At 68.2% G+C, this 57,671-nt stretch carries 46 protein-coding genes and 3 pseudogenes (1 of these 49 running past the window's edge); 29 read left to right on the top strand and 20 right to left on the bottom strand.

Annotated elements, in window-relative coordinates:
• The 7 genes and pseudogenes from RM704_RS22905 to RM704_RS45190 all read left to right on the top strand — a co-directional run.
• Positions 1–1,265, top strand: partial view of a dipeptide/oligopeptide/nickel ABC transporter permease/ATP-binding protein gene (locus RM704_RS22905; RefSeq protein ID WP_311591112.1) — the 3' portion only. Its footprint begins 373 nt before the window's first position; 1,265 of the gene's 1,638 nt are visible here — the last part of the coding sequence; its start codon lies off the left edge, out of view; the stop codon is at positions 1,263–1,265.
• Positions 1,262–2,098, top strand: a complete 837-nt coding sequence (locus tag RM704_RS22900; RefSeq protein ID WP_033530240.1) for an ABC transporter ATP-binding protein — start codon at positions 1,262–1,264, stop codon at positions 2,096–2,098. Before RM704_RS22905 ends, RM704_RS22900 begins: the two co-directional genes overlap by 4 nt.
• Positions 2,099–2,392: 294 nt before the next feature.
• A complete protein-coding gene (locus tag RM704_RS22895) occupies positions 2,393–3,166 on the top strand; it encodes an alpha/beta hydrolase (RefSeq protein ID WP_033530239.1) in 774 nt (257 codons plus the stop codon).
• 360 nt (positions 3,167–3,526) lie between these two features.
• Complete coding sequence (locus RM704_RS22890; protein WP_033530237.1) at positions 3,527–3,844, top strand: hypothetical protein; 318 nt, start codon at positions 3,527–3,529, stop codon at positions 3,842–3,844.
• A gap of 201 nt (positions 3,845–4,045) precedes the next feature.
• Positions 4,046–6,118 (top strand): GMC oxidoreductase, encoded by a 2,073-nt coding sequence (locus RM704_RS22885; RefSeq protein WP_052146328.1) that lies wholly within the window; start codon positions 4,046–4,048, stop codon positions 6,116–6,118.
• 1,705 nt (positions 6,119–7,823) lie between these two features.
• Positions 7,824–8,081: pseudogene (locus RM704_RS45710) on the top strand (hypothetical protein); the annotation flags it as partial.
• The gene (locus RM704_RS45190; protein ID WP_498076439.1) at positions 8,014–8,340 is read left to right on the top strand and encodes a DUF317 domain-containing protein; all 327 of its coding nucleotides are present in this window, start codon (positions 8,014–8,016) and stop codon (positions 8,338–8,340) included. The pseudogene RM704_RS45710 and the gene RM704_RS45190, both read left to right, overlap by 68 nt.
• 44 nt (positions 8,341–8,384) lie before the next feature.
• Here RM704_RS45190 and RM704_RS22870 read toward each other — a convergent pair whose 3' ends face one another.
• Positions 8,385–8,798 carry a hypothetical protein gene (locus RM704_RS22870; protein WP_311591108.1) on the bottom strand — a complete coding sequence of 138 codons (414 nt, stop codon included), beginning with the start codon at positions 8,796–8,798 and terminating at the stop codon, positions 8,385–8,387.
• Positions 8,799–9,070: 272 nt separating this feature from the next.
• On the opposite strand from RM704_RS22870, the gene RM704_RS22865 reads away from it, so the two are divergent.
• The 12 genes from RM704_RS22865 to RM704_RS22810 all read left to right on the top strand — a co-directional run bounded on the left by RM704_RS22865 (position 9,071) and on the right by RM704_RS22810 (position 24,879).
• Entirely contained in the window at positions 9,071–9,784 is a 714-nt protein-coding gene (locus RM704_RS22865; RefSeq protein ID WP_033530305.1) for a 3-keto-5-aminohexanoate cleavage protein, read from the top strand.
• A gap of 1,144 nt (positions 9,785–10,928) precedes the next feature.
• The gene (locus tag RM704_RS22860; RefSeq protein WP_052146327.1) at positions 10,929–11,930 is read left to right on the top strand and encodes an agmatinase; all 1,002 of its coding nucleotides are present in this window, start codon (positions 10,929–10,931) and stop codon (positions 11,928–11,930) included.
• Positions 11,927–13,327 (top strand): aminotransferase family protein, encoded by a 1,401-nt coding sequence (locus RM704_RS22855; protein WP_052146311.1) that lies wholly within the window; start codon positions 11,927–11,929, stop codon positions 13,325–13,327. The genes RM704_RS22860 and RM704_RS22855 overlap by 4 nt, the downstream gene beginning before the upstream one ends.
• A 28-nt stretch (positions 13,328–13,355) precedes the next feature.
• Positions 13,356–14,183: an enoyl-CoA hydratase/isomerase family protein gene (locus tag RM704_RS22850; RefSeq protein WP_033530235.1), complete on the top strand. Its 828-nt coding sequence runs from the start codon at positions 13,356–13,358 to the stop codon at positions 14,181–14,183.
• Entirely contained in the window at positions 14,180–15,736 is a 1,557-nt protein-coding gene (locus RM704_RS22845; RefSeq protein ID WP_033530234.1) for a class I adenylate-forming enzyme family protein, read from the top strand. The genes RM704_RS22850 and RM704_RS22845 overlap by 4 nt, the downstream gene beginning before the upstream one ends.
• Positions 15,720–16,973: a M20 family metallo-hydrolase gene (locus RM704_RS22840; RefSeq protein ID WP_052146310.1), complete on the top strand. Its 1,254-nt coding sequence runs from the start codon at positions 15,720–15,722 to the stop codon at positions 16,971–16,973. Before RM704_RS22845 ends, RM704_RS22840 begins: the two co-directional genes overlap by 17 nt.
• Positions 16,974–17,025: 52 nt before the next feature.
• Positions 17,026–18,150: an aromatic ring-hydroxylating oxygenase subunit alpha gene (locus RM704_RS22835; RefSeq protein ID WP_033530233.1), complete on the top strand. Its 1,125-nt coding sequence runs from the start codon at positions 17,026–17,028 to the stop codon at positions 18,148–18,150.
• Positions 18,150–19,259 carry a zinc-binding dehydrogenase gene (locus tag RM704_RS22830; RefSeq protein WP_033530232.1) on the top strand — a complete coding sequence of 370 codons (1,110 nt, stop codon included), beginning with the start codon at positions 18,150–18,152 and terminating at the stop codon, positions 19,257–19,259. The genes RM704_RS22835 and RM704_RS22830 overlap by 1 nt, the downstream gene beginning before the upstream one ends.
• 196 nt (positions 19,260–19,455) lie before the next feature.
• Positions 19,456–20,898 carry an aminobutyraldehyde dehydrogenase gene (locus tag RM704_RS22825; RefSeq protein ID WP_033530231.1) on the top strand — a complete coding sequence of 481 codons (1,443 nt, stop codon included), beginning with the start codon at positions 19,456–19,458 and terminating at the stop codon, positions 20,896–20,898.
• Positions 20,895–22,004 carry a tartrate dehydrogenase gene (locus tag RM704_RS22820; RefSeq protein WP_033530230.1) on the top strand — a complete coding sequence of 370 codons (1,110 nt, stop codon included), beginning with the start codon at positions 20,895–20,897 and terminating at the stop codon, positions 22,002–22,004. The genes RM704_RS22825 and RM704_RS22820 overlap by 4 nt, the downstream gene beginning before the upstream one ends.
• Positions 22,001–23,410: an aldehyde dehydrogenase family protein gene (locus RM704_RS22815; protein WP_033530229.1), complete on the top strand. Its 1,410-nt coding sequence runs from the start codon at positions 22,001–22,003 to the stop codon at positions 23,408–23,410. The genes RM704_RS22820 and RM704_RS22815 overlap by 4 nt, the downstream gene beginning before the upstream one ends.
• Before the next feature lie 35 nt (positions 23,411–23,445).
• Positions 23,446–24,879, top strand: coding sequence for an amidase (locus tag RM704_RS22810; RefSeq protein ID WP_311591149.1), 1,434 nt, complete (start codon positions 23,446–23,448; stop codon positions 24,877–24,879).
• A 239-nt stretch (positions 24,880–25,118) separates the two neighbouring features.
• Here the strand turns inward: RM704_RS22810 and RM704_RS22805 are convergent, their stop codons facing one another.
• The 5 genes from RM704_RS22805 to RM704_RS22785 all read right to left on the bottom strand — a co-directional run bounded on the left by RM704_RS22805 (position 25,119) and on the right by RM704_RS22785 (position 29,462).
• On the bottom strand, positions 25,119–25,361 hold the full coding sequence (locus RM704_RS22805; protein ID WP_078937317.1) for a hypothetical protein: 243 nt from the start codon (positions 25,359–25,361) through the stop codon (positions 25,119–25,121).
• On the bottom strand, positions 25,349–25,705 hold the full coding sequence (locus RM704_RS22800) for an amidase family protein (RefSeq protein ID WP_078937316.1): 357 nt from the start codon (positions 25,703–25,705) through the stop codon (positions 25,349–25,351). Before RM704_RS22800 ends, RM704_RS22805 begins: the two co-directional genes overlap by 13 nt.
• 247 nt (positions 25,706–25,952) lie before the next feature.
• A complete protein-coding gene (locus RM704_RS22795) occupies positions 25,953–27,317 on the bottom strand; it encodes an aspartate aminotransferase family protein (protein WP_033530226.1) in 1,365 nt (454 codons plus the stop codon).
• Positions 27,318–27,390: 73 nt separating this feature from the next.
• A complete protein-coding gene (locus RM704_RS22790; RefSeq protein ID WP_033530225.1) occupies positions 27,391–28,359 on the bottom strand; it encodes a PDR/VanB family oxidoreductase in 969 nt (322 codons plus the stop codon).
• Complete coding sequence (locus tag RM704_RS22785; protein ID WP_033530224.1) at positions 28,356–29,462, bottom strand: alcohol dehydrogenase family protein; 1,107 nt, start codon at positions 29,460–29,462, stop codon at positions 28,356–28,358. Before RM704_RS22785 ends, RM704_RS22790 begins: the two co-directional genes overlap by 4 nt.
• Positions 29,463–29,731: 269 nt before the next feature.
• Between RM704_RS22785 and RM704_RS22780 the strand changes: the two genes are divergently transcribed.
• The 5 genes from RM704_RS22780 (at position 29,732) to RM704_RS22760 (ending at position 34,743) form a co-directional block, all read left to right on the top strand.
• Positions 29,732–30,784, top strand: a complete 1,053-nt coding sequence (locus RM704_RS22780; protein WP_078937315.1) for an ABC transporter substrate-binding protein — start codon at positions 29,732–29,734, stop codon at positions 30,782–30,784.
• Between the two features lie 4 nt (positions 30,785–30,788).
• Positions 30,789–31,724 carry an ABC transporter permease gene (locus tag RM704_RS22775; protein WP_078937314.1) on the top strand — a complete coding sequence of 312 codons (936 nt, stop codon included), beginning with the start codon at positions 30,789–30,791 and terminating at the stop codon, positions 31,722–31,724.
• Between the two features lie 5 nt (positions 31,725–31,729).
• A complete protein-coding gene (locus RM704_RS22770) occupies positions 31,730–32,530 on the top strand; it encodes an ABC transporter permease (protein WP_033530222.1) in 801 nt (266 codons plus the stop codon).
• Positions 32,520–33,713 carry an ABC transporter ATP-binding protein gene (locus RM704_RS22765; RefSeq protein ID WP_033530221.1) on the top strand — a complete coding sequence of 398 codons (1,194 nt, stop codon included), beginning with the start codon at positions 32,520–32,522 and terminating at the stop codon, positions 33,711–33,713. The genes RM704_RS22770 and RM704_RS22765 overlap by 11 nt, the downstream gene beginning before the upstream one ends.
• Before the next feature lie 289 nt (positions 33,714–34,002).
• Entirely contained in the window at positions 34,003–34,743 is a 741-nt protein-coding gene (locus tag RM704_RS22760) for a GntR family transcriptional regulator (RefSeq protein ID WP_033530220.1), read from the top strand.
• Positions 34,744–35,273: 530 nt separating this feature from the next.
• On the opposite strand, the gene RM704_RS22755 is transcribed toward RM704_RS22760, so the two are convergent.
• The 5 genes from RM704_RS22755 to RM704_RS22730 all read right to left on the bottom strand — a co-directional run bounded on the left by RM704_RS22755 (position 35,274) and on the right by RM704_RS22730 (position 40,569).
• Positions 35,274–36,029 carry a transposase family protein gene (locus RM704_RS22755; protein ID WP_107072396.1) on the bottom strand — a complete coding sequence of 252 codons (756 nt, stop codon included), beginning with the start codon at positions 36,027–36,029 and terminating at the stop codon, positions 35,274–35,276.
• 625 nt (positions 36,030–36,654) lie between these two features.
• Positions 36,655–36,993, bottom strand: coding sequence for a lipocalin-like domain-containing protein (locus RM704_RS22750; RefSeq protein ID WP_202808149.1), 339 nt, complete (start codon positions 36,991–36,993; stop codon positions 36,655–36,657).
• An 879-nt stretch (positions 36,994–37,872) separates the two neighbouring features.
• Positions 37,873–38,616, bottom strand: coding sequence for an SDR family oxidoreductase (locus RM704_RS22745; protein WP_107072395.1), 744 nt, complete (start codon positions 38,614–38,616; stop codon positions 37,873–37,875).
• A gap of 209 nt (positions 38,617–38,825) precedes the next feature.
• Positions 38,826–39,839, bottom strand: coding sequence for a zinc-binding dehydrogenase (locus tag RM704_RS22740; RefSeq protein WP_033530217.1), 1,014 nt, complete (start codon positions 39,837–39,839; stop codon positions 38,826–38,828).
• A 457-nt stretch (positions 39,840–40,296) separates the two neighbouring features.
• Positions 40,297–40,569, bottom strand: a complete 273-nt coding sequence (locus tag RM704_RS22730; RefSeq protein ID WP_311591148.1) for a MarR family transcriptional regulator — start codon at positions 40,567–40,569, stop codon at positions 40,297–40,299.
• Between the two features lie 355 nt (positions 40,570–40,924).
• Here RM704_RS22730 and RM704_RS22725 point away from each other — a divergent pair.
• Positions 40,925–41,524, top strand: a pseudogene (locus RM704_RS22725) (SDR family oxidoreductase).
• A gap of 158 nt (positions 41,525–41,682) precedes the next feature.
• Here the strand turns inward: RM704_RS22725 and RM704_RS22720 are convergent.
• The 7 genes from RM704_RS22720 to RM704_RS22690 form a co-directional block, all read right to left on the bottom strand.
• Positions 41,683–42,180, bottom strand: a complete 498-nt coding sequence (locus RM704_RS22720) for a hypothetical protein (RefSeq protein ID WP_202808147.1) — start codon at positions 42,178–42,180, stop codon at positions 41,683–41,685.
• A complete protein-coding gene (locus RM704_RS22715; protein WP_063774507.1) occupies positions 42,177–42,896 on the bottom strand; it encodes a DUF6152 family protein in 720 nt (239 codons plus the stop codon). Before RM704_RS22715 ends, RM704_RS22720 begins: the two co-directional genes overlap by 4 nt.
• A 356-nt stretch (positions 42,897–43,252) precedes the next feature.
• A complete protein-coding gene (locus RM704_RS22710) occupies positions 43,253–44,176 on the bottom strand; it encodes an SMP-30/gluconolactonase/LRE family protein (protein WP_052146305.1) in 924 nt (307 codons plus the stop codon).
• Positions 44,177–44,221: 45 nt separating this feature from the next.
• Entirely contained in the window at positions 44,222–46,759 is a 2,538-nt protein-coding gene (locus RM704_RS22705) for an ATP-binding cassette domain-containing protein (protein WP_033530296.1), read from the bottom strand.
• 103 nt (positions 46,760–46,862) lie between these two features.
• Positions 46,863–48,143 carry a substrate-binding domain-containing protein gene (locus tag RM704_RS22700; protein WP_033530216.1) on the bottom strand — a complete coding sequence of 427 codons (1,281 nt, stop codon included), beginning with the start codon at positions 48,141–48,143 and terminating at the stop codon, positions 46,863–46,865.
• 59 nt (positions 48,144–48,202) lie between these two features.
• On the bottom strand, positions 48,203–49,294 hold the full coding sequence (locus RM704_RS22695; protein ID WP_311591147.1) for an ABC transporter permease: 1,092 nt from the start codon (positions 49,292–49,294) through the stop codon (positions 48,203–48,205).
• Between the two features lie 493 nt (positions 49,295–49,787).
• Positions 49,788–51,137 (bottom strand): CoA transferase, encoded by a 1,350-nt coding sequence (locus RM704_RS22690; RefSeq protein ID WP_311591102.1) that lies wholly within the window; start codon positions 51,135–51,137, stop codon positions 49,788–49,790.
• Between the two features lie 220 nt (positions 51,138–51,357).
• Between RM704_RS22690 and RM704_RS22685 the strand changes: the two genes are divergently transcribed.
• The 3 genes from RM704_RS22685 (at position 51,358) to RM704_RS45185 (ending at position 54,143) form a co-directional block, all read left to right on the top strand.
• The gene (locus RM704_RS22685) at positions 51,358–52,230 is read left to right on the top strand and encodes an HTD2 family dehydratase (RefSeq protein ID WP_033530214.1); all 873 of its coding nucleotides are present in this window, start codon (positions 51,358–51,360) and stop codon (positions 52,228–52,230) included.
• Positions 52,227–53,054 carry an HpcH/HpaI aldolase/citrate lyase family protein gene (locus RM704_RS22680; RefSeq protein WP_033530213.1) on the top strand — a complete coding sequence of 276 codons (828 nt, stop codon included), beginning with the start codon at positions 52,227–52,229 and terminating at the stop codon, positions 53,052–53,054. The genes RM704_RS22685 and RM704_RS22680 overlap by 4 nt, the downstream gene beginning before the upstream one ends.
• Positions 53,055–53,864: 810 nt before the next feature.
• Entirely contained in the window at positions 53,865–54,143 is a 279-nt protein-coding gene (locus RM704_RS45185; protein WP_078937311.1) for a LuxR C-terminal-related transcriptional regulator, read from the top strand.
• Between the two features lie 253 nt (positions 54,144–54,396).
• Here RM704_RS45185 and pntB read toward each other — a convergent pair whose 3' ends face one another.
• Together pntB and RM704_RS22670 are read right to left on the bottom strand one after the other, a co-directional pair.
• Positions 54,397–55,815 (bottom strand): Re/Si-specific NAD(P)(+) transhydrogenase subunit beta, encoded by a 1,419-nt coding sequence (pntB, locus tag RM704_RS22675; RefSeq protein ID WP_033530212.1) that lies wholly within the window; start codon positions 55,813–55,815, stop codon positions 54,397–54,399.
• 6 nt (positions 55,816–55,821) lie between these two features.
• Positions 55,822–57,375, bottom strand: a complete 1,554-nt coding sequence (locus RM704_RS22670; protein ID WP_438828944.1) for a Re/Si-specific NAD(P)(+) transhydrogenase subunit alpha — start codon at positions 57,373–57,375, stop codon at positions 55,822–55,824.
• Positions 57,376–57,552: 177 nt separating this feature from the next.
• Here RM704_RS22670 and RM704_RS22665 point away from each other — a divergent pair.
• Positions 57,553–57,671 (top strand): annotated as a pseudogene (locus RM704_RS22665) (electron transfer flavoprotein subunit beta); the annotation flags it as partial.

Below are 57,671 nucleotides of genomic sequence, written 5' to 3'. Positions count from 1 at the left end.
TGGCACGGATCATCCGCAGCTCGTGCATCGCGCTGCGCGAGGAACTGTTCGTGGACGCCGCCAGGGTGTCCGGGCTCAGCGCCGCGCGGATCATGGCACGGCACATCTTCCCCGGCCTGGTGGGGCTGTTGCTGGTCCAGGTCTGCCTCTTCTCGGGTATCGCTCTCATGGTGCAGACCGGCCTCGGCTTCCTCGGCCTGGCCACCCCGGCGCCCGCGCCCAGTTGGGGCGGCATGGTCGGAGAGGCCTCGCAGGTCATGGAGCAGAGTCCTTCCCTGCTGCTCATTTCCGGCGGCCTGATCGGCCTGATGTCCCTCGCCTTCGGGCTGCTGGGCGACGGGCTTCGCGACCTCAATCAGGACCGGAAGCGAGGGACCGGCGGTCGGTTGCGGCGGCCGGTTCCCGTGGCGGTCGCGAAGGACACTGCCGAAGGGTCGGACACGCCTCAGGACACGGGTGTGCTCGCGGTGCGCGACTACTCGGTCGCATTCGCCACCGAGCAGGGCCCGCGCACCGTCGTCGACTCCGTCAGCTTCACGGTGAGCGGCGGTGAGATCTTCGGCCTGGTGGGCGAATCCGGCAGTGGAAAGACGGTGACGGGTCTGTCGCTGCTCGGGCTGCTCGCCCCGGGCGGCACGGTGACGGGCGGCACCGCCTGGCTGGCCGGCCGTCGGATCACCGGGCTGCCGGAACGGGAACTGCAGCGCATCCGCGGTCGCGAGATAGCCCTGGTGTCCCAGGAACCCATGGTGGCGCTCGACCCGTACTTCACCATCGGCTCCCAGCTGGGCGAGGTCATCCGCCGTATCGGTGACGTGCCGGACGGAAAGGACAGCGTCAGGCTGCGGATCCGCGATCTGCTGACCAGTGTCCACCTGCGCGATCCGGACGACATCGCACGCCGCCACCCGCACGAGCTGTCCGGCGGCATGCTCCAACGGGTCGCCATCGCCATGGCGCTGGCCGGGTCGCCGAAGGTACTCATCGCCGACGAGCCCACCACGGCACTGGACGTCACGGTGCAGGCCGGCATCCTCGACCTGCTCCGGTCCCTGCGCGACGAGCGCGGCATGGCGATCATCCTGATCACGCACGACCTGGGAGTGGTCGCCGACACCTGCGACCGCGCGATCGTCATGGAGAAGGGTCGCATCGTGGAGGAAGGCACGGTCGAGGACATCTTCTACCGGCCCGAGCACTCTTACACGAAGAAACTCATCGACAGCACACCCAACATCGCTCGGACCGAGGGCAGGATCGCGTGACCGGCACACCCATACTCCAAGTCGACGCTCTCGCCGTCCGCTATCCCTCCCGTGGCTGGCGCAAGCCCCCGACCACGGTCATCGAGGACGTGTCGTTCGAGGTCGGTCAGGCCGAGACGGTCGCGCTCGTGGGCGAGTCCGGCTCGGGCAAGAGCACCATCGGCCGAGCCGTCCTGGGACTCACCCCGGTCACCGCCGGGCGTGTGCTGCTCGACGGGCGGGACACCACCCATCTCTCCGGCCGCGCCCGTCGCGTACTGGCCACCGACATCCAGGCGATCTTCCAGAACCCCTACGGCTCACTCAACCCCGCCCTGCCGGTGGGCCGGACCCTGGCCGAACCCCTCCTCGCCGGTTCGAGCCGCTCGCGGGGCGAAGTCCGCGAGCACATCAACGGTCTGCTCCGGCGTGTCGGCCTGCCCGAGGACGCGGCCGACCGGTATCCGGCCCAGTTCAGCGGCGGTCAGCGCCAGCGCATCGCCATCGCCCGGGCGGTGGCCCGACAACCCAGAGTCATCATCTGCGACGAACCGACCAGCGCCCTGGACGTCACCACCCAGGCCGCCGCCCTCGATCTACTCGCCGAACTCCAGCAATCCCTCGGGTGTGCCTACCTGTTCATCACCCACGACCTCGCCGTCGTCAGTGAGTTCGCGGCACGCACCTTGGTACTGCGACACGGACGCATCGTCGAAGAGGGACGCAGCACCGACGTCTGCAACCAGCCCCAGCACGAGTACACCCGGCGACTGGTGGCGGCCGCGCCCGTCCCCGACCCGGCCCTGCAACGCGAACGCCGTCAACAACGGGTGGGGATGGAAGCAACCACATGACAGGGGACACATTCACCGCCGAGCCGCTACCAACCGCACCAGGAGATTCGCGGCGTCCACCGCCGCGAAGGGCCTGAGTCAGCACGACCCGTCTCGGCTACGCCCGCTGCAGGCAACGCCTGTACGTGCCTGCGGACGAGGATCGGCCCACCGCAGTCACAGGCCTCGGCTTCACGGTGCCGCGACGGTCATCGGCCGGCCCCTGGTGTCGCGCTGCCCATGGCCCCTGCCCGGGGAGCCCACCGACCTGAGCGGCGCTCCCGTACCCGAAACGACGAGAAAGGCGGCGGCCCTGTGATCCGCCATCACGACTTTCACCACAACGGCCTGACGCTGCGCTCGACGCTGCACATCCCCGAAGGACCGACCGGAACCCGCTGGCCCACCGCGGTGTTCGTCCATGGCTTCACGTCCAACCGGATCGAACTGCCGAACTTCGTCGCCATGTCCCGGCTGCTGGCGGCCAACGGAATCGCCTCGGTCCGGTTCGACCTCTCTGGCCACGGCGAGAGCGACGGCGACTTCTTCGAGGTGACCATCACCGGCGAGATCACCGAAACGCGCGCGGTCCTGCGAACGGTCCGGACCCTCGAGTTCGTCGACCCCGACCGGATCGGCCTGGTAGGCATGAGCATGGGCGGCGTGGTCGCCGGCATCGTGGCCGCCGAGGAACCCGGTATCAGCGCGCTGTGCCTGTGGTCCCCCGCCGCCGTCGCTCCCTCCGACATGGCCGGCGGTCACCTCAACGGCCGCAGTCTCGCGGCGGAAATCGAGGAGAAGGGCTACTTCGACGCCGACGGGCACCGGATGAGCCGCACTCTCGTCGAGGACATCACCGGTCTCGACGTCTACGGACGGTCCGGCGCGTACACCGGCCCGGTCCACATCCTGCACGGCGACAAGGACGACGTCGTACCCCTCGAGTACGTACGCCGCTATCTGGACCACTACGACGGCGACGCGTACCTCGAGATCGTCGAAGGCGCGGACCACGCCTGGGGGACCGTCCCGCACCGCAGCACCCTGCACCGGTCCACACTGCGATTTCTCCGGAAGCACCTCAGGTGACGGCGGCGTCGGGCTTCAAGGGACTCCCCATCACGGACACCACGACGACGGTCATCGGGCTGCACACCGGAAACAACTCCGTTCTCGTGGCCGCCCCGTATCGCGAACCGCGCCCGTCGTGGCCGTCCTGGCCGTCGGCGAGCGAAGGACCGGGCATCCTCCCGACAGCCTACGGGGCCCAGGTGCCGGCCGACCGGCGGTGACGGACTGGTAGAGCCAGGCGCGACGGACGCCGTACTGCCTGTAAGGCGATGCCGGACGGCTCCTGCCACGCGGGCGGCCTGAGCATGCCTCCGGCGCACGGTAGCTGTGCCTTTCACTCCCATCCCCCCGCCCTTCACCTGCCAAAGGATCCTCAGCATGACACCCAGCCACGGTCACGGCTCAGCAGAGCTGAGCCTCGACGAGAAGACCGCCCTGCTCTCGGGCCAGGATGTGTGGACAACCGAACCCGCCGAACGGGTGGGGATTCCCTCACTCGTGCTGAGCGATGGTCCGCACGGGCTCCGGCGCCCGCACCCTGACTCCGACGCCCTCGACTTCCACGGCAGTCATCCGGCGACCTGCTTCCCGCCCGCGGTCGCGCTGGCCTCCAGCTGGGACCACCCGACCGTCGGCCCTGCCCTGACCGCGGCGATGACATCCGGGCTCCCCGACGAACAGGCCGCCGCCGGATGACGTACTGGAGCGGCTTGTGAAGATGAGCGAAACGTACCCGGATCCTACCGACGCCTGATCATGTGCGACCGGCCCTGATCACCGGGCTCACCGACCGCGGCCCGCTGTGCCTGACCCACAGCGGGCCGCTCTCAAGAGCTCCGCACTGAGGGGGAATCCGGTTCGCGAGAAACTTCCCACCCCGCAGTGAAGGACAGCAGCGTGATCCCGTCCCCCCATCGTGCGCTTGTCGCCGACTTGCTCGACGTCCTTCTCCCGGCCGATTCCCAACCCGGCGCGACCGAGGCCGGACTGCTGGACTGGCTGGACAGCCTCGCCGACCGCGACCACACGGCGCACTGGGCACAGCTGTTCAGTCCCGGTCTGGACGCTCTGTCCGCCGAGCTCGAAGCGGGAGCCGTCCTGGATGCCGAGCTGGTCGCCGAGCTGGAAGCGGCTCGGACGCGGCCGAGGTGGCCGGTCTCACCGGCCGAGTTCGTCGCGACGATGGCCGCCGTCGCTGCCCACGGGTACTACGGGCGTCGCGACAGCGGATCCTGGGAGGGCCTCGGATACGACCCGGCTCCGAAACAGCCGGCCCACGTGCCGGTCCGCCATGTCCGCCCCATCGAGTCAGGGCCTGAGGCGTTGCGACGCGTATGGGACGTCATCGTGGTCGGGTCCGGCGCCGGCGGTGGAGTGGCCGCCCGTGTCCTGAGCGAGGCCGGGGCCCGGGTGCTCCTGCTGGACCGGGGACGCTTTCTCCCCTACGAGGAGATCGGCCACGACCATCTCGCCAATCACCGATTCTCCGTCTACGGCCACACCACCGGCCCCGGCTACAACGGCAACCCCCGTGTGGTGGCCGCACCGGGCCATCCGGATCGCCGGGTCGATCAGCCGTATCACAGAGACTGGCACAACAATGCGATGACGGTCGGCGGCGGCACCCGTGTCTACCAGGGCATGGCCTGGCGGTACCACCCCGACGATTTCCGCATGGCGTCGCGGTATGGCGTCCCCGAAGGCAGTTCACTCGCCGACTGGCCGCTGACGTATGACGATCTGGAGCGCCACTACACGCGCGCCGAGCAGGAGTTCGGTGTCTGCGGGGACGGACGGGCTCACCGGCACCAGGGCTTCCGCAGCCGTGCGTACCCGATGCCCGCCCAGCCACCCACCCGTGAAGCCGACGTACTCCGCAAGGGCGCCGGAGTTCTCGGCCTGACCGTCGGGCCGGTGCCACTGCTGCTCAACTCCCGGCCGCGTGACGGACGCGCCGCCTGCGTGCGGTGCGGTGAGTGCATCGGATTCGGCTGCCCCGTGGACGCCCGCGCCGGTACCCACAACACGGTCATCCCGCTGGCGCTGGAGACGGGGCTGTGCCGACTCGTCACCGGGCAGCGGGTGCGGCGAGTACTGGTGGACGGCTCGGGGCGGGCCACCGGTGTGGTGGTGCTCGACATGAACACGGGTGCTTGTGTCGAAGTGCGCGCCGGGGCCGTGGTGCTGGCGGCCGGGGCGATCGAGACCGCCCGGCTGTTGCTGGCCAGCGCCACCGACGGGCATCCCGCAGGCCTGGGAAACCAAGGGGACCAGGTCGGGCGGAACCTGCAGGGGCACAACTATGTCGGCGCGTACGGGCTGTTTGACGAACCGGTCCAGGATCTCCAAGGTCCGGGTGTGTCGATAGCGACCCTCGACCATGCCCACGGTTTGGGGGGCGAGGTGATCGGGGGCGGGGTACTGGCCAATGAAGTGGTGAAGATGCCCGTGCTGTTCCATGACTGGGCCATGGCGTCGGACGTACCGCGATGGGGCCATGAGGCAAAGCGCTGGATGCGGGATTCCTACCTGCGCACCTCGCACATCATGGGTCCGATCCAAGAGATTCCCGATCCGGAGGCAAGGGTGACCCTTGCCTCCGGCGTGCTCGACTCCGGCGGTGACGCCGTGGCCCGGCTCTCCGGGGCGCAGCACCCGGAGAGCGTCCGAGCCGCAACAGCGTTGCGCGAGCGGGCTCTGGCCTGGATGCATGCGTCCGACGCGCGCCAGGTATGGACTCGGCCCGTGGAGACGGGGCTGTCCGCGGGCCAGCACCAGGCGGGGACCGCCCGCATGGGCTCGGACCCAGCGACCTCGGTGACCGACTCCTTCGGGCGCGTGCACGGGCATCCGGGTCTCTGGGTCATGGACGCGTCCCTGCACGTCACGAATGGCGGCGTGAATCCGGTCTTGACGATCCTTGCACTGGCCTACCGCTGTGCCGAGGAACTGGCACTGGTCGGCAAGTAGAACGGCGCCCCGCCGAAGCACCCTGGACAGGAGGCTGCTCCACTCCTTCATGGGCCCACTCCATCGGGACAGGTTGGGGAGCCGCTGCGCAACCGTCATCTGCCGCTCGAACGCGGCCGACACCCTTGTGGTCGTCGGCGAGGAGTGGACGGCCTGATCGCCGAGTGGCCGCACGCGGGCGGGCCGGGCTGGAACGGGTCGGTTGCCGCCTCTTGGTCCGCGAACACGCCGTCGCCCCCCTTCTGGCGTTCGGCGATCCTCCAGCCCTCGTCGGTTCGGCGGGTCCTGTCCATCATGGGAGAGGCGATCCAGATCGCCGGCAGGCCGTCGTCATTGCCCACCGTCTCCGTGGATCCACCGCCCCGACGGCTCCGGACAGTTGAACGACCCCACGCTGATTGCCGCCGCGCTCGGCCCTGGAAGCGGATGACGACTCGAGACGGGGGCATCCGAATGAACCAGCGGACGACAGACGAGCCGCCCATCGCCCTGCCGGATCCCACCCGGCCGCCGCGTCCGGCGCAAGGGTGTGACGTGTGCGCCGCCCTCGCCGATCAGCGTGCCCAGGCGGAGCGGGACCGGGATGTCCGGCATGCCACGACCTGCGAGATCGAGATCCGCCGCCACCCTCATTCCGGTGGGAGGAGGACGTGAGCGGGGTGGGGTGGCAGTTGCGGGACGAGGGGAGTGGAGGCTCGGGCCATCTTCAGGCAGTCGCGGACGGCAGGACGTTCGACTAGGTATTGGGACTTCACGGCGCGCACGATGGGCCGCGACGACTGCGAACTCGGAGAGGTCCGTTGCGAGACGGCCAAAGGATTTCGTCTGTGTACACCCGGGCCCGCGACAGCCGTAGGTCCTGATCGCATACCAGGTCCGCGCCGCCGAGCCCGTGGTCTCCTGCGGCTCCCGCTCTCTTCTGGCCGGCCGAGCAGGCTTTGGCCGCAGACAGGGGGCCTGGTGATGGCGTTTGTCGGCGGGCGCCCTGCTGCTTCTCGCCAGGGCCAATGCGGTCGTCGTCTACAGGACGCGGCGCAGGCGTTCGTCGTGGGGAAGCTGTCGCTTCTCGCTGGGGCCGACGCGATCGCCGTTGTCGCACAGTTTGCCGGTCCGGCGTGGCAATGGCGATGATGTGGGAGTCTCGGTTGTGAGGGGTACCTGCAGGGGTCCCCAGGTGGCATCCCTGCAGGCCACGCCCTCTGGGAGCTGCCAGGCGCTCTGTGTGAGAGAAGCGCGCCGAGGTCGATCTTCCCGCTCTGCACTTGCGCGTCGTGGGGCTCGTCGAGTCCGCCGTCGGTGATGTACAGCCGCTTCCCGCGCACCGCGGTGGCGGTGGGTAGGTTCGCCGCCGACGGACTGAGAGACCCTGTCATTACCCCTCACAGCAGTAACCCCCGACACCAGCCCCTTCCGGTAGCGCGGAGTCGCAGGTCAGAGGGGTCGCCGCTGGATACCGGCTGCAGCCCGCCCCAGGCGGGATGCGGATCACGGGAACCGGACCGCGCAAGCCGAGGGACCTTCCGGACGAGTCGTCACCTCAGTGCAGAGGAATAGCATCCGCCCGGCTCCGGACATCGAAACCCCCTGGAAGCCGCCACCAACAGCGGCGCCTGACGCAGCCGGCCAACCAACACGCTCCAGGCCGCCTCAGCCCCAAGGAAGCCGGCGTGACGGTCTTCGGCGGTGAGCGCCGCGTCCCGGGCTACGCCGCGAGGAGGTCCCCCAGCTCGCGGGCGTGAACACCGCTTGCTACACCCGGATGAAACGCGGGAACCTGCGCGGCGTCTCCGAGAGCGTCCTGCGCTCACTCGCTCGCACCCTACGCATGGACGAAGCCGAGACCCAGCACCTGTTCGACCTCGCCCGAGCCGCCTCCGACGGCACCCGGGCGCGCCGTGCCAACCCCAGCCGACGCGGCTGCCGCAGCGAGCGACTCACCCAGCAACCGAGCTCAACACACTGAACCTGACAGGGAACGCACCTGGCCCGACGACACCGCCCACGCGATCCACGAATCCCAGACCCTGCGCATCGAGCGCGTCCACGAAGCCCACCCTCGTGAGACCGCCTATACCGTGGCCGCGTACGAGACGCCCGTCTCCGACCGGATGTGGCACCTCACCGCGACCGGCGCCACCCCCGCCCCCGTGCGGGCTGAGAAGGTGGGGAATGAACTGCGGAGCACGCCGCCGCACGGCCAACGACTGAACTTGAATGCGTGATGTCGGCGGCATCGCGGAGCCTGTTGGGCGCTGGTCGTTCGGGATCAAGAGCGTGTCTGCAACCAGTGACGGGCGGCGGCCAGTGTCACTTCGATGTCGTCGTTCCATGAACAGACTTCCAGCCAGGACAGGTAGCCGCCCTGGGTGAAGACCAGGGCCTCTCCTGGGCACTCGCCGGTTTCGGTGACGAGCTGTGCTTCGGCCGCCACGACCGTGTCGGGGCCGGTGGGTGCAGGGTCCACCTTGGTGGTGTCGAGCTCGAAGTAGGCGGTGCCACACCCACATGTGCAGCGCGCTCGCACACTGAGGTGCGGAACCTGCCTTTGGAGCGCGACATGAACTGGGGTGTCCCCGCTCAGGACTGCCGCAAGCACGTCGGCTACGTCAGCAGGCAGGCTCGGGGCCATCTCGTCACCGTATCTGACCATCGCCGCCTCGCGGCACATCTCGCTGAGCATCCCCGGGTGCTGAACGGCGGTCGCTCGCCGGGTCACTGGGCCGGGATCGTCCGGCCGTCCACCCCCGGAGTTCCCGGCCGCGATCCTCGCCCGCACGCTCGGCATCCGCACCGGCGTCGCCGTCGCCCGGCAACGTCTCTCCGCGAGGGACCGGGCCACATACGCGGCCGAGGTCAGCCGTGGCGGCCACCGCACTGTAGTGAACACCCACGACACCCACGACACCCACGAGGAGTCTCTCCATGTCAGACCCATCTGAGAAGATCACACCCATGCTGCAGGTTTGTCTGAACGGTGCCAGAGTCCCCGCCGAATGCGCTCGTCTCCCCGTGACCGCACAGGATCTCGCGACGGCAGCCCGCACGGCCGTTGCCGCCGGCGCCCAGGACATCCACCTCCACCCCAAGAACCGCGACGGTGAGGACACTCTGGATCCCGCCGCCGTCGCGGCAGCCCTCACAGCCGTGCGGGCTGCCGCCCCGGGTATTCCGGTCGGCGTCACCACGGGGGCCTGGACCACACCAGACCCTGGGGAGCGCGCTTCGCAGGTCCGTTCCTGGACAGTGCTCCCTGATCACGCTTCCGTGAACTGGCACGAGGATGGCGCCGCCACAGTTGCCACCGCCCTGCTGGACCGGGGCATCGGCATCGAAGCGGGCATCTACTCGGGGACGCAAGCAGCACAGCGCTTCCTGAGCTGGCCAGAATCCCACCGCGTCTTGCGCATCCTGGCCGAGATCACAGAAACCAGCCCGCAGGCTGCGGTCCACGCAGCAGCCGGACTTCTGGGCGAACTCCGCTCCGCCACGAAATCGTCCATCCTTCTCCACGGCGAAGACAACGCCGCCTGGGCCATCCTGCAGATGGCCGCTTCCCTTCAGCTGGACATGCGGATCGGCCTGGAGGACGTGCTCCAGCTACCGGACGGGACGACCGCCGAGACCAATGCCGACCTCGTTCACGCCGCGCTCGGCATCATCAAGTAGGTATGCGGACAGTTCCAATACCCGACGTCACCACTACAGGGCATCACCGCCGGCTCCCCTGAGGCCATTCAGGTCAAGGACCGTTTCCACATGTGGCAGGGACTGTCACGCCACGTCCAGGGCATCGCTGCCGCCCACCGGGACTGCCTGCCCGCGCCCCTCCCGCCGACCGAAAAGGCCATTCCGGGCGTCGACCGAGGCAACCACCGAGCGAAACCATGCCTGAACAGCGAGAACCTGACATATCCCGCCCGGTTGAAAGACGGCTTCTCGTTCACCCCGGCTGCCGCTGACGCCCTGGAGGCCCTGCGGAGCCGTCACTCCGAGAACCATATAGAGAAACGATGTAGTGCCGTTTACTGATGTGGTTCGAGTGGAGAGCCGAGGAGTGCGACGAACACCCGCCCTGCGAGTCGGCCCATGAGTACGGAGCGGGAGCAGGTGCTGGACGCCGCACTCGAGGTTCTCCGCTCTGTCGGCTGCGACAAACTGACCGTGGTGGCCGTGTGCGAGCTGGCGGGGAGCAGACCGACACCTGGGAGGAGACCGCTCTGGGAGTGGTCGCGGAGTCAGGCGATCACGACGTCCTGCTGTGGGCGGCCGGATACGCGCTGTTCGGGATCGGCGAGGACGTCTGGGGCCCTGGAGCGTCTGCCGAGCGTGAGGTGCAGTTCATGGTTTGGCGGCAGGAAGTTCCAGACCACCATCGCCAGCCTCGAACGCCACCTGGTCACGGGCGACTTCGGCACTGACCACCGCGCTGACGCGAACGCCGCCGCCAGCCTGAGGATCGAGGCCCGACTGCGCACCTCCGCGCTGGAGCGTGGAGTGGCATGGCGACCGGTGACTCTGATGCGTCCGTTGAACTACGCCGGAGGCCTACAGAGCAACCCTCGAGCAAGGCCCGTTCACGCACGCCCGCGCCGGGAGACGTGCTAATCCCGCCTACCACGCGCGTCTGGACCAGAGCAGGGCGACCGGCACGTCGGGAACCCCGCGCACGCACGGCGCCGGCACCAGGTGGTCGGCGTGAGGGTCAGCCCCTCATCGAGGCGCACCCGAGCATGCTTCCCATTGACTGTCGAATGTCGACAAGCAATACTCTCGGCAGATCCCAGCCCTGACACGACAGAGAAGAGGCGTGGTGAACGACGCAGCGGACGCACGGTCCCATGAGGGCGCGAGCGCCTCCCACCCCCAGCCCATCGACTCCTCGCTGGTGCCCCGCTTCGCGCAGCCCGCGACCTTCTTCCGCTCCCCCTGGGTGCAGGACCTGGACGCGGTGGAGCTGGACGTCGCGCTGGTGGGAGTGCCGTACGACTGGGGAACCAACCGCAACGGCGCGCGAGGCGCGCCCGCCCAGATCAGGGAGATGTCCCGGCTGATCCGCCGTTTCAACTCGGACGGCGTGGGGCCCTTCGACCTGGTGCGGGTCTCCGACGTGGGCGACGCCCCCGTCAATCCGCTGGACCACGCAGGAGCCTTCGAAGACCTGGTCCACTACTACCGCGGCCTGCGCGACCGCGGCATCGTGCCCGTCAGCACCGGCGGTGACCACGGTCTGGCTCACCCCATCCTGCGGGGACTGTTCACGGGCGAGAAGATCGCACTGATCCACATCGACGCCCACCCCGACACCTACGACGAGTTGTACGGCAACCGCTACAACCACGGCACGATGCTCCGCCGGGGGGTGGAGGAGGACATCCTCGACCCGACCAAGTTGATCTCCATCGGCATTCGGGGCACCCGCTTCTCCCTGGACGACCGCGACTATCACGCGGCGACGGGCATGCGCCTGGTCACCATGGACGAGTTCGAGGAGATCGGCCGGCAGGGTGTCATCGAGGAGATCCGGCGAGTCGTCGGTGACGCTCCCGTGTACGTGAGTTTCGACCTGGACGCCCTGGATCCGGTGTACTGCCCGGCCACCGGAGCTCCGGAGCCCTGCGGAATGAGCATGCGCGACGCGCAGGTGATCATCCGCTCCCTGGCGCCGCTGAACCTGATCGGCGCGGACGTCAGTGAACTCATCCCCGCGCTCGACCCGTACGGTCACACCGCTGTCAACGCCGCCAATCTGATGTTCGAGATGCTGTGTGCCGTCGCCCAGTCGGTCGCCCGGCGCAAGGGCGGCGAGCAGTGAGCGCCCGCCCCGGTACGGACCGGACGCCGGACGCGCGCCCCGCCCTCGGCGGCCACCAGGATCTCTTCTACACCACCAGCAATACCCAGCACCTCCCGCACATCGTGCGGGGAGAGGGCATATACCTCTTCGATGCGGTCGGCACCCCCTATATAGATGTGGCGTCGGGCGCGGTCGTGAACAACCTCGGCCAGGGCAACGAGCGCGTGCTCGCGGCGATGGCCGAGCAGGGCCGCAAGCTCACCTTCTCGTACGTCCGGGTGTCCCGGCACGAACCCAACCGGATGGTCGCCGACAGGGTCGCCGCGCTGGCGGGGCCGGGGTACGAACGCGTGCACCTCTCCTCGGGCGGCTCGGAGGCCAACGAGATGGCGCTGAAGTTCCTGCGCCAGTACGCCTATGCCACAGGCCAGCGGGACCGTACCCGGGTCATCTCGTGCGTGCCGTCCTACCACGGGGCGACCCTGCTCACGATGGCGATCACCGGTGAGCCGGAGTACGAGGCCGTCTACGACGGCATGATCACGTTCTCCGAGAAGATCCCCGCGCCACTCGCCTACCGCACTCCGGACGGCATCAGTGCGGAGGAGAACGCCCGCAGAACCGTGGACGCGCTGGAGGAAACGATCCTGCGTCTGGGGCCGGAGAAGGTGCTCGCCTTTGTGATCGAGCCGGTGGGCGGTGTGTCGACGGGTGCCAACGTACCGGCCGGCCGCTTCTTCGCCGACGTCCGTGAGGTGTGCGACCGCTACGGGGTGTACCTGGTCTTCGACGAGGTGATGACCGCCTGCCGCACCGGCACCTTCCTGGCCGCCCACCAGTGGCCCGAGGCACGCCCCGACGTTGTCGTCCTCGCCAAGGGACTGGGAGCCGGGTACACGCCCCTGGGCGCGATGCTGGCCCCCGCCCGCATGGTCGACGAGCTCGCCGGACTGACCGGGTTCAACCTCTCGCACACCTACAACGCCAACCCCATCACCTGCGCCGGCGCGGTCGCCGTCCTCGACGAACTGGTGGAGCGCGATCTGCTGGGCAACGCCCGCCGGATGGGCGACCACCTGCGAATCCGGCTCGAGGAACTGGGCAAGAACTCGCCGCTCGTGGGCGACGTCCGCGGACTGGGTCTCCTGCAGGCCGTCGAGATCGTCGCCGACAAGGAGACGAAGGCCACTCTCCCCCGCGAGGTCCGCGCCCCCGACCGGATCCGTGAACTCGGCCTGCGACACGGGCTGATGCTCTACGCCAGGCAGCAGAACGGGGGCCGGTACGGCGAGTGGTTCATGGTCGCGCCGCCCCTGGTCATCACCGAGGAGGAGGTCGACGCCATGGTCGACCGCATCGGTCGCACCCTCGACGACTTCACCGACGAACTGACGCGCGACGGGCTCCTCGGCTGACCTCGCGCCCGATTTCCGGGAGAACCTTGTGGATTACCAGGACTACAGGCATCTGCTGTTCGAGCACCGGCCGAACGGCGTGCTGCTCATCACCATCAACCGTCCCGAGGTCTACAACGCCACCAACGCCCGCCTGCACCTCGAACTCGCAGAGATCTGGCGGACGGTGGCGAAGGACGACGCGACCAAGGCCGTCGTGATCACCGGAGCGGGCAAGGCGTTCAGCGCGGGCGGCGACCTGACCATGGTCACCAACAACCTCGACGACATCACGGGCGTCCTGCGCACGGGCGAGGAGGCGCGGAGCATCGTCTACAACCTGCTCGACCTCGACAAGCCGGTGGTGTCGGCGATCAACGGCGTGGCGGTGGGGGCGGGCCTGGCGGTGGCGCTCACCGCGGACATCAGCATCATGGCCGACACCGCCCGGTTCACCGACGGCCACACCCGTCTGGGAGTGGCCTCCGGCGATCACGCCGTGATGCTGTGGCCGCTGCTGTGCGGCATGGCCAAGGCCAAGTACTACCTGCTGACCAGTGACTTCATCGACGGCACCGAGGCGGAGCGGATCGGCCTGGTGAGCAAGTGCGTTCCGCACGCCGAAGTCCTCGATCGCGCCCTGCAGGTGGCCGACCGGCTGGCCGCGGGCAGTCAACCATCACTCCGCTGGACGAAGCGGGCGCTCAACCACTGGTACAAGTCGGCCGCACCGGCCTTCGAGCTCTCGGTGGTGATGGAGATGTTCAACTTCGTCGAGCGGCACGACGTCGAGGAGGGTCTCACCGCCATCCGCGAGAAGCGAGAGCCGCGCTTCCCCTCCGGCGAGCCGGAGGTCTCGACGGGGGTCAACGGATGAACGTGCCCCATCTCCTGCGCCGCGGCGCACTGCGTCACCCTTCCCGGCCTCTGTGGCTCACGGCTGACCGGTCCCTCACCTACGCGGAAGGCGAGCAACGCCTCAACCGGGTGGCCCGGGCCCTGGGCGAACGCGGAGCCCCCGGTGACCGGGTCGCCCTGCTGATGCCCAACCGCTTCGAGGGCCTGGAGGCGTTCCTCGCCGTCATGGCCGCCGGTATGACCGCGGTGCCCCTCAACACCCGGCTGACGGCGGACGAACACGCCTACATAGTCCGGGACTCCGGCGCCCGGATCGTCGTCCACGCCGCCGAGTTCGCCGACACGGCGGCCGACATCCGTGCCGCGACGACGGACGTGGCGCACTGGATCGTCGTGGACGGCGACGGCGGCGCCGACGACTACGAGAAACTGGCCACCACCGGCAGCGCCGAGGCACCGGACACCGATCCGGCACCCGACGACCTGGCCTGGCTCTTTTACACCTCCGGAACCACCGGGGCGCCCAAGGGCGCCATGGAGACCCATCGCAACCTGCTGACCATGGCCCAGCACATGCTGTTGGACCTGGTGCCCGACGCGGCGCCCACCGACGTCGTCCTGCACGCCGCGCCCATCTCGCACGGCACCGCGAGCTGCATGCTGCCGCACCTCACGGTCGGCGCCGCACAGGCCTTCCCGCTGACCCGCAGCTTCGAGCCGGCGGCCTTCTTCGAGGCCGTACAGCGGTATCGGGTCACCACGGTCTTCCTGGCCCCCACCATGATCAACAGGCTGACGCTCAGCGATCGGCGCACGGCCTACGACCTGTCCAGCCTCAAGACGGTCGTCTACGGCGGCGGGCCGATGTACACCGACCAGCTGCACGCCGCGATGGACGCGTTCGGCCCCGTCTTCGCCCAGATCTACGGGCAGGGTGAGGCCCCCATGACGGTTTCGGTGCTCCCCAAGGCCGAGCATGTCACCGGCGGCGACCCGGCACGGGAGCGGCGGCTGGCCTCCGTCGGCCGTGAATGCGCCGCCGTACGGGTCCGGGTCGTCGACGAGGACGACAGGCCGCTGCCGCCCGGCGAGAAGGGCGAGATCGTCGTGCGCGGCGACCTGGTCATGCCGGGCTACTGGAACCGGCCGGAGGCCACCGCCGAGACCCTGCGCGGCGGCTGGCTGCACACCGGGGACGTGGGCCACCTCGACGATGAGGGCTACCTCTACATCACCGACCGGATGAAGGACCTGATCATCAGCGGCGGGGCGAACCTCTACCCGCGTGAGATCGAAGAGGTGATCTGCCTGCACCCCGGTGTCGCCGAGGTCGCGGTGATCGGGGTCCCCGACCCCGACTGGGGCGAGTCGGTCAAAGCCCTGGTGGTCCCCCGCGCGGGGGCCGAACTCACCGCCGAGGACGTCATCGCCTTCTGCCGGGAGCACATGTCCTCGTACAAGAAACCCCGCTCCGTGGAGTTCCTCGGCGAACTGCCGAAGAGCGCCTACGGCAAGGTCCTCAAACGCCAACTGCGTGACCCTTACTGGGAGGGGCATGAACGCCGTGTCTGACATCGCGAACATCACGGGTGCCGTCGACGAGGCCCGGCTGGGCACCCTGGTCGGCGACCTCGCCGCCTTCGGCGCGCGCCCCGACGGAGGGGTCGACCGCCAGGCCCTCACGCCCGAGGACTTCAAGTCCCGCAGATTTCTGGTCGACCTCGCGCGCTCCTACGGTGCGCAGGCCTACCGCGACTCCATCGGCAACCTGTTCTTCCGCAGGCCCGGACAGGACGCCGACGCGGCCCCGGTCGTCACCGGAAGCCACGCCGACAGCCAGCCCACCGGCGGCCGGCTCGACGGAGCCTACGGAGTGTGCGCGGGCCTGGAGGTGCTGGCCGCCCTCGCCGACAGCGGCGTGGCGCACCGGCGCCCCATCGAGGTCGCAGTGTGGACCAACGAGGAGGGCTGCCGCTTCGCCCCCGGTTCCATGGGGGCGTCCGCCTTCACCGAACCGTCGCTCCTCGACGGTTTCCTGGCCACCGCGGACACGACGGGACGCACCGTCGGCGAGGAGCTGGCCGAGGCCGACCCGCTCTTCGCCGATGTTCCCCTCCGTCCCCTCGGGACCCCTGTCCACGCCTTCGTGGAGACCCACATCGAACAGGGCCCCGTGATGGCCGACGCCGGGGTGACCATCGGTGTCGTACGCGGCATCCAGGGGACCCGCTGGTACGAGATCACCGTCGACGGAATCGCGGCACACGCCGGCAGCACCCCCCGTGCCAACCGCCAGGACGCCCTGCGTGCCGCGACCGAGATCGCGACGGGCGTCTACGCGGCGTTCGACGCCGGTGACGAACGGCTGCGGATGACCATCGGCCGGCTGACGGTCGGTCCCGGTTCCGTCAACGTCGTCCCCGAGCAGGTACGGATGACCGTGGACGTGCGGCATCCCGAGGAGGCGGTGCTCGACGCCGTGGAGGAGCGGCTGCGCGAACTGACCGCCGCCCACGCCGGCCGGGCCCGTCTGGAACGCACCATGGCGATGCCGCCGACCGGGTTCGACGGCCGGATCCGTGACACCGTCCGTGAGGCAGCACGGGATCTGAAACTGTCCGCCATGGAGATCGACTCGGGCGCCTTCCACGACTCCCTCCACCTGGCCCGGCACTGCCCCACCGGCATGATCTTCGTGCCCAGCGTCGACGGACTCAGCCACAACCCCGCCGAACACACCGCCCTCTCGGACCTCGCGGCCGGTACCAGGGTCCTCGCCGCGTCCCTGATCCGGCTGGCCCAGAACTGACCACCACGCCACGATCCTCCGCCGCCCGCCCAGCGGCGGGAAAGGAACAGTCATGACCGTCCAGGACAGCCCGACCATCGAAATGCCGACCAGCGGATTCCGTCGCGAGGACTTCGTCTCGCCGGACATCCTCGAGGAGGAGATGGAGCGGATCTTCCGCAAGAACTGGATGTACGTCGCTCACACGAGTCAGCTGGCGAAGCCCGGCGACTTCGTCCGCCATGACCTCGCGGGCGAGAGCGTGATCGTGGTGCGCACCCGCTCGGGCGAGCTGCGCGCGCTGTACAACTTCTGCACCCACCGCGGCGCCCAGCTGTTGGAGGAGACCTCCGGCAGCTGCGGGCGGGCGATCACCTGCACCTACCACGGCTGGACCTTCGACTACGACGGTGAGCTGCGCTCGGCGCCCAGGATGCAGCCGGACTTCGACAAGACGCCCCATGGGCTCAAGCACGCCTGGGTGGACACCTGGAACGGGCTGGTCTTCGTGTCCCTCGCCGACGAGCGCCCGCCGTCCGTCGCCGAACGGCTCCCCGACGCCGACTTCGGTGAGCACCAGCTGGAGCGGGCGAAGGTCGCGGTGGAGTACCGCACCGTGATCGAGGCGAACTGGAAGATCGTGTGGGAGAACGGAGGTGAGTGCTACCACTGCGCGATCAACCACCCGGAACTCGGCCGGGTCATGAGCGTCACCCGCACCGGGGCCTCGGAGTCCCACTCGCTCGTCGCCGACTACCGCTTCGACCGCAAGTTCCCTCTGCTGGAAGGCATGCACACCCTCACCATGGACGGTCAGTTCCGCTCCAAGCGGCTGCTCGGCGATCCGGACAGCCCTCCGGAGGGCATGCGCTTCCTGAACTGGCATTCCAGCATCTTCGAGCTGACCGCCGCCGCCGACCACGCCCACATCCAGACGTTCAAGCCCCTGTCCACCACGCGCACCGAGGTGCGACTGGTGCTGATGGTGCACGCCGACGCGGTCGAGAACGAGGACTACGACGCCGAGGGGATCTTCGAACTGCACCGCATCGCCCGCGGCCAGGACAGCGGACTGTGCGAGAAGACCCAGCGGGGGATCGGCTCCCGGCACTACCAGCCGGGACCGTACAACACGGTGTACGAGTACTCCAGCCAGCAGTTCCGCCACCTGTACCAGCAGGCCATGGGGCAGCTGTGATGACGGCGACGACACGTGCTCTTGTCTACCTCGCGCCGGATCAGCCGCTTGCGGACCGGACGCTGACCCTGGGCGCCCCTCGTCCGGGCGAGGTTCAGGTGCGGCTGCGGGCCAGCGGGGTCTGCCACTCCGACCTACACTCCCGGGACGGCGACTGGGGCACGCCCACACCCATCGTGCTGGGCCACGAGGGGGCAGGTGTAGTCGAGCGGGTCGGCGAGGGGGTGCGGGACGTCGTACCCGGTGACCACGTGGTGCTCGCCTGGGCGGCGCCGTGCCGCCGTTGCCGGCACTGCGTGGCGGGAAAGGCCTGGGCGTGTCGGAACAACCGTTGCGAGGACAACCTCCTGCCCGACGGGACCGCGCGTCTGGCCATGGACGGCGAGCCCGTGCTGCAGCACATCGGACTGGGCACCTTCTCCGAACGGGCGGTGGTCGCCGAGTCGGCCGTGATCCCCCTTCCCAAGGAGATCCCCTGGGATGTGGCGAGCCTCCTGGGCTGCGGTGTCGCCACCGGTGTCGGCGCGGTCTTCAACAGCGCCCAGGTACGCCCCGGTGATGCGGTGGCCGTCATCGGCTGCGGCGGCGTGGGACTGTCCGCCGTGATGGGCGCCCGTGCGGCCGGCGCCCATCCGGTGATCGCGATCGATCTCTCCCCCGAGAAGCTCGCGCTGGCCGAGGAACTCGGCGCCACCCACACCGTGCTCGGTGGCGACGACCCGGCGGCCGTGGTCGCCGCCGTGCGGGACATCGTGGACGACGGGGTCGACCACGCCTTCGAGTGCGCCGGGCATCCGGCCACCATGAGTCTGAGCACGGCCGTGCTCGGCGTGGGCGGTACCGCGGTCCTCGTCGGGATGCCGCCGTCCGGGACGAAGTTCGCGCTGGACCCGCTGGCACTGAGCATGTCAGGACAGCGAGTGGTCGGCTGCACCTACGGGGCCAGCGTCCCCGCGGTCGACTTCCCCCGCCTCGCCCGCCTCTACCTCGCCGGGCTCCTCCCCGTCGGCGAACTGATCAGCCACCGCATCGGACTCGGCGAGGTGGACCAGGCACTGGACGCCCTGCGCCGCCGCGAAAGGGCGCGTTCGGTCGTCATGTTCGACTGACTCGCCCGTGCGACTGACTCGCCGGTTCGGCGATTCCGTGTCGGCGACGGCCGGGCACGCGATCCGCTCCGGCCACCCCACCCCGCCCCGACCCATCCGGACAGGTCTTCCTGGGACAGCGCTTCGAACACGCCTCAGCTCCCCGCCCGTCCGGCATCCGGACCCATCACCGCCTTCCCACCGGAGAACAGCACTCATGCCGACCCCCGAACCACCTCCCGTCCTGCGGCACTTCATCGACGGCCGGTTCGCCGACGGCGAGACCGAGACCGGCTACGACATCATCGATCCCGCCACCGGCGACCTCATGGCAACCGCTCCCCACGGCACCACCGAGGACGTGGACCGCGCCGTCACCGCCGCACGGCGCGCCCTCGAATCAGGGTGGGGTGCGAGCACACCCGGCGAACGCGCCCACGCCCTGCTCAAACTCGCGGACCGGCTGGAAGAGCACCTGGGCGATCTGGCCGAGCTCGAGGCCCGCAACGCAGGCAAGCCGATCGCCGCGTCGGAGCACGAGATGCGGCTGAACCTCGACCATCTGCGGTTCTTCGCCGGTGCGGCCCGCTCCCTGCAGAACGCCGCCGCGGGCGAGTACGCGCCCGGCCGGACCTCGCTGCTGCGCCGGGAGCCGGTCGGTGTGGTCGGCGGCATCGCACCGTGGAACTACCCGCTGATGATGGCCATCTGGAAGGCGGCACCGGCCCTGGCCACCGGCAACACGGTCGTGCTCAAGCCGTCCGAGACCACACCGCTGACCGCCCTGCGCCTCGCCGAACTGGCGGACGGCGTGCTGCCGCCCGGTGTGCTCAACGTCGTCCTCGGCGCCGGGGAGACCGGCGAGGCCATCGTCCGCCACCCCGGGGTGGACATGGTCTCGCTGACCGGTTCGGTGGAGTCCGGCCGCAGGGTCGCCCAGGTGGCCGCGGAGTCCCTGAAGCGCACGCACCTCGAACTCGGCGGCAAGGCCCCTGTCCTGGTCTTCGAGGACGCCGACCTGGAAACCGCCCTGAACGGGATCGCCTCCGCCGCGTTCTACAACGCCGGACAGGACTGCACCGCCGCCACCCGTGTCCTGGCCGCCGACCGGGTGTACGAGGCGGTCGTCAGCGGTCTCGCCGAGCGGGCGAAGGCGCTGCGCACCGGCGACACCATGAGCCGTGACATCGACCTGGGCCCCCTGAACAACCCGCGCCAGCGCGACCGGGTCGAGGGCTTCCTCGACCGGCGTCCGGCCCACGCCGAACTGGTCACGGGCGGCAACCGGCCACAACAGGCGGGCTACTTCCTGGAACCCGCCGTGATCGCCGGAGTGGCCCAGGACGACGAACTCGTGCAGCGGGAGATCTTCGGACCGGTGGTCACCGTGCAGAGGTTCACCGACGAGACCGAGGCGATCCGCTGCGCGCACGACACCCCCTACGGTCTCGCGGCCTCGATCTGGACCCGCGACGTGGGCCGCGCACTGCGCCTGTCCAAGGCCCTTCATTTCGGATGCGTGTGGGTCAACGGGCATCAGAGCGTCGTGGCCGAGATGCCGCACGGCGGCTTCGGTCAGTCCGGGCACGGCAAGGACCTGTCGCTGGCCGCTCTGGACCACTACGCCGACCTCAAGCACGTCATGGTGACCCTCTCATGACCGGCGAGCGACACACCGCCAGACGTCATTCGGTGGCCGTCATCCCCGGCGACGGCATCGGCTCCGAGGTGGTCCCCGCCGCCGTCGCCGCGGTGGACGCCGTCGCGGCGGTGCACGGCTTCACCGTGCGCTGGACGGAGTACCCGTGGGGCTCGGACCACTACCGGCGCCACGGAAGGATGATGGCGGTCGACGGGCTGGACCTGCTCTCCCGGCACGACGCGATCCTGCTGGGCGCCGTCGGAACACCGGACATCCCCGACGACGTCACCCTGTGGGGGCTGCTGATCCCCATCCGGCGCCAGTTCGACCAGTACGTCAATCTGCGGCCGGTGCGTTCGATGCCTGGCGTCCGCGGCCCGCTGCGCGATGCGAACGACATCGATCTGGTGATCGTGCGTGAGAACGTCGAGGGCGAGTACTCGGAGATCGGCGGCCGGTTCCACCGCGGGCGGCCCGAGGAGATGGCGATCCAGGAGGCCGTCTTCACCCGGGCGGGAGTGGCACGGGTGGCCGGCTACGCGGCCCGGCTCGCGAGCGAGCGGCGCGGCGGGCTGACCTCGGCGACCAAGTCCAACGGGATCATCCACACCATGCCGTTCTGGGACGAGGTGGTCGCCGAGACCGTCGCCGCGTCGCCCGGGGTGGCACTGCGCAAGGTTCTCATCGACGCTCTCGCCGCCGAACTGGTACTGCGTCCCGAGCGGTTCGACGTGATCGTGGCGTCCAACCTGTTCGGCGACATCCTTTCCGACCTGGCCTCCGCCCTCACCGGTTCCATAGGACTCGCCGCGAGCGCCAACCTCAACCCCGAGCGGAAGCATCCGTCGCTGTTCGAACCCGTGCACGGTTCCGCCCCTGACATCGCGGGCAAGGGCATCGCCAACCCCGTGGGGCAGATCTGGTCGGCGGCGCTGATGCTGCGCCATCTCGGCGAGGAGACGGCCGCGCAGGCCCTGCTGGACGCCGTCGACGCGGCTCTGGCGGCGGGAGTACTCACCCCCGACCTCGGCGGGAACGCCACGACCGGCGACTTCGTCTCCGCGGTCGTCACCACGATCACCGCCACGGCCAGCACCACAGCGGACAGGAGCACCGGATCATGAGAACACAGGGGTTGTACATCGGCGGTGCCTGGCAGCACCCGGACACGACCTTCACGGTCACCGACCCCTGGGACGGCACGGTCGTCGGGAGAGTGGCCTCCGCGGAAGCGCACCAGGCCGCCGCCGCGGTGGACGCCGCCGTCGCCGCCGACTGCCCGGCCGCCCATGAACGGGCCCGGATGCTGCGCCGTACGGCCGACCTCGTGGAGGAGCGGGCCGAGCTGTTCGCACAGACCATCCGGGCCGAGGCGGGCAAGCCCATCAGCGCGGCCCGAGGCGAGGTGGGCCGGGCGGTGGACACGCTGCGGCTGTCCGCGGAGGAGGCCCGCCGGCTCGCGGGCGAGGCGATCCCCATGGACGCGGTCGCGGCGGGCGAGGGTCTGCTCGCCTTCACCGTGCCCCGGCCGGTCGGCCCGGTGGCCGCGATCACCCCGTTCAACTTTCCGCTGAACCTGGTCGCCCACAAGGTCGGCCCGGCTGTCGCCGCCGGGTGCCCGGTGCTGCTGAAACCGTCGGAGCGGACTCCGCTCACCGCCGGTCTGCTGGTGGAGTGTTTCGACGAAGCCGGTCTGCCCGCGGGCATGCTGAACCTCGTCACCGGCGACCCCGGCACCGTGGTGGGCACATGGACGGACGATCCGCGGGTGTCCGTGCTCACCTTCACCGGCTCGGCCTCGGTGGGCTGGTCCCTCAAACAGCGCTCCCCCGCCAAGCGCCACGTCCTGGAGCTGGGCTCCAACACCGCGATGGTGGTCGCCGACGACGCCGATCTCGACGCGGCGGTGCAGGCCGCCGTCACCGCGGCCTTCACCTACTCCGGCCAGGCCTGCATCTCCCTGCAACGGGTCTACGTCACCCCGGGCGCGGCAGAGCCGTTCCTGGAGCGGCTGGCCAAGGCCGCCGAGTCCCTGGTGTCGGGCGACCCGAAGGACGAGAGCACCGTCGTCGGACCGCTCATCAGCGCGGAGGCCACGCAGCGAGTGCGCTCCTGGGTGGAGGCGGCCCTGAGCAGCGGGGCGTCGCTGCGGGCCGGCGGCGATGTCACGGACGGTGTCCTGCGGCCCACCGTGCTGGCGGACGTGCCCTCCGACGCGTCGGTGATGTGCGAGGAGGTCTTCGGGCCGGTCGTATCGGTGAACACGGTGCCCGACCTGGACGCCGCCGTACGCGAGGTCAACGCCTCCCGCTTCGGCCTCAACACCGCCGTCTTCACGGCCTCCACGGCCACGGCGCTGAAGTACGTACGCCAGGCTGAGGCGGGCGCGGTGCTGGTCAACCTCGCGCCCTCGTTCCGCACCGACCACATGCCCTACGGGGGCGTGAAGGACTCCGGAGAAGGCCGCGAAGGCGTGCCCTACGCGGTTCGGGCGCTACTCGATCCCAAGCTGGTGATTCTCGGGGGCTGAGAGGACGCTCCCGGAAGCCGACAGAAAGGCACTTGGTGCACGACATAGTCGCCCTCGACGCCCACGCCCTCTCCCGGGCCGTCCGACAGCGCACCGTCTCCTGCGTCGAGGTCATGCAGGCATACCTCAGCCACATCGAACTCGTGAACCCGCAGGTGAACGCGATCGTGGGCATGCAGGACCCAGAAGTGTCGATCGCCCTGGCCCGTGAACGGGACGACCAGCTGAGCCGGGGTGAGTACCTCGGCTGGATGCACGGATTCCCGCACGCGGTGAAGGACCTCGCAGCCGCCGCCGGACTGCCCTTCACCATGTGTTCACCACTGTTCGAAGACCGCGTGGCGGCCGAGGACGACGTGTTCGTGACACGGCTGCGAGCCGCCGGCGCGATCGTCATCGGCAAGACCAACGCACCCGAGTTCGGGCTCGGTTCGCAGACCTACAACGCGCTCTGGGGGGCCACCGGGAACGCATACGCACCGGACCTGACAGCCGGTGGAAGCAGCGGTGGCGCGGCGGCGGCGGTGGCTCTGCGGATGGTGCCCGTGGCGGACGGCAGCGACTACATGGGCTCGCTGCGTAATCCTGCCGCCTTCAACAACGTCTTCGGCCTGCGGCCCAGCGCGGGGCGCGTGCCCGAACCCGGTTTCGTGGTCTCACCCTCGGTCGTGGGGCCGATGGCGCGCACCACTGAGGACCTGGCCGCTCTGCTGTCCGTGATGGCCGGCGCCGACCCCGGCTCACCGCTGTCCCTCGCCGACGACCCCGGCGTCTTCGCCCGCGGGCTCGACGGCGACTTCCGGGGGACTCGCATCGCCTGGGTGGGGGACTGGAACGGCTATCTGGCCACGGAACCCGGCCTGATGGCGCTCTGCGAGTCCTCCTTCGACGTCTTCGAGTCCCTGGGTTGCACCGTTGAGAGCGCGCTTCCCGCGTTTGCGCCGGAGAGGATCTGGAAGACCTTCCTGACCTGGCGCTGGTGGAGCAACGCGGCGTCCGGGCATGCCTTTTACCAGGATCCTGTGCACCGGGCCAGGCTCAAGCCCGAAGCCGTGTGGGAGATCGAGAACGGGCTTCGGCTGAGCGGGCTGGACGTCTCCACGGCGGCTGCCGAACGCACCGCCCTGTATGCGGCCGTACAGGACCTCTTCGGGACCTACGACTTCGTCCTGGCGCCGTCCGCTCAGGTCTTCCCGTTCGACAAGAGCCTGCACTGGCCGACCGAGATCGACGGCCGGTCCATGGACACCTATCACCGTTGGATGGAGACCGTGGCCTGCTGGTCACTGACCGGGCTACCGGTCCTGGGGATGCCGGTCGGCTTCAACGGGCAGGGACTGCCCATGGGCGTGCAGTTGATCGGCCGCCACCAGGCCGACCTGGCGGTGCTTCAACTGGGACACGCCTATGAGCAGGCCGCTCAGTGGGTGACCCGGACGCCGCCTCCTCTACTGACCGTCGGTACCTGACAGTCGTGCGGCCCCGGAAGACGCCTCTCTTCCGGGGCCACCGCCAGAATGCCACCCTCGTCGGCAGTCCGTCGGCGATCAGCGCGGGAACACTGATCGCGGGGAAAGCGAGCACCGGCACGGCGGTCAATGGCCATACGGCCCGCATCAGTTCGGCGTCGCCTCGAACGCTTCCAGGTCCGAGCCCTGCTCGAACGAAGGCTCGGCCGTGACGGGCGTGAGCAGAGTCCGTCCGCCGCTCAGGAACTCCTGGAACTGGCCGACGACTGTTCCTCTTCTTGCTCGGTCCACTCCCCCGCCACCGCGGAGGAGTGGTGCCGCACGGCGGTCCGGATTTCGTCGTCCCCGACCGCCTGCACGTCGGGCAGCATCGTCGCCCTCAGGTTCTCGAAGAGCAGCAGCTGCCAGAGCGGGGACGCCTCCGCGACCAGGGGCAGCTCATCGATCTCCTCGAGGTCGTACCCAGCGATCAGCTTTGCCACCGCGTCGCCCAACGGCCGCTCTGCGGAAGGAGCGTTGGGTCGGACCCGATGCCGCGCAGCACCGCGACACGTCCGGGTGCCGCAACGCTGCGGGAAGGCAGCGCCGGCATGTCCGCCGGGCTCCGAAGCTCCGGTGTGCTCATCGCCTCCGGCGCGAGCCGCACGTCGGAGACGGTCCGGCCGAGCGGACCCTCCATGGCCATGTACTGAAGACCGAGCGGGAACTTCATTCGCGGCACCCCCGACCACTCAGGGACCAGCCCCGCAGTGGGCCGCAGCCCCACCACTGCGCAACAGGCGGCCGGCCGCCGGAGGACCCGCCCGGCATGCGCGAGGAATCCCAGGGGTCGAGGGTGCGCCGTGCGCGCCGCCGGCTGCGCTGATCGGTATTGATCTCACGGAGACCGCCACGCCATGCAGCGGGCCGAGCCTCGCCGGCTGCCACCGCTCTGTCGGCCTGCCGAGCCTGTTCCAGCGCCTCCTCAGGACGGACCTCGACCAGGGCGTTCAGACGCGGATAGGGCTGGTCGATCCCATCCGAGAAAGACCGGACGGTGTCCTCGGCGGTCCCGCTCCTGCCGCGGACAACCGTCACGGCAACAGCTTCCCCGCCTCCGTCAGGGCGTCGCCCAGGATCGCCGTGATCCTGTCGAACTCCGCCTGCCCGGCGATCAACGGAGGCGAGAGCTGCAGCAGCGGGCTGGCCCGGTCGTCCGTGCGGCAGATGAGTCCGCTGTCGAAGATCCGCGGCGAGACGAAGTCGTGGAGGATCCGGCGCGACTGTTCGGCGTCGAAGGTCTCCCGGGTGTCCGGGTCACTGACCAGTTCGATCGTGTAGAAGAATCCGCCGCCCCGGATGTCTCCGACGATGGGCAGGGACAGCAACTGCCGCAGGGTCGCCTCGAACGCTCCCTGGTTCTCGGCGACGTGCTCGACGATCCGTTCCCGCCGCATGATCTCCAGGTTCTTCAGCGCGATGGCCGCGCTCACCGGGTGGGCGCCGAAGGTCAGGCCATGCAGGAACATCGAGCCCCGCTCCAGGAATGGGGCTGCCATCTCCTCGGAGGCGATGACCGCTCCGATCGGCGCGTAGCCGGACGACAGGCCCTTCGCGCAGGTGATCAGATCCGGGCGGATGCCGTACCGGGTGGAGGCGAACCACTCCCCCATGCGGCCGAATCCCGTGATGACCTCGTCGGCGCACAGAAGGATGCCGTACCGGTCGCAGATCGCCCGTACGCCCTCGAAGTAGCCGGCCGGAGCGGTCAACGCCCCGCCCACGTTCTGTACCGGCTCCATGATCACCATGGCTATGCTGGACGGCCCCTCACGCAGGATGGCCTGCTCCAGGTCGTCCAGCAGGAAGGCGCAGAACTGCGCGTCGGTCTCCTCGGCCGGGCGGCGGAACCGTGCGGTGTTGCGCGTCCTGACCGCACCCGGCACCAGTGGTTCGAACGGCAGTCGTGCGCCGGGCACACCGTTGATCGACAGCGCGCCCAACGAGGTGCCGTGCCAGGCCATGTGCCGCGACACGACCTTCCAGCGCCGCTCGCCGCGCTCCTGGTGGTACTGGCAGGCCAGCTTCCACGCTGTCTCCACCGCGTCGGCGCCTCCGGACACGAAGAAGACGCGCTCCAGTCCCTCTGGGGCGAGATCGGCGACCTCGGCGGCCAGTTCGATGGCGCGTGGATGGGCATAGCTCCAGTTCGGGTAGTAGGGGAGCTCTTCCAGCTGGGCTGCTGCCGCCCGGCCGATCTCGGCGCCGTGGGAGTAGCCGATCTGCACGCAGAACAGTCCGGCCAGCCCGTCCAGGAAACGGCGCCCGTGCGCATCCTCGACGGTGCAGCCGTCGCCTCGGACGATGACAGGCAGACTGCCGTCCTCGACCCGTGACATCTCCGTGTAGTGCGGCCAGAGGTGACGTCGCGCCTTGGCCTGGAGATCCGTGAAAGCCATTCTTCCTCCTGTTGATGACCTGACTTCGGGCCGACCCGATGGGGACGGGCCGGTGGCGAAGTGGGAAGTGGTGTCAGAGGTCGAGGACGAGTCGGGGGCCGCGGCAGCGGCTGACGCAGATGAGCATCGTGGTGCCCGACTCGTGTTCCTCCGGTGTGAGGAGTTCGTCGCGGTGGTCCGGGACACCGTCCAGGACCGTGGTCTCGCAGGTGCCGCAGACGCCTTCGCCGCAGGAGAACGGGGCGGTGGGCAGTACCTCACGCACGGCGTCGAGCACGGTCGTATCGGGCGCAACGGTCACCCGGATGCCACTGCGCCGCAGTTCCACCTCGAAAGCCGCGGACGTCTCTTGGGTGGCCGCGGCCGGGGCGGGGTCGGCCGCGGCGAAGCGCTCGAAGTGCACGGTGGGCTGGTCCGGCCGCTCCGCGCACAGGGAGCGGACGGCCCGCAGCAGGCCCTCGGGTCCGCAGCAGTACACGGCCGCCTCCGGAGGGGCATCGCGCAGCTGTGCCCCGATGTCGGGCAGGCCCGCTTCGTCCTGGGGGGCGAGCGACACCTTGCCCCCGCTCAGGTCGCCGATCTCGTCGAGGAAGGCCATGGAGGGGCGCGTGCGTCCTCCGTACAGCAGGGACCAGGGGGTCCCTGCCGCGGCCGCCTGCCGCATCATCGGCAGGAGGGGCGTGATGCCTATCCCGCCGGCGATGAACAGGTACGCCGGAGCGTCGACCAGCCGGAAGTGGTTGCGGGGGCCGGCGACATCCAGCGAGTCGCCCGTTTGTACCGTTGCGTGGATCTCGCGCGAGCCTCCTCGGGAGTCCTCGGCCAGAAGGACGGCGACGCGGTATTCATGTCGGTTCGCGGGGTCGCCGCACAGCGAGTACTGGCGGGTCAGCCCGGAGGGCAGCCGCAGGTCGAGGTGCGCGCCCGGTGTCCACTCGGGCAGCGGTGTCCCCGCCGGATCGGCGAGGGTGAGCGACAGCACTCCGTCGGCCTCGTACCGCATGCGGGTGACGGTGAGCCGGAGAGCAGGCGTGCCGGTCATTCGGACACCGCGATGACTACCTTGCCGACGTGAGCCTTCCGGACGAAGTACTCGTGCGCGCGCGGCAGTTCACGAAGCGGGAAGACCTTGTCCACGACCGGACGCAGCTCGCCTGACTCGATGTGGCGGACCAGCTCGACGAAGGAGTCGCGCTCGGGGTTGGCGACGCCGATCATGGTGAGGTCCTTGTAGATGAGATCGCGCAGGTCGATAGGTGGCACAGGTCCCGCGATCGCGCCGCCGGTGACGTACCGGCCGCCGCGCCGCAGCACCCGGAGCATGTCGGTGAGGGCCGGTCCGCCGGTCACGTCGGCCACGACGTCCACCGACCGCTCACCGACGAGCCGGTGCACCGCGCCGGCGAGGTCGCCCTCTTCCCGGGGAATGAAGAAGTCGGCTCCCAGCTCCCGGACCGCGGCCTCCTTCGACGCGCCGGCGACGGCCACCACCCGGGCTCCGCGCAGGCGGGCCAGCTGGACGTTGGCAGAGCCGACTCCTCCCGACGCACCGGTGACCAGGACCGTCTCCCCCTCGTGCACCTGGGTGCGCTGCAGCATCTCCTCCGCCGTGGAGTAGGCACACGGGAAGCAGGCGAGTTCGGCGTCACTCAGTTCGGTACGGACGGGGAAGGCGTTCTCGGCCGCGACCGCCGCGTACTCGGCGTAGCCGCCGTCGCACTCGCTGCCCACGAAGACCACACCGCGAGCCCAGCGCGGCAGGCGCGCGTCCCGGATCACAGGGTCGACGATCACTCGCTCTCCTGTGCGATCCGCCGGGACGCCCTCCCCCACGGCGACGATCTCGCCGGCGATGGCCGCGCCCTGCACCCGGGGGAAGCCGAGCGGGTTCCGGTCCCAGGTCATGTCGGCGTCTTCCTGCTGCAGCCCGCGCAGGCCGATCTCGGGGGTCAGCGCACCGGTCACCCCAGGGGAGTACCATCCGGTTCGAGTGTTGATGTCCGTGTTGTTCACGCTGGATGCCTTGACGCTGATAAGCACCTGCCCCGACGCCAGGGACGGCACCGGATAGTCCTCGCGATACACCAGCTTGTCGATGCCTCCGTGACCGGTCAGCACCATGGCGCGCATGACTTCGGGAACCATGACCGCACCCTTCCTCTCTGTCGCAGGGGTGGTGGAACGTGACCCAACCAGAGAGAGTGTCGAATGTCGACACATACTCCCCCGCCGCCTCCGGGCGCGCAAGGGTGTTGACACGTGGGCCACACGCGCAGACGGTCGGAAACATTTCCGTAACGCCGCGAGATCCTGTGTTAAATGTCCATTCAGGGGGTTGACCTGTCGAATGTCGACAGAGATTCTGTCGGGCACCAAGGCTGCACGAGAGAGCCCGGCTAACGCAAGGAGCGGTTATGCGGCGAAGAGTGCTCTATTCGATCTGTACGGCGACGGGTCTCGGTCTCGTCCTGGCCGCATGCGGAGGCGGGACCACCGCCGGCGGATCGGGAAGCGGATCAGTGACGTTCGTGTCCTGGGGCGGGGCCTTCCAGGACGCACAGCAGAAGGCGTGGACCGACCCGTTCACCAAGAAGACCGGCGCCGAGGTCGTACAGGACGGACCCACCGACTACTCCAAGCTCAAGGCCATGGTGCAGGCCGGGAACGTCTCCTGGGACGTCATGGACGTCGACGCGAACGTCGCGATCAAGGAATGCGGGACCCTGTTCCAGAAGATCGACACCAAGACCGTCGACACCTCGAAGATCGACCCGAAGCTCGACATCGGGGAGTGCGGAGTACCGGTCGTCCAGCAGTCCATCGTCATGGTCTACGACAAGAAAAAGTTCGCGGACAACCCGCCCACGAGCATGGCGGACTTCTTCGACCTCAAGAAGTACCCGGGCAAGCGCGGCGTCTACAACACCGCGGCGCCGGGCCTGCTCGAACAGGCGCTCCTCGCCGACGGCGTGGCCGCGGACCAGCTGTACCCCCTCGATGTGGACCGGGCGCTGAAGAAGCTCGACAGCATACGCGGCAGCATCTCCTGGTACGCCCAGCCGACCCAGTCCACCGAGCAGCTCAACTCCGGCTCGGTCTCCATGGCTCTGGTCTACAACGGCCGGGCGCACGCAGCGGTCAAGGACGGCGCGGACTACGCACCGGTGTGGAGCACCGCCTTCCGGACCACGGACGCTCTCGTGATTCCCAAGGGCGCTCCCAACAAGGGTGCGGCGGAGAAACTCCTCAGCTACATCGCCACTCCTGAGGCTCAGGCGGCCCTCACCGAGTCCATCCCCTACGCGCCCACGACGGTGAACACCTCCCCCAAGGTCGACGCACTGACCGAGGAATTCCTGCCGACCTCGGCGAAGGCTCTGCCGCAGACCCATGTCATCGACATGAACTGGTGGGCCAACAACAACGACGACGCATTGCAGGCCTGGACCAAGTGGCAGACGGGATGAGGCCATGACCTCAACGGGCTCCCCCACCATGCCGAGAAGCGGGACCACGCCTCCGGCGGCGTCGGCACAGGCTCCGGCCCGCCGACGCCGCCTCGGCTGGGGCGCGTTGGCCGTGCCGGCGCTCGCCGTCTCGCTGGCGTTCTTCATCTATCCGGTGGCCGAGGCGCTGCGCCGGAGCTTCACCGACTTCGTCCCTCCGGAATCAGGTGGCTTCGACAACTACGCCTGGTTCTTCGGGGACGCGGTGAACATCACCATCCTTGTGCGCACCGTGGTGACCGGCGTCGGCGTCACCGCGGTCTGCCTCGTCGTCGCTTATCCCTTCGCCTACCTGATGACGGTGGTCGGCCGTCGTTGGCGAGCCGTACTGCTCGGAGTGGTCCTGGTTCAGTTCTGGTCCTCGGCGGTGGCCCAGACCTTCGCCTGGGTCATCCTCCTCCAGGACAACGGACCGATCGACAGCCTCGCCGGCTGGCTGGGGCTCGGACACCCCGGCCTCCTGGGCACCGTGACGGGCGCCGGAATCGGCATGGCGCAGGCGATGGTGCCGTTCATGATCCTGCCCCTGTACTCCACCATGCAGGGCATCGACCGGCGCCTGGTACTCGCCGCCCAGGCACTGGGGGCCAGGCCCGCCATCGCCTTCCTCCGTGTCTATGTGCCGATGTCGATGCCGGGGGTGCTGTCGGGCAGCCTGATGGTCTTCGTACTGTCCCTGGGCTTCTACATCACGCCGTCGCTGCTCGGTTCTCCCCAGCAGATGCTGCTTTCCCAGTACCTGGTCACCGAGGTGAACAACCTGCTGGCCTGGGGCCGCGGCGGGGCCATGGCCGCGGTGATGATCTTCGTGACCGGAGTCTTCCTGCTGTTCGGCTGGCGCTTCGTCCGCCCGACAGCCGCGACCGCCGCCGGCGTGAGCGACAACCACTCCGAGGAATAGGGACCATGGCACGATTCAGCATGAGCCGGATGCCGCTGGCGGCATGGGGCGTCGCGGTAGTGGTCTGGCTGACGGCGCCCATCTTGATCGTCGCGATCATGAGTTTCACCGACAACGAAAGCTTCAGGTTCCCGCCGTCCACCTGGTCCTTGCGGTGGTATCGCAACTTCTTCGAGGACCCGAGCTGGTACCAGTCCCTTGTCAACTCCGTGCAGATCGCGCTCGTCGTCATGGTGGTCGCCACGCTGCTCGGCACAGCCGCCGCTCTCGGGCTGAATCGCATGCGGTCCCGGGTCGGTCCCGTGCTCCAGACAGTGCTTCTCCTGCCGACCGTGGTGCCGGTGCTGATCGCGGGCATCGGCATGTACTCACTGTTTCTGCGGTGGCGGCTCACCGGTACCCCGATGGGCTTCATCCTGGCCCATACGGTGCTGTCGATGCCTTTCGTCTTCATCTCGGTCACCGCCTCGCTGCAGACGTTCGACCGCCGGCTCGAACAGGCGGCGGCCATCTGCGGCGCCAGCCCGTTGGCGACGTTCTTCCAGGTGACCCTGCGGATCATCGCCCCGGGAGTGCTCACCGGAGCCGTGTTGTCCTTCCTCGGATCGTTCAACGAGACCATCGTGTCCATCTTTTTGGTCTCCCCCACCCTGCGGACCCTGCCGGTGCAGATGTACACCAGCGTCGCCAAGGAGTCCGACCCGACCATCGCCGCCGCCTCGACCCTGACAACCGCTCTGACGGCAGTGCTGTTCCTCGTGGCGCTCACCGTCCGAGCCGGGAGGAGCAAGACCGATGAAGCCTGAGCATCCGGCCGAAGCCGGCGCCTCACTCGAACTGCGCCGTCTGCGCAAGCGGTTCGGCGCACAGGACGTCGTGAAGTCGGTGGACCTGTGTATCAAGCCGGGCGAGTTCGTCACCCTGCTCGGACCCAGCGGTTCCGGCAAGACGACAACGCTCAACATGATCGCGGGATTCGAACAGCCTACCGGCGGTGAGATCCTCGCCGACGGCAAACCCATCAGCGATCTGCCCACGCACCGCAGGAACATCGGCATGGTGTTCCAGAGCTACGCTCTCTTCCCGCACATGACAGCGGCTCAGAACATCGCCTTTCCGCTGCGACAGCGCCGTGTGCCCAAGCCGGAAGCCGAGGCCCGGGTCCGCGAGGCGCTCGCGCTGGTCCACCTGGAGAAGTTCGCAGACCGGTATCCCAAGGCCCTGTCAGGTGGGCAGCAGCAACGCGTCGCCCTGGCCCGCGCGGTGGTGTTCAACCCGCGGATCCTGCTCATGGACGAACCGCTGGGCGCCCTGGACAAGAAGCTGCGCGAGGCGCTGCAGACCGAGATCCGCCGCATCCACCGGGAACTCGGCGTCACGGTCGTCTTCGTCACCCACGACCAGGAGGAGGCGCTGACCCTCTCCGACCGGATCGCGGTCTTCAACGACGGACGCATCGAGCAGGCGGCCACGGCGGAAGAGCTCTACGAGCGACCCGCCACCCGGTTCGTGGCCGACTTCCTCGGGGACTCCAACATCTTCACCGGCCCCGCGCACGCCGTCGGCGGCACCACGACCGTCGCGGTCGGTGACGCGCGAATCCGCGTCCCCCTCATCGCGTCCGCGACCGGCGCCGCCCGCGTGGTCGGCGCGACCGGCTGTGTTCTCGTACGGCCGGAACGCTGTCGCGTGACGGCCTCCGCCACCGATGCACCGGAGTCGCACAACCGGCTGTCGGGAACGGTGTGCGACGTCGTCTATCTGGGCTCCGCACGGCGGATCGACGTCGATGTTCCGGGTCACGGCCGCATGAGCGTGCGGGAGCCCGCGGCCGGCAGCGAGGACGTACGGCCGGGCGACTCCGTCGCCGTGCACTGGCCGCTGGACGCGGGTGCGCTGCTGGCGGGCTCTCCCTCCGACGCCGAGCCGGAACCGGAGACAGCTCCGGGCGAGGAATCCGTTCCCAGGGCGGCCGAGGCGAACGCGTGAGAGGTCCCGTTCACAGCGACCCCGTACGAGTTCGCCCACGGTCGAACTGACCAGGCTCGTGCGCTAGAGGGCGCCGCAAGCACATGCTCGCCGGCAGCCACGAAGTGTCAGGTGGTCCACAGCACCCGGGTCCAGACAGTCGAATGTCGACATCCGGCTATGCTGTCCCGTACGGCAAGTGAGAGTATGCGCGGGCACCACAGTCGGCTACCGGCGTGGGATGGCGTTGCATACGCTCGGTGCAATACACAACGGGAGGGTGAAGTTGGCCAGGACTCGAAACGGAGGTGTGCCGGAGGGCAGCGAGTCGGATGCCAAGCCCCTCCTGGTACCGGCGGAGCGCCCCCGCCTCGCCGATCACGCGTACGAAGAGATACGGCGCACCATCCTGCAGGGGCTCGTGCCCATGGGGCAACGGTTGCTCGAAGTGGAGCTGTCCCGGCAACTCGGAATGAGCCGGGCCCCGCTGCGCGAGGCCATCCGCCGCCTGGTCGAAGAGGGGCTTTTGGAAGAGCGCCCGCAGAAAGGGGTGTACGTCCGCCAGATCACCCCCGACGACATCATCGACATGTACAACGCCCGCATGGCCTTCGAATCGCTCGCGGCGCGGCTCGTGATCCGCAGTGGTGTGTCCACCGCCCCCCTCAGGGAGCTCGTGGAGAAATTGGAAGGGCTCGCTGTGAGCGGCGATGAGCGGGCCGTCACTGCCGAAGGTCTGAACTTCCATCGCGCGCTGTGCGAACTCTCCGGCAATCTCGTGATCCTTGAAATGTTCGACTCCCTCGCCGCGCGTCTTCAGCTCGCCATCGCGTTGCACGACGCCGAAGTCGGCGATTCCTTCGGCATCGCGCACAGTCACGTCGAGGTACTGGAGGCCGTCGAATCCGGGGACGAGGTCGCCGCTGTCGAGGCTGTCGGCTCGCACGTCCTCACGACCGTCGGGAGCCTCGTACGGAGCATGGGTGGTGACCCGGCGCTTCTGCTTCCACCAGGCGTCTACCGGCCATCGGGACCCGCAGTCGAGGCATAGGTCCAGCCTCAGCCACGCCGTCCACCCGAGCTCGGCGCATCGGCGGGCAGTCACCAGCCGACAGCGGTCCGTCCGAGACGCCCACACCACGGGGCGTGGTGTGCAACGTCAAGCGTGCGCGAGGAGTGCGAGGTCGTCCCAGACGGGGAGAGGACGCTGGCACCACTTGGCCTTGGCGGCGTCGACGGCCGTGAGTGTGCCGTCGTCGAGCGCCCTGATGGCCTGGTCGAGGTAGACGCGGGTGACGTCGGCCTATGTTGGTCAGCACGGCCAGGAGGAAGCGACTGTGCTGGGAGTCCGCGACCGGGCGGCCCAAGGCGGTGCGCTCGGTGCAGTGGTGCAGCGTCTGCTCCAGCACCGTCTCCGTGTGCTCAAGCCGGATCGCCGAGTCTCCCTTTCGGCTGGCCACTTGCTTGCACTACCACTGGTCCCCAGAGTTGCATGGGCGGGGTGCGGGCGGTGATTCCGCCGCCTAACGAGCACGTGCACTGTAGGCGGTGAGGCGTCGAGGACTTCGTTGTGGCCTGTGTTCACGTCTGCGGTGTCGGGTCCAGGTCTGCGATCTGCTGGTGGGACAGCAGGCTGGCGACGGCCTGGACGGTGTCGCTGATGTGCTCTCGGCGACCGAGGTGTCGGGCCAGGGCCCGCCAGTTTTTCAGGAGGGCGATGCCGTGTTCGACCCGGATGCGGCGTGAGGAGTGGGCTTTGCGCTGTCGTTCGTGTATCTCCTCGTACCAGTCCGGGGCGTTCTTCTTGAACTTGCGGTGTGGTGGTGTGACCACCCGGCCACCGGTCTGTGCGCCCAGTCCCTGGTAGCCGGCATCGGCGAGGATCTCGACCGCGGGCCCGTCGGCCAGGAGCCTGACCAGCCCTAACTGGCGCGCGTGGGTGATGTCTGCGCAGCTTGCGGGACGGGCCTGGCTGCACCACAGCACGCGGCCTTGGCCGTCGGTGACGACCATGGACTTGACGGCATTCTGCTTGTTCTTGCCGGAGATGAACGTGTCCCGGTCCTTGCGTCCGGCGGCGGGCCGACGAACGCGGATCTCGGTGCCGTCGATGATGCCGGTCGTCCCGCTTGAGCCGAGGTGGTCGACGACCTCGGCCAGGGCCCGCAGTCGCACTCCGGGGCTGACCGTGCCGCCTCGCTCGGCGAGCAGGGGCCGCACCGCTCCGATGGCCCGGGTGACCGTGGAGCGGTCAACGCCGAACCAGCAGGCGAGCACGTCGTGGGTGGTGGCATGCCGGAGGTGCACGAGCGTGGCCAGGAGCCGATCGACGAACACGCATCGGTGCTTCGCACCCGCCCCCACAGCGCGCTTCCGCGGCCGGCACGCAAGCTTGGCCTGGTGCCGTTCGTGCCACAACGGGCCCAGCTCTGCGACGAGTTCAGCGGTCACGTTGGCCGACAGGCCCGTGATCCTCCGGTCGCTGATGATCGCTGCACGAGACGCGTTCCTCACCACACAACCATGATCGACGATCACAAGCTCGACGTCTCACCGCCTACAGTGCACGAGCTCGTCAGAGCCTGGGCCACGTCGCATACGCCGGTCATGCCGCGCACCGTACCGGTAGCACACGTCACATCAGCCAGCCCGACGACAGCATCACCGATGCTGACAACCCCATCCGTAACTCTTGACAATAGTTCTGTGCCCCGGACATCGACTCCGCTGAACGCGAGGATCCGCGGAAGGCGGTTTCTATCTGCGAGACGAGCTGCATCGCGAGCGGTCAGCGGTTCCTGTGAACCTGAGAGACCGGTTGGGAATCTTCCGTACATTCTCTCATCGCAGATGAACGAGAACAGAGGGAGTGCAGTAGAGCTCCCAGGCATTACAGAGTCCCCGTCAGAGAACTGACGGGGATTCATGAGTGATCGAGGCTGCCGAGCCCGAGCCTATCCGATCACACGCGCTTATAAGTGGCGCGCCAGCCTTCTGCCGGATCCGGCGGCGTCAAGACAAGAGTGTTGCCCGACACTCGGAACGCGCGCGTGAGGCTCTGCCCAATGAGGTCGCGCGCCAGTGACGACTCAACGGTCACGACGAACGTCCTGGCGGCCCTGTTGACGGTGAAAGTCCCGTAGAAAGCTTCGTACCCGTTCTTCGTGTATGGCGTGTCCGGAGCGTTGGCGTCAGGGTTCATCGCCTGCACTGACATGGTGCCGGACTTGGTGAAAACGATCTGGCCGGAGTAGGGCACGGGTTGGAGGTTTCCCTCGGTGCCGACCTCCAAAGAGGTCATACGCCACACACCAACGAGGGAACCCGTACCGCGATCAGTCGCGCTGGCCTGGGCGAAAAAGGGTACGGACACCAGGAGCGCAAGCGCCGTCGCCAGCGCTAGCCCGAGTCGGGGGAGCCTTAGTTTTGCCATCATGCTTCGTCGATCTCCTCAGCCTTCTCACAGATGATGCAAGCGGGGCAGCAAAATCCCCACCGCCGGCGGAACATGTATGCGGCGCCGGGTTCGGTCACCGCCGATCGGTGGGACGCGATTGGCCATGACCCTGGGCATGCATCATTCCGCCCGTGGGGGATTCGCTGCCCGGTCACGTCGAACAGAATCACATCGTCCACGCCGTCTCCGGAAGGGAGAGTTTCCTCCCTGGATGTTCCAATCCCCGTAAGAAAAAACCCAAAACGGGCAAAGTCCAGGTGAGGGCAAACGTCAAGATCATGCCATCGGGCGCGGCATCGACCAGGGCCCGCCTCGATGCCATGCCCATGCTGGGCGGCGCCTCCCGCCTGCGGAGAACACCAGCCGGCTCCGCCTCGCAGTGCGCTGGCCCTTGACCCGGGTGATCATGGTCAACCAGGACCGGCCGCCCCGCCCTGCCGGCCTCGCCCGACCAGCACTCTCCCGACCCTGCGAGCAACACGCCCCGCCGGGGGCCGTAGAGCTCGCGCCCGCCCGGGTAGCCGGGGCTTTCAGCTTGCCCATCGACCTCCGAAACCCAAACGGCCCGCCGGATGAACCGGCGAGCCGCCACACATGTCGAGGCTAGTTTGCCCCCACTCGAGGTCGATGCGATCCCGTACTCCAGCGGGACTGCGCTGTCTGGCTCGACAACGCTTCCGGGACGGCTTGAGGATGCCCAGTCGCCAGTCCTCTCTCGAGTGACTACCAACCGCCGTCAACCTGAATGTTCTGGCCAGAGATCAGGTCCGACATCGAAGTCGAGAGGAACACTGCCGCGTTGGCAATGTCAATGGCCTCGATTCGGCGCTTGATGCTTTGATTCTCGAGGATCCACTGGTGGTATTCTTCGCGCTTCTCACCTCGGTCCCGAAATTCGGCCTCCGAAACCACGGCACCAGGCGAGATGCCGTTCACGTTGATCAGGTATTCGCCGAGCTCGCGGGCAAGCCCCTTGACCAGCCCGTACATGGCACCCTTGGAGGCGATGTAGGGCACGTAGCCGTCCCATCGGCCGGTCAGGGTCAGCGAGGTGATGTTGACAATCTTCCCGTAACGCTTCGCCTTCATCTGCTTGGAGCAGACACGTGACAGGACGAAGGCGGCAGACGAGTTCACCCGAACCTGGTCCTCGTATTCCTGGATGGAGAACTCATCGTGCTGCTTGAAGATGACCAGCGCAGCATTGTTGACCAGCACGTCGATTCCGCCGACCTCGTCAGCCAACGCTGCCGCACTGGTCTCCAGCCCGGCCAAGTCGTTGAGATCGCAGCCAAAATAACGCACGCCCTGGGCGATGCCGTCCAGTGCCTTGTGCGGATCGGGCGCGTCCGGCCGATCCAACGCGATTACGTTGGCACCCTCTTCGGCATAGCGGGCGACCAGCGCCTGCCCAATTGTGCCGAGGGCGCCAGTGATGAGGACATTCTTTCCAGAGAGTTCGGGCACGCGACCTTCCATTCTCTTTCCCTTTCTGTACATCACGTCGAATGACGTGGCCCTGATTGAATCATCCGGACAATGCCCGATCCCCACAGCAACGCATTGGACGCCGCCGCTACGGCTCGTGCGCGCTGGATCGACCCCATTGCACGCCGCTCGATATTGCCGCTGGCAATCGTTGATCGGCGCAACCCTAGGGTTTTTTTGCAGGGTTACTACGGGGTGAAGACACCCTTGCCGGACGTCTGCTTGTCGAATAGCTCATAGGCGTCCGCGTAATCACTGAGCTTCCAGCGTTCAGTGAAGAGCGCATCTACATTGACGCCCCGTTCGACGATGAAGTTGGCGCAGGCATCCATTGCCGGGATGGACATCGTCCACGAGGTCGTTGCGGTGATCTGCTTGTATAGGTGCTCGGTGAGGTCGAAGTGGATGGTCGAACCGACGCCGACCCAGCAGGCGGCACCCCACAGGTCCAACACGTGCAGCGCGGCTTGCGCGGCGGATGACGCACCTGAGGTCTCCAAGCTCTTCGAGACGCCTCGGCCGCCCGTGACATCGCGGACGGCGTCGGCGACCGACTCCACCTCTGCGGGGTTGATCGTCCACCACGCACCGAACTCGTGCGCCCGTTTCAGGCGGGCGGGTGAGATGTCGAGGGCGACCACGCGGGCCCCCATGGCGACCGCCAGCTGGGTGGCGGCCAGTCCGACCGGGCCCTGGCCGAAGATCGCAATGGTGTCGTCGCCAGTCAGATTCAGGCGCTTGAGCGCTCCCCAAGCCGTTCCCGTGCCGCAGCTGATGGCCGCAGCGGCCAGGTACGACAAGCCCTCAGGCATGGGCAGGATCGCGCTGAACGGAACTTTGACCAGGTCAGCGTGCGATCCGTGTGCGGTGTTGCCCATGGCCACAGCTCCGTTGCGGCACATCTGCGTCCAGCCGGCGTGGCACTGGTCGCACTTGCCGCAGCCGAAGTAGTGGTGAACCATGACCGAGCGGAGGAGCCAGCTTCCGGGAACCTCCGAGCCCGCATCGACGATCACGCCGGCGGGTTCATGGCCCGCAATCTTGCCGTGCGTCCCACCCCTGGATCCGCGGAAGATGTGCAGATCGGACCCACACATGCCCGACGCCTCGATCCGCACGACGACCTCATTGGGGCCCGGTGTCGGGTCCGGAAAGGTCACCAGGTCGAGATTGCGCTCGCCTCGAAACACGATCCCTTGCATGCCGCTCCTAAGGATGCGCTGCGATCGACAGGGCCGTTCCCGACCTTGGTTAAAGATTTGCACACCGTGATTCAGTCTGACAATAGTCATGCTGTATCCAGGTTGGCAAGCCTTCTTCCGTGCTCAGCACGAGCCACCGACTCGCGCCCGCGGTCGAGACGCCGAGGTAGAGAGGACGGTGTCGTCAGTGAGCGTCCTCAACACGGTCACTGATCGGGTGACGCTGAAGGTACGCAGAACGCATGTTGACGCGTTCCGGCGAGGCTCACCCGAGAGCATCGACGGCGACCGGCAAAGCCGACGCACGACCTCACGGACTCCAACGTCTTGAGCACGTCATACGGCGATGTCCTCGCGCGCTGAGGGCCGGACATGCTCACCGCTGTGCACCGCGCGCCAGCCACCTCCGGCACGGTCGCAGTCCGCCGTAGGCGAGAGAGTCCAGTATGAGCGGCCGTCAGCAGATCTTGCCCGGCGCGGCCGGTGCCGGACGGCTGAGCGCGATGAGTTGCTGCCGGTCGGCCGCGCTCAGCCCGGCGCAGCGCTCCCCCACCCGTTCGGCGATAGCCACTTCCATCTCTTCGCCCAGAGCCGCGCCCTCTTCGGTGCGCGTGAGCCGGCTGATTCTGCGGTCGTACCGATCCGCCTCGCGACGCACCAGCCCGCGGCGGGCCAGCCGGTCCGCCATGCCAGTGATGTTGGACTTGTCGCACCCGAGCGCGCGGGCCAGTTCACCAAGGGAAGGGAAAGCGCCAATGAGCTGGCACGGCAGTTCGACCTGCTGTGCGGTCAGCTCGAACGCGCGGACACCTCCGCATAGATCGCGCTCATCTCCAGGTGCAGCGCACCCAGTACGGTCGCCAATTCCCGGCCGGTTCCGGTCACGTTGCCAGTATGGAGCAACGACAGTTGACGTCTTGTAAGGGAAGTTCGCGCGGGATCGGGCGCGCTGTCGCGCTACGGCTGGGCGCGGAGCGGATGAGCGTGGTGGTGAACTACCGCTCGGACAAGAACGCGGCCGATGATGTGGTCACGGAGATCGGCAAAGCGGGCGGTCGCAATAGACGGGGATGTGACCGTACCGGGTGCGGTCGAGGAACTGTTCGCGGGGGCAGCGGGAGTTCGGTGGACTGGATGTCCAGGTCAGTAACGTCGTGAACCGGCCGGGCACCGTCACCGACGTCACCGACGTCACCGACGTCACCGACGTCACCGACGTCACCGACGTCACCGACGTCACCGACGTCACCGACGTCACCGACAAGGATTGCGACCTCGTCTTCGGCACCACTACTCGGGCCACCTTCGTCGCGCTGCGCGAGGCGGCGCGGCGTATCCGGAACGGCGGGCGCATCATGACCATCTCCAGCGGCGCAGCGGTGATGGCCCGTGCCGGCTCGGGCGTCTGCGCGGCCAGCAAGGAAGCGTCAGACACTCTGGTCCGGGTACGGGCCCAGGAACGCGGGCCGAGGTAGGTGACGGTGAACAGCGTGCTGCCGGGCGTGACGCGAACGGACGGCTTGATGGCGGCGCCGCGGCCGGCCTGGGAACCGTGGGTGGCAGGCACGCCGCTCGACCGGCTCGCCGAGCCCGAGGACATCTCTGACATCATCGCGTTCCTGGTGTCGGACGGCGGCCGGTGGATCACCGGCCAGACCGTGCACGCGAGCGGCGGCGCGTTCTGAGCCGGCTCGGCTTCACCCTCGACGCGGAGGTGTGCACATGCAGGTCACTGACGCGGCACAGTCAGAGCGATCACCACCGAGGCACGGCGCCATCACGCCGACTTGGATGAAGCAGATGCCGAAATCCATGGCTCCTGACGGCTCCGTCCGCTGTGCGGTCAGGTGTAGGCCAGGAGCCTCCCGGCAATCGTGACACCCGACCACGACGTGAGGGAGACGACCGCGGCAAGCCGGGCGGCGACAGGCGTCGGCTGATCCATGTCCCAGTCGGCCACGCTGCGGTAGGTCCGCCGATGGAAGACCAGGATGTTCAGACCTGCGAGCAGGATGAGACCAAGCTTCCACGGAGCACTGCCACGGTCGGCGATGAGGCTCGCGCCGGGCAGGAACATTGCCACGCCGGTAACTGCCGCGATCACGAAGCCTAGGTGTGACAGGCGGAGCAGGTAGTTGGCCGCGGTCGTCACCCGCAGTGTCCGCCGACCGAGCCCGAGCAGCCGAAGATCGAATGCCGCTGCCGGCCCTATGAGGAGGGCGATGCCGATGATGTGGACGCTTTCGAGCATCGGGTACAGGTAGGCCGTGCCACGGACGGCCTCGGCGAACCAGTTGTCCTCCAGCCAGGAGAAGACATTGTCCATGCCCAGCGCCGTCACGCTCGGGGCGAGCGTCGTCGCAGGTAGAAGGCTCCACCTGCGACGACGGCGACCAGGACGCCACCGAGCGTGGCCCACACCGCGATCGGTGACGTGCCGTCGGAGTCCGCCGAGGCAGACGTGGACTCCTGGCCGGCGTCGGCGGACGGCGCGTCACCCTGCGGATACGGGACCGGAAGCGGCCTCGCCGGAAGTTCCTCGTTGAGTACCTGGTTGACAGGCTTCCCCTCTTCGTACCAGAACACGACCGGACGGAACTCGTCGTCGTGACTCTTGCCGACATAACCGACGGCTTCGATCCGCTCGCCGTCGTTGAGCTCGCGGTCGAGGCCCCACATCCCCGTGAAGCTCGGCGGCGCGATGGTGACCTCCAACTCGTCGTGAGAACCGCTGTAGGACGGTGCGGCATCGATCGGGTCGCTGTCGGCGGCGTCCCGCAGTCCCTCAGGCAGATCGCGCTCGGGGGTGTCAGCGGGGAGATCTCTGTCGACGGTCACGCTGAAGTAGGAGTGCGGCTCGCCCCAGCGGACCTGCGAGACGGTGCCCGAGATGTAGTAGAGGCGTTCGGTGTCGAAGTCGTCGAACCCGTGGTGCGCCTGCGCGGCACCCGCCGAGAACATGATGAGCGTCGTCGCGGAGACCAGTGACGCTGTCGCCAGTCTGACGCGACGGGCGCCGGTGCGAGCCACGGGTGCGGCGATCCTGATGGAGTGCATACCGAGTCGATCCTTCGGGAGGGCTTGGGGTGTGCCGCAGCCAGTGAACCTCAACAAATGCCCGGCGAAGAGGGGTCAATTTTCTCCCAGGAACAGGGAGTCCCTGCCTGAGAGGTACGTTCAGGGCGCCTTCAGTGACTGATGGCACCTTCAGTAAGAGCTTGGTCGTCAGTCCCCCGTGCGAGGTCCGAGGCTGTGGTTGGCCGGCTCGATGGCGACGCCGTGTGTTGGTGCGAGCCCGGCCAGACGCTGGAATTGACGTTGATCAGCTGTCGCCGACGTCAGGTCGGTGGCCGATCGGGCTTCCGTACGCCTGACAGCCGTCACCTGGTGCGGAGCGAAGCAGTACGACGGGACTACCTGATCTCAGCAGGCCGGCTCTCCATCGTCCCCGTTGCCATCCCCACCGACACGCGCGTCGTCAGAATCCTCGCCTCGGTCGTGATCCGGCGTTCCGGCTGATTGAAGTCGGGCGCGGCGCAGATGAACATGGTGTGGCCGTCAACTCCTCCGATAACGGATGAGAAGGGCATCATGCCGGGCATGATCTCATCGATCACCTCACCCCCTTCGCGCAGGCGCAGGAGTTTTTCGGAACAGAGGTCGGCGATCCACAGCGCACCCTCGGCATCGACGCACATGCCGTCAGGGCACACGAGGAAATCCGCTTCGGCCTCAACGAAATCCGTCGTTCTGGGCAGCGGACCGAACTCGGCCCATACCCGGTGATTGACGAGCCGCCCGTCGTCGGTCAGGTCGAAGGCGGAAATGCGGTTCCCGAAGGTTTCGTTGACGATGAAGACGTCGTCTTCGGTGAGTACGCAGCCGTTCGGGAACCAAAGGCCGGTGGCGACCTCGGTGATCCGGCCGTCCGGGTCGACCCGGTGGACAGAGCCCGGCGCCATCGGTGCCCGGTTGTCCAGGTCGAACCCGAAGTCGCCGACGTAGGCCCGGCCGTGCCGGTCGACGATGACTTCGTTGCACAAGCCGTTGACATGACCACTCAGGTCCGCGTGCACCACCATGCTGCCGTCGGTCTCGCGACGCAACAACGTGCGATCTTGCATCGAGGCCACGAGCAGTCTGCCGTCCGGCAGCCAGGCCAGTCCGGACGGCTGCCCGGGAACGATCGCCTCGACGCGAAGGTCGGAGCCGTCTTCCCTGGCCGACATGACGCTGCATGTGTGCAGCTCCGAGAACCAGACCCGGTTCTCGTGCCAGCGGGGCGCCTCCACGAAGGTGCGATCGGGGATCAGCGTGTTGATCTCGTAGGTCACCATGGTTCTCCAGTGCACGTTGTTCTCCAGTGTGAGCCGGTTGAGCTCTCAGGCAGCGCGGACGCCGCGGTTGCGGGCGCGCTCGAGCGACGCATAGGCCCCGACGGCCACCAGCAGAATGCCGCCGTAGAGGATCTGCTGCCAGGCATCCGGGATGTGCAGCAGTGGTGTGACGTTGTTCAGCAGGCCCAGGAACAGCGCCCCGAGCATGGCGCCGACGAACGAGCCGCGGCCACCGCTGAGCACCGCTCCGCCGAGGAACACGGCGGCGAAGCAGGGAAGGGTGTATCCGGCGCCCACCGCGTTCGACCCCAAACCGGTCTGGCTGGCGAGGAAGACGCCACCGATCACGGCGCCGAGGGCGCAGAGGATGAGGCTGAGCACCCGTACCCGGACGACGCGTGTCCCCACGCGACGAGCCGACTCACCGTGGAATCCCACAGCGCGCAGGGCGAGCCCGCTGCGGCTTCGACGGAGCCAGAACTCCGTGGCGACCGCGATGACCACCAGGATGATGAACGCGGCCGGAACGAATCCGATGCCCTGAGCGACGAGTGCGACGAATTCCGGGGCGATCGCGCCATCGGGTTGCGGGCGCAGGACGATCGCGATGCCCTGCACGATGCCCATGGTCGCCACCGTCGCGATGATCGGGGTCACTTTGAGGACTTCGATCAGTAGGACGTTGAAAAGGCCGATCGCCAGGACTTCCACTGTCAGCAGACCCAGGGTGGCGAGAACCGATGATGCCCCGAGATCGGGCAGAGTCATGGACACGAGAACGACTGTCAGGCTCATCGTCGAACCGATGGAGATGTCGAGCAGGCCGGTGCACATCACGAACTGTTGACCGATCGCGACGAAGGCCAACGGCAACGTGAGGATCAGCAGGTTCGCCAGGTTCGTCTTCGTCCAGAACACGTCGGACTGCGTGCCGGTGTAGAGCGCGACCATGGTGATCAGCAGCAGGAGGATGGCGATGGGCAGATGCGCGGAGACACGGCCGACCAGCCGGCGTATCAGTCCCTGACCCTGGACCAGGGCGGGTCCCTGTTCTTCGGCCACATCGGTCGCGCTGACGAAGCCGCGCACGATCTCGGTCTCGGAGGTCGGCCCGCCGAGCTCCTGGACGACGCGTCCGCGCGACATGACGTACACGCGATCGCAGAGCCCCGCGAGTTCAGCCGAGTCGGAGGAGTTCACAAGGACCGCGATGCCCTCGTCGGCAGCGGACGCGAGGACGCGGTAGATGTCCATACGGGCCCGTGCGTCGACACCCTGAGTGGGCTCGTCGACGATGAGCACCTTCGGCTGACGCAGCGCGGGCCGGGCGAGCACGGACTTCTGCTGGTTGCCGCCCGACAACCCGCTGACGGGTTGATACGGCGACGCCGCGACGATGCCCAGATCCCGTTTCGCCTGCCGGAAGGCAGGCAGCAACCGTCGACCGAGCGACAATCCGGCCGGCCCGGCATCGGGGCCGAGCTGGATCGTGGCGTTGTCCATGACCGACATCGACTCGAAGACGGATTCGGCCGCCCGGTCGCCGCTCTGGAAGCTGATGCCGGCGTCGAGCGCGGTCGCGGGCGTGACGCGGCGCATCTTCTTGTCGTCGACGCTGCTTGTTCCGCCAGTCCGGTCGATGCCGATGATGCCGCGCAGCAGCGCTCGCTGGCCGTTGCCCTCGGCCCCGGCGACACCGACGATCTCGCCCGCACGCACGTGGATCGACACTGGTCCGAACCCACGACCGGAAAGCTCTTGGACGTCCAGCCGGACAGGCGACGAGGACGGCCGTGTACGTGTGGGGAACTCGAGTTCGGTCGGTGCGCCGACCATGAGCTCGACGATCTCGTCGACGTCCCAGTCCCGCGATGCGTGGGTGCCCTGGATGACTCCGTCGCGCAGCACCGTGACACGGTCGGCGAGGCGCTTGACCTCGGCCAGTCGGTGGCTCACGTACACGATGGCGGTGCCCTCGTCGCGGGCCTGCTTGATCAGATCGCTGAGCTGCTCGGCCAGACGCATGTCGAGCGCGGCGGTGGGTTCGTCGAGCATCAGTACGCGGGGGCGGTGGGCCATCGCTCTCGCCACTTCGAGCAGCTGGCGGGCGCCCGGGCCGAGAGCGGAGACCAGGTCCGTGGGCTTGAACGGGAGGTGGAACCGGGCGAGCATTTCGTCCAGGTCGGACGGCCTCGACTCGCCGACGGCGTTGAAGCTGAGGGTGATGTTGTCGGCCACGCTCAACTCGGGAACCAGTGAAGTGTCCTGGTAGGCGGTGATGAGTCCCAGGCGCCGGGCCCGCTGCACTCCGCCGGCACCGAGTTCCTCGCCGCCGATGAGGACAGTGCCCTCGTCCCCGCCCAGAACACCCGACGCGATCTTGATCAGCGTCGACTTCCCGGAGCCGTTCTCCCCGACCAGGGCGTGGACTTCGCCCGGGCGGCAGTCGAAGTCGACGTCGGACAATGCCCGAACGCCGGGAAACGACTTCGTGACCCCGGTGAGGGTGACGGCGGGGACGCTGCGCTGAACGTCCGTAGTGCCGGGGGTCCTGTCCTCGGCGAGATCGTCTGTACGCGGCATGATCTTCTCCATCAAGGATTCCTCCGCTGGCTGATTCGATGCTTCGGTGCTGGCCGGGCCGGGCCTCGCCCGGTCCGGCCAGCACCGCCAGGTCGTTCAGGAATCACGAACCTGCCGCGAGAACAGCGGCCGCCTGCTTGGCATTGAAGAGGGTGGGCACCGGTGCGTTCGCCGGCATCGCCGGGTCGTAGGTCGGCATCACCTCGCTGATGTCCACCATCGGGTACGGGATCGACACCTCGTGGTCGACCTTCTGGCCCTGCTTGGCCATGATCCCGGCGGTGACACCGATGCGGCCGTACCACACACGGCTGTTGGCGACGAACGCCGTCGCCTTGACGCCGTCCTCCTGTGCCTCCTTGAACTGCTTGAGGAAGGCGTAGTTCACGACGTCCGACATCAGAATCGGCGGCGTGCGGTCGGCCTTGAGGTACGGGGCCAAGAAGTATTCCAGGGTGTAGTCGTAGGCCACCGCCTCCGGGTCCCTGCCGGAGGCGAACAGCGAATTACCCGCCTGCGTCATGCCCTGGGGTGTCCACTGGGTGAATCCCTCGATCGACTTGCGCCAGTCCGCGTCCTTCAGGCCCTTCTCAAGGCACGGCTGCCATGCCGCCGCGCTGGCGTTGCCGGGGACACCGGTGTAGAGACCGTAGCTGCCGGGCTTGCCGACCATCTGTGCCACTTGCTTCGCACCGTCGGTGTAGGCACCGCAGAGGTCGGCGGGCGCGTAGACGTCCACCGCCTTGGCGACCGCGTCCGGAACCGGTGTCTCCACCTGGACAACGGTGATGCCGGCCGCCTTGGCCTGCTGCACCACGGGCAGCACGGCGGCTCCCCAGATCGTGTCCATCACGATGATGTCGGGCCGCTGGGCGATCATGCTCTTGAAGTTGGCCAGGTAGCTGGCGACATCGGACCCCAGGCTGTAGATGACCCTCGAGACCTGACCCGAGGAGATCGCCTGGGCGGTGAGTTCGGCGCGGAAGGTCTGACGCCACGGGTTGATGTTGTCGTTGGGGAAGCCGATCGTGAGCGAGCCGGTGCCGGTCTCACAGACGTTCTTCGTCAGACACTCCTGGAGCTTGGACTCCATCTTGGGCGTGAACTTGACGGCGGCCGTCTTCATGGCCTCCTGGACCACCGGGTCCATGGTTTCGAGCGCGATGTCCTTCAGGAACATGCGCTTGATGGTCGTGGCGACTGCCTTCTCGTCGACCGGCGCGGAGGACCCGGGGGACGCGTCCGTCGAGCCCGCGTTGTCAGCGGAGTTGCTCGCTGTCGTGCTGGAACAGGCGGTCAGCGCGAGTATCGCGGCGACGGCGGTGATGGTGAGCCTTTGGCGGGTCTTACGACTACGCACGCAGGCCTGCTTGCCCATCGTCATTGATGTGCTCCTCTCGGCATGGCAGGTAACGGAGATGCGGCGGATGGCACTGCTTGGCGTCAGCCGCCGGCAACGGGGCGTCCGGCCTTCTTGAAGCCACGCCTGAAGCTCGAGGCGCCGTACTGGCCAAGGGTGATGGCAGCGACGGCGACCACGAGGGCAAGTCCTTGGATCACCACGCGCGCCCCGGCCGAAAGGCCCATGATGGAGAGCGCCTGGTCGAGAAACTGCAGGAAGATTGCGGCGATCACGACGCTGGCGACGCTCGCCGGTCCTCCAGTGAAGATCACTCCCGCGATGCCCGCCGCCGTGATCGTGGCCATTTGGTACGGCGCGCCCGCGTAGACGTCCGGCGTCCCTATGTACCCGGCGAGCAGCACGCCCGCGATGCCGTACAACAGTCCGGCAAGGGCGTACGTCGACAGTTCGACCGCGGTGACCCGGATTCCGAGTGCCCGAGCCGACCGCCCATTGGCGCCGACGGCTGCGATACGGCGGCCGAAACGGGTCTTGGTCAGGACCGCGCCGATTGTCACGGCCACCCCCAGCGCGAACAGGAAGCCGACATTGACGCCGAAGAACGTCTTCTGCGCCAATTCCTGGAGGGACTGTGGCGCCTGCCCGGAAACGGACAGCGACACGCTCGTCCACAACGTGATCCCGCCGGAGATCATGCCGAACGTCGCCAGGGTCACGATCAGCGCGTTGAGCCGGAAAACGGCGATGAGCACTCCGTTGACCAGACTGAAGACGACCGGGACCACCAACGCGAAGGCGATCACCGTCGGCACGCTCGCCCCTGGGCCGCCGTAGTGGACGATCATGCCGGCCGCCACGGACATGATGGCCGAGACCGACAGATCGATCGATCCCAGCATGATGATCAGCATCTGCCCGATCGCGGCGATCGCCAGCACACCGGCGAGCGCGGTGACCATTTCGAGCGACGCGCTACTGAGGGTGCGCGGTGCCGCGAAGAGCACCACCGCAGCGAGCATCAGGAACGCGGCCCAGCTTGCCCGGTAGCGAGCGGGCCAGCGATATTTCAAGTCTGTGAGCCGGCCCGCACGCTCAGCCGCAGCGGCTGCTGCGGCATCGGCAGAGGGGGCGTCCACAGCCACCCTCGGCAGATCCCAGCGCGTTACCTTCATCAGCACACCGCCTCATTGCAGAGCGCCTGGCCCAACTTCTACCAAGCGAGCTAATGTCAGACTGCATTCAAAGCTACGTAACAACTGTCCGTCAAGAGGCCTGACGATGCCATTCGGGTCCGTTGCCACCTCGTGATGGGAGCGCCCTTCTCGCCCTCACCGCCGACCGCCGCGTCGTCGCGACTGCCGCAGGAGTGCCGTGCCACCGGCAGTCCGAACAGCGGCCGAGTCGCCGGCCTCCTGCCGGATCGAGAACGTGAGGAAGTCGCGGCGTACGTCGATGACGGGCATCGAAAGATGAAGCTGCCCCTGCCACGACCGTCACGGGTCCTCTGCCCACCATGCCAGCCGCACCTCGTCGCTTCGGCGGGTCGGTCAAGGCCGAGAAGACGACAAGGGCCAGCCCTTCTACCGGCACACACCGCAGAGTGCCGTGTGGCGTGACCCAGCCCTACCATCGGCGTCGCCACCGATGTGCGAGTTCCGGGGGCACTCACATCCGCGCGGGCAGACTGCGTTGTCGCGGCGAATCCTGGGGAAGCTCCGGGCCGGACGGCCGTCGACTCCGCCGGCTGCCGTCGCCGCTCACCCGGACGACACCAGCGTCCTGCAGTCGGCCGATCTCACCGCTCGAGAGGCCGAGGAGGTCGGACAGCACGTCTTCGGTGTGTTCGCCAAGGCGTGGCGCCGGCACGGGGGGAGCCCCGGTTCCGGCCCACCGCAGCGGTCGACCGGTGGCCAGTAGAGGGCCGATTCCCGGTTGGTCCACCTCCGCCGCCACCGACGTCTCGTCAGCGCGTGCGGCGCGAGCCGCTTCGGCCATGTCCAGGTACGGACTCCACAGGACCTTCGCGCGCTCCAGCAGTTCGCGCACCGCGCCGAAGTCCCGCTGGGCGAACCATGGTCTCAGTACGGCGGCGATCGTCTCGCGCAGGCGGTACCTGTCGCCCTCCTGGCTCAGGTCCGCACCCAGGGCCTGCTCCAGCGCGGCGAAGACGGCGCCCGTCTCGGTGACGTCGCGCAGTGCGCGCCATTGCCCCTCGGTCAGGGCGACCACCATCAGCCGACGACCGTCCGAGGTCTCGAAGTCCACGCCGAAGGAGCCGTACATGTGGTTCCCCTGCCGGACCCGCGGACCGCCCCTCATCTCCGCTTCCGCCAGCCATCCCATGTTGCCGACGCCGGCCAACGCCACGTCTGCCAGCGCGAGTTCGAGCCGGGCTCCCTCCCCCTCACGCTCACGATGGAGGACAGCGGCCAGGATTCCCGAGGCCACGACCATTCCGGACAGCAGGTCCCAGGCGGGCAGTACGTGGTTGACCGGCTGTTCCACGCCCTCGGGGCCGGTCATCTGCGGTACTCCCACTTCCGCGTTGATCGTGTAGTCGACGGCCGGGGACCCGTCGCTCCTGCCCTGCAGATGGACGTGGATGACGTCCTCGCGCCGCGCACGCAGTTCGTCGTACGTCAGCCGGTGTCGGCCGACCATGTTGTCCAGGAAGATCCCCGCCCCGCGTCCGGGCGCCGCGGCGAGGGCGAGCAGCAGTTCCCGTCCCTGCTCAGTGCGGTGGTCGATGGCCACGGACCGCTTGCCCTTGTTGAGGCCGGCCCAGAACAGACTGTCCCCGGTGGAGGAGAGCGGCCAACGAAGGAAGTCGCTTCCGCCGCCCGGAGGGTCGACCCGGATGACGTCCGCCCCGAGTTGGGCGAGAGCCAGTCCGGCCGAGGGTCCGGCCACGAAGGAAGCACCTTCGACGATGCGCAGACCGTCGAGTGGCTGGGGTGATGGTGTCAACGTGCTTCCCTTCTGCGGAACGGCGCACTGCGGGTGCTTCCACGGCACACAAGAACCGCTGGATACCCACGGCCAGAGGGAACCGGCCAAGAGAAATCAACCGCCCTGCTGCCAGGCCGGGGCAGGCATTGTCACGTGCGTCCGCAAGTGCCTCTCTATTGACAATTCTGCAATTGTCTTACAATCATGGCAAGGTCGTCAGCCGCCGGGCCGGGCCCACCAGCGGCGCGGCCCCCACGCACACCCCACCGCTCCCAAGGACGGACCGATGCAGCTCAGTACGAGTCCTCTCCAAGCGCACGTGGAGTCATGGAAGCCGGGCTCGGTCACCTGCGAGGACCCGCTGCTCCCCGGACCCGTCGCGGCGCTGTCGGCGCTGCTCGACAGAGCCGAACCCATCGCGGACTCCGGGGCTCCTCTTCCGGCACTGTGGCACTGGCTCTATTTTCTGGACTGGCCCGCCCAGCGCGATCTCGGGCCCGACGGCCACCCGGCTCACGGCCAATTCCTGCCTCCCGTCCCCGACCGGAAGCGGATGTTCGCCGGAGGGCGCTGCACAGTCTCCGAACCCCTGCGTCTCGGCGAGGCGGCCGAGAGGATCAGCAGCGTAGAGAGCGTCGAGGTCAAACACGGCAGAACCGGTGAACTGCTCTTCGTGACCCAGCGCCACGAGTACCGGCAGCGGGGCCGGACCTGTCTCGTCGAGGAACAGGACATCGTCTACCGGTCCGGACGCGGCCTCACCCGGAGTGCTCCCCCGGCGCTCGAAGCGTCGTCGGAACCCAAGGCCGATGACGCGTGGCAGCTCTCACTGCGGCCGGACCCACCCCTGCTGTTCCGCTTCAGCGCGCTCACCTCCAATGCCCACCGCATCCACTACGACCTGCCCTACGCCCGGGACGAGGAGGGCTATCCGGGGCTGGTGGTCCACGGCCCTCTTCTGGTGCTGCTCATGATGGATCTCGTCCGCCGCAACGCCCCGGCCCGCCAGGTGCGGTCCGTGGCCTACCGCCTACGCAGTCCAGTCTTCGCGGGCGAGCGCCTGCTCGCCGCCGGCACTCCGGTGGGCGGCCGGACCGAGCTGCGTATCGCCTCTGGCCGAGAGGCACGGCACGCCGGCGCCGAGGTGGCCTTCGCATGACGCGCGGCAGCACATACGTCTCGTCGGCTCGTAGCTGGCTCTTCGTTCCCGGACACCGGCCGGACCGCTTCGCCAAGGCCGCCGCCTCCGGTGCGGACCTGGTGATCATCGACCTCGAGGACGCCGTCGCGGCTGAGGACAAGGCGCAGGCCCGTGCAAACGCCGCCACCTGGCTGGCTCAGGGGAACGAAGCGGTCGTCCGGATCAACCCGCCGGGAACGCCGTGGTTCCAGTCCGACCTGGCGCAGGCGGCCCGCCATGGCTGCCCGGTCATGGTGCCCAAGGCGGAGGATCCCACCGTACTCACGGAGGTCGCCGCCCGGGTCGCCGGGCGCTGCGAGCTCGTTCCGCTCATCGAGACGGCAGCGGGCGTGGAGCGGGCATGGGAGGTGTGCGCCACCGTGGGCGTCGCCCGTGCGGCCTTCGGCAACGTCGACCTCGCTGGGCAACTCGGTGTCGCCTGGGACGACCATGCCGCCCTCGCGTACGCGCGTTCCAAGCTCGTCTCGGCCTCGGCCGCAGCCGGCATCTGCCCACCGGTCGACGGAGTCACCACCGCGGTGAAGGACGCCGAGATCCTGCGCGCGGACATCATGCACGCGCGCCGTCTGGGCTTTACCGGGAAACTCTGCATCCACCCGGCCCAAGTCGAGGGAGTCAGCCGGGGATTCGCCCCGTCGGAGGCCGAGTTGGAGTGGGCGCGCACCGTCGCCGCCGCAGGGGACTCCGTCACCGCGGTCGACGGCCGGATGGTCGACAAGCCCGTCCTGGAGAGAGCCAGGCGGCTTCTGGGCCAGACCCACGACTCACACCCCGTGCCCTGATCAAAGGGCTTCCGGTCTTCGCCCCGCACCGCGAGGCCCGGAACGCCGGGAGCGATGGTGTGAGCCGGAGGCAGGTGGTGATTGAGGGTGACCACCTGCCTCCGGAACCACACTCTGACGCTTGTCACCGCATCGCGAAGGTGTTCGGCGGAGCGTCGTCGACCGCCAAGATCGGCGCACTACCGAGGGCACCCCCAGGAAGCCATCTCCCGGTACGAGGAGGCGTGGGCCGCCCTGTCGACGCCGGGGGACGAGCGTGAGGCGACCTCCTGGCCGCTGGCGCTGGTCTGCCTCCAGGCATACGCCCAGGATCCCTGTGCCGCAGAGACGGGCAGGCAGGTCATCGCCGCCTTCGAGGTGAACGGGGAGCGCTGGGGCCGTGCCCAGGTACTGATAGCACTGGGCCACCACGCCTGGGCCCGCGGTGACCGGGAGGCGGCCAGGCACTGGTACGGTCCGCACTCGAAAGCATGCGAGGCTTCGACGACCACGCGATGGTCGCGCGGATGCTGGAACTGCTCGCCTGGGCCACCGGCTCCGCTGGGCTCACGGGCGGGCGGCCAGGCTGCTGGGCGCTGCCGGCGCCGGCCGGCACCTCCGTCTCCGCGTTCGGCCCGCGCATGGCCGAATACCACACACGCAGCGAGGGCGCGGCCGAACGCGCTCTGGGGTCGGAGGCGTACGAGAAGGCCGTCGCGGAAGGCGGACGCCACGACAGCCCCGCCCGGCCATCGGGTACGCCTTGGATCCCGCCGCCGAGCCAGCCGCGCCGACCACTGAAAATGCCCCCTCACCCGCCGGGAACACGAAATGGCAGCGCCCGTCGCCGAGGGAATGAGCAACCGGCAGATCGCCTCCACGCTTGGGCTGTCTCCGCGCGCCGCCGACCGTCATGTTCAAAACATCCTGGGCGAGCTCTGTCTTGGATCCCGGGCCCAGATCTCGGGCCACGGCGGAGCCAGAAAGGTGCAACCCCTTCCGGCCCCGCCGGGCTCCCTTGGAAGACGCGACGGCCGATCACGTCGGCCACGAGAAGCACGATCCCTCCGGGAAGAGCAACGGCAACAGCCGCAGCGACACCTCGCCTAGATCGCGCCGACCGACGTCGGCCCGGTCGAGGCCAGGGTGCCCCAGGACGTGGCCCTGACCTTCGAGCCGCAATTCGTCAACCAAGGTCGGCAACGCTCACTGCTGCCGTGGAAGAATTCCTTGTGACATCAGGGTGGCGCCGAGCCCTCGCGCCTACGGCACCGGTCAAACCGGGCCTGGCGGTACGGCGGGTTGGTCGAGGGGGCTCGGGCAGGACGTGCACCTCCGTGGCGGCAGCTCTGCCGGGTGCCCGTCAGAGTGCGCGGAGGATGTCCTCGACACTTTCCTTGGCGTCGCCGAACAGCATCGCTGAGTTCTCCCGGAAGAACAGCGGGTTCTGTACGCCGGCGTAGCCGGAGGCCATGGAGCGCTTGAAGACCACGACATTGTCGGCCTCCCAGACCCGCAGCACCGGCATACCGGCGATCGGGCTGCCGGGGTCGTCCATCGCCGACGGGTTGACGGTGTCGTTCGCGCCGATGACGAGTACCACAGACGTGCCGTCGAAGTCGTCGTTGATCTCGTCCATCTCCAGCACGACGTCATAGGGCACTCTGGCCTCGGCAAGCAACACGTTCATGTGGCCGGGGAGCCGTCCGGCGACCGGATGGATCCCGAAGCGAACGTCCTTGCCCTTCTCTCTCAGGGCGCGGGTCAGTTCGGCCACACCGTGCTGCGCCTGCGCGACGGCCATGCCATAACCGGGGGTGACGACCACCGAGTCGGCGCCTGTGAGCATCTCCGCGACGCCTTCGGCACTGATCTCGCGGTGCTCGCCGTAGTCCTGATCACCACCCGGGCCCGTCTCGATCCCGAAGCCGCCGGCGATGACAGAGACGAAGGACCGGTTCATCGCCTTGCACATGATGTAGGACAGGTACGCGCCGGAGGAACCGACCAGGGCGCCCGTGATGATCAGCAGGTCGTTCTCCAGGAGGAATCCCGACGCGGCCGCGGCCCAGCCGGAGTAGCTGTTCAGCATGGACACTACGACCGGCATGTCACCGCCGCCGATCGAGGCCACCAGGTGCCAGCCGAGCAGCAGCGCGATCGTGGTGACCACCACCAGGAGCCAGAGGCTCGGCTCGATCACAAACCACGTGGTCAACACGGCGAACACGAGGAGGGCACCGACGTTGAGAGCGTTCTTGCCCGGCAGCGTCAGCGGCGCGGACTTCATCCGTGCGGACAGCTTGAGGTAGGCCACAACGGAACCGGTGAACGTCACCGCACCGATGAACACGCCGATGAACACCTCGGCGTGGTGGATTCCCAGGGTGTCCGCGGCACGCAGCGCCTGCGCTCCGCCGCTGTCGGGGTCCGCCTCGACGTGGAGGTATCCGTTCCAGCCGACCATGACCGCGGCCAGCCCCACGAAGCTGTGCAGGAGCGCGATCAGCTCCGGCATGCCCGTCATCTCCACCGCCTTGGCACGTCGGAGCCCGATGAGGGCGCCGACGGCAGTGGCGCCGATCAGCAGGCCCAGGCCAGAGTTCTCCAGGCCGTGGTCGATGGCCAGCGCTACCGTCGCACTCAGCGCCAACGCCATGCCGACGATGCCGAAAGTGTTGCCGGCCTTGGCGGTTTCGTGCCTCGACAGGCCCGCCAGAGCCAGGATGAACAACAGTGCCGAGACGATGTATGCCGCCTGTGCGGCGGTGTGGACAGCCATGCGGAGTCAGCTCCTGGAGAACATGGCGAGCATGCGCCGGGTGACGGCGAACCCACCGAAGATGTTGATGGCGGCGAGCAGGATCGCGACGGACGAGACAGCCGTGATCGCCGTGTCGCCGTGGCCGATCTGCAGCAGCGCCCCGACCACGATGACGCCCGAGATGGCGTTGGTCACCGACATGAGCGGAGTGTGGAGGGCGTGGTGGACATGCCCGATCACGTAGTAGCCGACCACGATTGCGAGAGCGAAGACGGTCAGGTGGCCCTGCAGTGCGTGCGGCGACAGCGCGACGGTCAGGAACAGCAGTGCACCGGCCACAGCGATCGCCGTGTATCGCTTTGCGGGTGACATGACTCGCGGCGCCGCGCTGTCCGCCCGCCCAGCCGTCACGACGGGCGCCGTCTTCGGTGTCGCCGACACCTGCACCGGCGGCGGTGGCCAGGTCAGCTCCCCCTTGCGCACGACGGTCATCGAACGCTGCACGACGTCGTCGAAGTCCAGGACCAGTGTGCCGTCCTTGTCCGGCGTCAGCAGCTTCATAAGGTTGACCAGGTTGGTTCCGTACAACTGGGAGGCCTGGGCGGGAAGCCGACCCGCCAGGTCGGTGTAGCCGATGATGGTCACCCCATTGGCAGTGACCACCTTCTCCCCCGCGACGGAGCCCTCCACATTGCCGCCGTTCGACGCGGCCATGTCCACGATCACGCTGCCCGGCTTCATGTCGGCCACCATCTCGGCGGTGATCAGTCGCGGCGCCGACCTCCCCGGGATGAGAGCGGTGGTGATGATGATGTCGACGTCCTGGCACTGCCGGGCGTACAACTCCACCTCGCGCGCCTTGTAGGCGTCCCCCATCTCCTTGGCGTATCCGGTCGCGCTGACCTCCGCTTCACGGGACTCGATCGCCAGGTACTCGCCGCCGAGCGACCTGACCTGGTCGGCCACCTCCGGGCGCGGGTCGGTGGCACGCACCACCGCGCCCAGACTGCCCGCAGCGCCGATCGCCGCGAGGCCGGCGACACCGGCACCGGCGATCAGCACCTTGGCCGGAGGTACCTTGCCCGCAGCCGTGACCTGACCGGTGAAGAACCGGCCGAACTCATGGGCTGCCTCGACCACGGCCCGGTAGCCGGCGATGTTGGCCATCGAGGACAGCACATCGAGCGACTGGGCCCGTGAGATTCGCGGTACGGCGTCCATGGCGAGCACGGTGACCGGCCGCCCGGCCAGGTCCTCCGCCCGGTCGGGCTTCCCCGCCAGGCCCAACTGACAGACGAGCGTGGCGCCTTCGCGCAACCCGTCCAGCTGTTGCGCCGACGGCGGGTTCACTCCGAACACGATGTCGGCCGCCAGGGCATCACCGATGGTGGCGCCCGCCTCGATGTACGCCTTGTCGGGAAAGCTGGATGCCGCACCCGCGCCCGGCTCGACCACCACCTGGTAGCCGAGCTTCAGCAGTTGCGCGGCGGTCGTAGGCGTGGCCGCGACCCGCGTCTCGCCCGGTTTGGACTCCTTCACCACGCCGATGAGCACGGCGTCCTCCTTCACGTCCGGCACGCCAGGTACCGAGGCATCCACAGGCGTTGACGTGCAGTCGCCCAGCCATGGCCGATGCTTCGGTCCGTTGAGGTGCCTCAAGGGCAGTCAGTATTGATCTGACAAGAATTTAAATGTCATACTCTTCTCACCTTGTCAATAAAGCGTGACGTAGGGATCACTTGCAAAGGAGCCGGCGTGAGCTTGAGGATCGTTGTCACTGTGAAGTACGTGCCCGACGCCACTGGCGACCGGCATTTCGCCGATGACCTGACCGTCGACCGTGACGACGTGGACGGTCTGCTCTCCGAGCTCGA

The sequence above is a fragment of the Streptomyces gottesmaniae genome (assembly GCF_031845845.1).
Taxonomy (GTDB): Bacteria; Actinomycetota; Actinomycetes; order Streptomycetales; family Streptomycetaceae; genus Streptomyces; species Streptomyces akebiae.
Note: the sequence above shows the minus strand (reverse complement) of the source record. Positions and strands in the feature narration are given on the sequence as shown.

Excerpts from the sequence above, each read along its gene's own strand:
- RM704_RS22710 (WP_052146305.1), bottom strand. The coding sequence starts at position 44,176 with ATGGTGACCTACGAGATCAACACGCTGATCCCCGATCGCACCTTCGTG.
- RM704_RS22700 (WP_033530216.1), bottom strand. The coding sequence starts at position 48,143 with ATGACGATGGGCAAGCAGGCCTGCGTGCGTAGTCGTAAGACCCGCCAA.
- RM704_RS22835 (WP_033530233.1), top strand. The coding sequence starts at position 17,026 with ATGACCGTCCAGGACAGCCCGACCATCGAAATGCCGACCAGCGGATTC.
- RM704_RS22795 (WP_033530226.1), bottom strand. The coding sequence starts at position 27,317 with ATGGCTTTCACGGATCTCCAGGCCAAGGCGCGACGTCACCTCTGGCCG.
- RM704_RS22840 (WP_052146310.1), top strand. The coding sequence starts at position 15,720 with ATGAACGCCGTGTCTGACATCGCGAACATCACGGGTGCCGTCGACGAG.
- RM704_RS22890 (WP_033530237.1), top strand. The coding sequence starts at position 3,527 with ATGACACCCAGCCACGGTCACGGCTCAGCAGAGCTGAGCCTCGACGAG.
- RM704_RS22825 (WP_033530231.1), top strand. The coding sequence starts at position 19,456 with ATGCCGACCCCCGAACCACCTCCCGTCCTGCGGCACTTCATCGACGGC.
- RM704_RS22830 (WP_033530232.1), top strand. The coding sequence starts at position 18,150 with ATGACGGCGACGACACGTGCTCTTGTCTACCTCGCGCCGGATCAGCCG.
- RM704_RS22780 (WP_078937315.1), top strand. The coding sequence starts at position 29,732 with ATGCGGCGAAGAGTGCTCTATTCGATCTGTACGGCGACGGGTCTCGGT.
- RM704_RS22705 (WP_033530296.1), bottom strand. The coding sequence starts at position 46,759 with ATGCCGCGTACAGACGATCTCGCCGAGGACAGGACCCCCGGCACTACG.
- RM704_RS22685 (WP_033530214.1), top strand. The coding sequence starts at position 51,358 with ATGCAGCTCAGTACGAGTCCTCTCCAAGCGCACGTGGAGTCATGGAAG.
- pntB (WP_033530212.1), bottom strand. The coding sequence starts at position 55,815 with ATGGCTGTCCACACCGCCGCACAGGCGGCATACATCGTCTCGGCACTG.
- RM704_RS22680 (WP_033530213.1), top strand. The coding sequence starts at position 52,227 with ATGACGCGCGGCAGCACATACGTCTCGTCGGCTCGTAGCTGGCTCTTC.
- RM704_RS22815 (WP_033530229.1), top strand. The coding sequence starts at position 22,001 with ATGAGAACACAGGGGTTGTACATCGGCGGTGCCTGGCAGCACCCGGAC.
- RM704_RS22770 (WP_033530222.1), top strand. The coding sequence starts at position 31,730 with ATGGCACGATTCAGCATGAGCCGGATGCCGCTGGCGGCATGGGGCGTC.
- RM704_RS22740 (WP_033530217.1), bottom strand. The coding sequence starts at position 39,839 with ATGCAAGGGATCGTGTTTCGAGGCGAGCGCAATCTCGACCTGGTGACC.
- RM704_RS22750 (WP_202808149.1), bottom strand. The coding sequence starts at position 36,993 with ATGACCTCTTTGGAGGTCGGCACCGAGGGAAACCTCCAACCCGTGCCC.
- RM704_RS22870 (WP_311591108.1), bottom strand. The coding sequence starts at position 8,798 with ATGCTCAGCGAGATGTGCCGCGAGGCGGCGATGGTCAGATACGGTGAC.
- RM704_RS22715 (WP_063774507.1), bottom strand. The coding sequence starts at position 42,896 with ATGCACTCCATCAGGATCGCCGCACCCGTGGCTCGCACCGGCGCCCGT.
- RM704_RS22845 (WP_033530234.1), top strand. The coding sequence starts at position 14,180 with ATGAACGTGCCCCATCTCCTGCGCCGCGGCGCACTGCGTCACCCTTCC.
- RM704_RS22785 (WP_033530224.1), bottom strand. The coding sequence starts at position 29,462 with ATGGTTCCCGAAGTCATGCGCGCCATGGTGCTGACCGGTCACGGAGGC.
- RM704_RS22695 (WP_311591147.1), bottom strand. The coding sequence starts at position 49,294 with ATGAAGGTAACGCGCTGGGATCTGCCGAGGGTGGCTGTGGACGCCCCC.
- RM704_RS22790 (WP_033530225.1), bottom strand. The coding sequence starts at position 28,359 with ATGACCGGCACGCCTGCTCTCCGGCTCACCGTCACCCGCATGCGGTAC.
- RM704_RS45185 (WP_078937311.1), top strand. The coding sequence starts at position 53,865 with ATGGCAGCGCCCGTCGCCGAGGGAATGAGCAACCGGCAGATCGCCTCC.
- RM704_RS22820 (WP_033530230.1), top strand. The coding sequence starts at position 20,895 with ATGACCGGCGAGCGACACACCGCCAGACGTCATTCGGTGGCCGTCATC.
- RM704_RS22765 (WP_033530221.1), top strand. The coding sequence starts at position 32,520 with ATGAAGCCTGAGCATCCGGCCGAAGCCGGCGCCTCACTCGAACTGCGC.
- RM704_RS22775 (WP_078937314.1), top strand. The coding sequence starts at position 30,789 with ATGACCTCAACGGGCTCCCCCACCATGCCGAGAAGCGGGACCACGCCT.
- RM704_RS22865 (WP_033530305.1), top strand. The coding sequence starts at position 9,071 with ATGCTGCAGGTTTGTCTGAACGGTGCCAGAGTCCCCGCCGAATGCGCT.